General features: G+C 41.9%; 62 protein-coding genes and 1 tRNA gene (1 of these 63 running past the window's edge). 58 read left to right on the top strand and 5 right to left on the bottom strand.

From position 1 onward, the window contains the following. From dinB to GPK88_RS17540, 5 genes are all read left to right on the top strand, one after another. Positions 1-131, top strand: partial view of a DNA polymerase IV gene (dinB, locus tag GPK88_RS17560; protein WP_117942940.1) — the final stretch only. It extends 1,117 nt beyond the left edge of the window; 131 of the gene's 1,248 nt are visible here — the last part of the coding sequence; its start codon lies beyond the left edge, outside the window; the stop codon is at positions 129-131. A 14-nt stretch (positions 132-145) separates the two neighbouring features. Next, on the top strand, positions 146-358 hold the full coding sequence (locus GPK88_RS17555; RefSeq protein WP_252197803.1) for a LexA family protein: 213 nt from the start codon (positions 146-148) through the stop codon (positions 356-358). Positions 359-370: 12 nt separating this feature from the next. Then, positions 371-610, top strand: coding sequence for a hypothetical protein (locus tag GPK88_RS17550; RefSeq protein ID WP_215708082.1), 240 nt, complete (start codon positions 371-373; stop codon positions 608-610). A gap of 250 nt (positions 611-860) precedes the next feature. After that, entirely contained in the window at positions 861-1,433 is a 573-nt protein-coding gene (locus tag GPK88_RS17545; protein WP_054335622.1) for an ArpU family phage packaging/lysis transcriptional regulator, read from the top strand. Positions 1,434-1,442: 9 nt separating this feature from the next. After that, a complete protein-coding gene (locus GPK88_RS17540) occupies positions 1,443-1,814 on the top strand; it encodes a hypothetical protein (protein WP_054335661.1) in 372 nt (123 codons plus the stop codon). A gap of 75 nt (positions 1,815-1,889) precedes the next feature. Here GPK88_RS17540 and GPK88_RS19020 read toward each other — a convergent pair whose 3' ends face one another. Further along, positions 1,890-2,096, bottom strand: coding sequence for a DUF6219 family protein (locus GPK88_RS19020; RefSeq protein ID WP_054752894.1), 207 nt, complete (start codon positions 2,094-2,096; stop codon positions 1,890-1,892). A gap of 179 nt (positions 2,097-2,275) precedes the next feature. Between GPK88_RS19020 and relB the strand changes: the two genes are divergently transcribed. The 17 genes from relB (at position 2,276) to GPK88_RS17455 (ending at position 16,455) form a co-directional block, all read left to right on the top strand. Further along, positions 2,276-2,593: a type II toxin-antitoxin system RelB family anti-toxin gene (relB, locus tag GPK88_RS17535; RefSeq protein WP_054335623.1), complete on the top strand. Its 318-nt coding sequence runs from the start codon at positions 2,276-2,278 to the stop codon at positions 2,591-2,593. A gap of 151 nt (positions 2,594-2,744) precedes the next feature. Next, positions 2,745-2,957, top strand: a complete 213-nt coding sequence (locus GPK88_RS17530) for a sporulation initiation factor Spo0A C-terminal domain-containing protein (protein ID WP_215708081.1) — start codon at positions 2,745-2,747, stop codon at positions 2,955-2,957. A 7-nt stretch (positions 2,958-2,964) separates the two neighbouring features. Further along, positions 2,965-3,396 (top strand): hypothetical protein, encoded by a 432-nt coding sequence (locus tag GPK88_RS17525; protein ID WP_215708080.1) that lies wholly within the window; start codon positions 2,965-2,967, stop codon positions 3,394-3,396. A 327-nt stretch (positions 3,397-3,723) separates the two neighbouring features. Further along, on the top strand, positions 3,724-4,197 hold the full coding sequence (locus GPK88_RS17520) for a sigma-70 family RNA polymerase sigma factor (protein ID WP_023922628.1): 474 nt from the start codon (positions 3,724-3,726) through the stop codon (positions 4,195-4,197). 574 nt (positions 4,198-4,771) lie between these two features. Next, complete coding sequence (locus tag GPK88_RS17515; protein ID WP_215708079.1) at positions 4,772-5,152, top strand: type II toxin-antitoxin system PemK/MazF family toxin; 381 nt, start codon at positions 4,772-4,774, stop codon at positions 5,150-5,152. Next, the gene (locus GPK88_RS17510) at positions 5,133-5,381 is read left to right on the top strand and encodes a DUF6870 family protein (protein ID WP_012744260.1); all 249 of its coding nucleotides are present in this window, start codon (positions 5,133-5,135) and stop codon (positions 5,379-5,381) included. The genes GPK88_RS17515 and GPK88_RS17510 overlap by 20 nt, the downstream gene beginning before the upstream one ends. Before the next feature lie 108 nt (positions 5,382-5,489). After that, positions 5,490-7,181 carry a recombinase family protein gene (locus GPK88_RS17505; RefSeq protein ID WP_023922627.1) on the top strand — a complete coding sequence of 564 codons (1,692 nt, stop codon included), beginning with the start codon at positions 5,490-5,492 and terminating at the stop codon, positions 7,179-7,181. A gap of 1 nt (position 7,182) precedes the next feature. Then, positions 7,183-8,874, top strand: coding sequence for a recombinase family protein (locus GPK88_RS17500; protein WP_012744258.1), 1,692 nt, complete (start codon positions 7,183-7,185; stop codon positions 8,872-8,874). Beyond that, on the top strand, positions 8,871-10,448 hold the full coding sequence (locus GPK88_RS17495; RefSeq protein WP_012744257.1) for a recombinase family protein: 1,578 nt from the start codon (positions 8,871-8,873) through the stop codon (positions 10,446-10,448). Before GPK88_RS17500 ends, GPK88_RS17495 begins: the two co-directional genes overlap by 4 nt. A 127-nt stretch (positions 10,449-10,575) precedes the next feature. After that, positions 10,576-10,743, top strand: coding sequence for a tyrosine-type recombinase/integrase (locus GPK88_RS17490; RefSeq protein WP_119240358.1), 168 nt, complete (start codon positions 10,576-10,578; stop codon positions 10,741-10,743). A 354-nt stretch (positions 10,744-11,097) separates the two neighbouring features. After that, the gene (locus GPK88_RS17485) at positions 11,098-12,288 is read left to right on the top strand and encodes a sn-glycerol-1-phosphate dehydrogenase (protein WP_330626721.1); all 1,191 of its coding nucleotides are present in this window, start codon (positions 11,098-11,100) and stop codon (positions 12,286-12,288) included. Between the two features lie 69 nt (positions 12,289-12,357). Next, positions 12,358-12,849, top strand: coding sequence for a 2-C-methyl-D-erythritol 2,4-cyclodiphosphate synthase (gene ispF / locus GPK88_RS17480; protein WP_148447700.1), 492 nt, complete (start codon positions 12,358-12,360; stop codon positions 12,847-12,849). A 1-nt stretch (position 12,850) separates the two neighbouring features. Continuing rightward, positions 12,851-14,260, top strand: a complete 1,410-nt coding sequence (cysS, locus tag GPK88_RS17475) for a cysteine--tRNA ligase (RefSeq protein ID WP_148447702.1) — start codon at positions 12,851-12,853, stop codon at positions 14,258-14,260. Further along, positions 14,245-14,670 (top strand): Mini-ribonuclease 3, encoded by a 426-nt coding sequence (locus GPK88_RS17470; protein WP_148447704.1) that lies wholly within the window; start codon positions 14,245-14,247, stop codon positions 14,668-14,670. Before cysS ends, GPK88_RS17470 begins: the two co-directional genes overlap by 16 nt. Before the next feature lie 10 nt (positions 14,671-14,680). Further along, positions 14,681-15,406, top strand: coding sequence for a 23S rRNA (guanosine(2251)-2'-O)-methyltransferase RlmB (gene rlmB / locus GPK88_RS17465; RefSeq protein ID WP_118064413.1), 726 nt, complete (start codon positions 14,681-14,683; stop codon positions 15,404-15,406). Between the two features lie 30 nt (positions 15,407-15,436). Further along, positions 15,437-16,030, top strand: coding sequence for an RNA polymerase sporulation sigma factor SigH (gene sigH, locus GPK88_RS17460; protein WP_173762121.1), 594 nt, complete (start codon positions 15,437-15,439; stop codon positions 16,028-16,030). A 74-nt stretch (positions 16,031-16,104) separates the two neighbouring features. Continuing rightward, on the top strand, positions 16,105-16,455 hold the full coding sequence (locus GPK88_RS17455; protein WP_173762122.1) for a hypothetical protein: 351 nt from the start codon (positions 16,105-16,107) through the stop codon (positions 16,453-16,455). A gap of 87 nt (positions 16,456-16,542) precedes the next feature. Here the strand turns inward: GPK88_RS17455 and GPK88_RS17450 are convergent. Beyond that, positions 16,543-16,615 (bottom strand) — tRNA-Thr (locus tag GPK88_RS17450). Positions 16,616-16,802: 187 nt separating this feature from the next. Between GPK88_RS17450 and GPK88_RS17445 the strand changes: the two genes are divergently transcribed. The 8 genes from GPK88_RS17445 (at position 16,803) to GPK88_RS17410 (ending at position 26,147) form a co-directional block, all read left to right on the top strand. Then, the gene (locus GPK88_RS17445) at positions 16,803-18,470 is read left to right on the top strand and encodes a glutamine--tRNA ligase/YqeY domain fusion protein (protein WP_148447710.1); all 1,668 of its coding nucleotides are present in this window, start codon (positions 16,803-16,805) and stop codon (positions 18,468-18,470) included. Between the two features lie 162 nt (positions 18,471-18,632). Further along, complete coding sequence (locus GPK88_RS17440) at positions 18,633-19,238, top strand: Maf family protein (protein WP_148447712.1); 606 nt, start codon at positions 18,633-18,635, stop codon at positions 19,236-19,238. Between the two features lie 8 nt (positions 19,239-19,246). Beyond that, positions 19,247-19,912: an HAD family hydrolase gene (locus GPK88_RS17435; protein WP_148447714.1), complete on the top strand. Its 666-nt coding sequence runs from the start codon at positions 19,247-19,249 to the stop codon at positions 19,910-19,912. 14 nt (positions 19,913-19,926) lie between these two features. Then, a complete protein-coding gene (locus GPK88_RS17430) occupies positions 19,927-20,184 on the top strand; it encodes a glyoxalase (RefSeq protein WP_148447716.1) in 258 nt (85 codons plus the stop codon). Continuing rightward, a complete protein-coding gene (locus GPK88_RS17425) occupies positions 20,184-20,321 on the top strand; it encodes a hypothetical protein (RefSeq protein WP_215708078.1) in 138 nt (45 codons plus the stop codon). Before GPK88_RS17430 ends, GPK88_RS17425 begins: the two co-directional genes overlap by 1 nt. Then, positions 20,318-23,212: a choice-of-anchor D domain-containing protein gene (locus tag GPK88_RS17420; RefSeq protein ID WP_148447718.1), complete on the top strand. Its 2,895-nt coding sequence runs from the start codon at positions 20,318-20,320 to the stop codon at positions 23,210-23,212. Before GPK88_RS17425 ends, GPK88_RS17420 begins: the two co-directional genes overlap by 4 nt. A 253-nt stretch (positions 23,213-23,465) precedes the next feature. Next, positions 23,466-25,514 (top strand): molecular chaperone HtpG, encoded by a 2,049-nt coding sequence (gene htpG / locus GPK88_RS17415; protein ID WP_148447720.1) that lies wholly within the window; start codon positions 23,466-23,468, stop codon positions 25,512-25,514. Positions 25,515-25,814: 300 nt separating this feature from the next. Next, positions 25,815-26,147 (top strand): sporulation initiation factor Spo0A C-terminal domain-containing protein, encoded by a 333-nt coding sequence (locus tag GPK88_RS17410; RefSeq protein WP_148447722.1) that lies wholly within the window; start codon positions 25,815-25,817, stop codon positions 26,145-26,147. Here the strand turns inward: GPK88_RS17410 and GPK88_RS17405 are convergent, their stop codons facing one another. Beyond that, on the bottom strand, positions 26,148-26,651 hold the full coding sequence (locus GPK88_RS17405) for a DUF5721 family protein (protein ID WP_173762123.1): 504 nt from the start codon (positions 26,649-26,651) through the stop codon (positions 26,148-26,150). Positions 26,652-26,808: 157 nt separating this feature from the next. Between GPK88_RS17405 and GPK88_RS17400 the strand changes: the two genes are divergently transcribed. Both GPK88_RS17400 and GPK88_RS17395 read left to right on the top strand, forming a co-directional pair. Further along, positions 26,809-27,648: a DegV family protein gene (locus GPK88_RS17400; protein WP_215708077.1), complete on the top strand. Its 840-nt coding sequence runs from the start codon at positions 26,809-26,811 to the stop codon at positions 27,646-27,648. A 132-nt stretch (positions 27,649-27,780) separates the two neighbouring features. Next, complete coding sequence (locus tag GPK88_RS17395; protein WP_173762125.1) at positions 27,781-28,035, top strand: hypothetical protein; 255 nt, start codon at positions 27,781-27,783, stop codon at positions 28,033-28,035. 179 nt (positions 28,036-28,214) lie between these two features. On the opposite strand, the gene GPK88_RS17390 is transcribed toward GPK88_RS17395, so the two are convergent. Next, complete coding sequence (locus GPK88_RS17390) at positions 28,215-28,415, bottom strand: cold-shock protein (protein WP_015525894.1); 201 nt, start codon at positions 28,413-28,415, stop codon at positions 28,215-28,217. 302 nt (positions 28,416-28,717) lie between these two features. On the opposite strand from GPK88_RS17390, the gene GPK88_RS17385 reads away from it, so the two are divergent. The 26 genes from GPK88_RS17385 (at position 28,718) to GPK88_RS17260 (ending at position 57,251) form a co-directional block, all read left to right on the top strand. After that, positions 28,718-30,010, top strand: a complete 1,293-nt coding sequence (locus tag GPK88_RS17385) for a dihydroorotase (protein WP_173762126.1) — start codon at positions 28,718-28,720, stop codon at positions 30,008-30,010. Between the two features lie 2 nt (positions 30,011-30,012). Further along, a complete protein-coding gene (pyrF, locus tag GPK88_RS17380) occupies positions 30,013-30,939 on the top strand; it encodes an orotidine-5'-phosphate decarboxylase (protein ID WP_148447728.1) in 927 nt (308 codons plus the stop codon). A 15-nt stretch (positions 30,940-30,954) separates the two neighbouring features. Further along, the gene (locus GPK88_RS17375; protein WP_173762127.1) at positions 30,955-31,749 is read left to right on the top strand and encodes a dihydroorotate dehydrogenase electron transfer subunit; all 795 of its coding nucleotides are present in this window, start codon (positions 30,955-30,957) and stop codon (positions 31,747-31,749) included. Beyond that, positions 31,746-32,651, top strand: a complete 906-nt coding sequence (locus tag GPK88_RS17370; RefSeq protein ID WP_021977584.1) for a dihydroorotate dehydrogenase — start codon at positions 31,746-31,748, stop codon at positions 32,649-32,651. Before GPK88_RS17375 ends, GPK88_RS17370 begins: the two co-directional genes overlap by 4 nt. Positions 32,652-32,796: 145 nt before the next feature. Continuing rightward, on the top strand, positions 32,797-33,471 hold the full coding sequence (gene pyrE, locus GPK88_RS17365; protein ID WP_173762128.1) for an orotate phosphoribosyltransferase: 675 nt from the start codon (positions 32,797-32,799) through the stop codon (positions 33,469-33,471). Then, positions 33,449-33,697 (top strand): hypothetical protein, encoded by a 249-nt coding sequence (locus tag GPK88_RS17360; protein ID WP_147343332.1) that lies wholly within the window; start codon positions 33,449-33,451, stop codon positions 33,695-33,697. Before pyrE ends, GPK88_RS17360 begins: the two co-directional genes overlap by 23 nt. Positions 33,698-33,741: 44 nt before the next feature. Beyond that, on the top strand, positions 33,742-34,233 hold the full coding sequence (locus GPK88_RS17355) for a VanZ family protein (RefSeq protein ID WP_330597639.1): 492 nt from the start codon (positions 33,742-33,744) through the stop codon (positions 34,231-34,233). Beyond that, positions 34,233-34,547 carry a hypothetical protein gene (locus tag GPK88_RS17350; RefSeq protein WP_021977588.1) on the top strand — a complete coding sequence of 105 codons (315 nt, stop codon included), beginning with the start codon at positions 34,233-34,235 and terminating at the stop codon, positions 34,545-34,547. The genes GPK88_RS17355 and GPK88_RS17350 overlap by 1 nt, the downstream gene beginning before the upstream one ends. Positions 34,548-34,550: 3 nt before the next feature. Beyond that, positions 34,551-35,162, top strand: a complete 612-nt coding sequence (locus GPK88_RS17345) for an HD domain-containing protein (RefSeq protein ID WP_148447736.1) — start codon at positions 34,551-34,553, stop codon at positions 35,160-35,162. Further along, complete coding sequence (locus GPK88_RS17340; RefSeq protein ID WP_252197802.1) at positions 35,152-37,224, top strand: aminopeptidase; 2,073 nt, start codon at positions 35,152-35,154, stop codon at positions 37,222-37,224. The genes GPK88_RS17345 and GPK88_RS17340 overlap by 11 nt, the downstream gene beginning before the upstream one ends. A 124-nt stretch (positions 37,225-37,348) precedes the next feature. Further along, complete coding sequence (gene purE / locus GPK88_RS17335; RefSeq protein ID WP_215708076.1) at positions 37,349-37,849, top strand: 5-(carboxyamino)imidazole ribonucleotide mutase; 501 nt, start codon at positions 37,349-37,351, stop codon at positions 37,847-37,849. A 59-nt stretch (positions 37,850-37,908) separates the two neighbouring features. Continuing rightward, the gene (gene purM, locus GPK88_RS17330; RefSeq protein ID WP_148447737.1) at positions 37,909-38,934 is read left to right on the top strand and encodes a phosphoribosylformylglycinamidine cyclo-ligase; all 1,026 of its coding nucleotides are present in this window, start codon (positions 37,909-37,911) and stop codon (positions 38,932-38,934) included. After that, positions 38,928-39,551, top strand: coding sequence for a phosphoribosylglycinamide formyltransferase (gene purN, locus GPK88_RS17325; RefSeq protein WP_148447739.1), 624 nt, complete (start codon positions 38,928-38,930; stop codon positions 39,549-39,551). The genes purM and purN overlap by 7 nt, the downstream gene beginning before the upstream one ends. 32 nt (positions 39,552-39,583) lie before the next feature. Continuing rightward, positions 39,584-40,858, top strand: a complete 1,275-nt coding sequence (gene purD, locus GPK88_RS17320; protein ID WP_173762131.1) for a phosphoribosylamine--glycine ligase — start codon at positions 39,584-39,586, stop codon at positions 40,856-40,858. A gap of 161 nt (positions 40,859-41,019) precedes the next feature. Beyond that, positions 41,020-41,793 carry an SseB family protein gene (locus GPK88_RS17315; RefSeq protein ID WP_173762132.1) on the top strand — a complete coding sequence of 258 codons (774 nt, stop codon included), beginning with the start codon at positions 41,020-41,022 and terminating at the stop codon, positions 41,791-41,793. Between the two features lie 73 nt (positions 41,794-41,866). Next, on the top strand, positions 41,867-42,244 hold the full coding sequence (locus GPK88_RS17310; protein WP_021977595.1) for a GntR family transcriptional regulator: 378 nt from the start codon (positions 41,867-41,869) through the stop codon (positions 42,242-42,244). An 11-nt stretch (positions 42,245-42,255) separates the two neighbouring features. Next, entirely contained in the window at positions 42,256-44,718 is a 2,463-nt protein-coding gene (locus GPK88_RS17305) for an ATP-dependent Clp protease ATP-binding subunit (RefSeq protein WP_173762133.1), read from the top strand. 121 nt (positions 44,719-44,839) lie between these two features. After that, complete coding sequence (locus tag GPK88_RS17300) at positions 44,840-45,253, top strand: endosialidase (protein ID WP_148447747.1); 414 nt, start codon at positions 44,840-44,842, stop codon at positions 45,251-45,253. Continuing rightward, the gene (gene radA / locus GPK88_RS17295; RefSeq protein ID WP_173762134.1) at positions 45,247-46,617 is read left to right on the top strand and encodes a DNA repair protein RadA; all 1,371 of its coding nucleotides are present in this window, start codon (positions 45,247-45,249) and stop codon (positions 46,615-46,617) included. Before GPK88_RS17300 ends, radA begins: the two co-directional genes overlap by 7 nt. A 6-nt stretch (positions 46,618-46,623) precedes the next feature. Further along, positions 46,624-47,634, top strand: coding sequence for a glycosyltransferase family 2 protein (locus tag GPK88_RS17290; protein WP_148447751.1), 1,011 nt, complete (start codon positions 46,624-46,626; stop codon positions 47,632-47,634). Next, positions 47,624-49,267: a glycosyltransferase family protein gene (locus tag GPK88_RS17285; protein ID WP_173772323.1), complete on the top strand. Its 1,644-nt coding sequence runs from the start codon at positions 47,624-47,626 to the stop codon at positions 49,265-49,267. Before GPK88_RS17290 ends, GPK88_RS17285 begins: the two co-directional genes overlap by 11 nt. After that, on the top strand, positions 49,260-51,080 hold the full coding sequence (locus GPK88_RS17280) for a glycosyltransferase (RefSeq protein WP_173772325.1): 1,821 nt from the start codon (positions 49,260-49,262) through the stop codon (positions 51,078-51,080). Before GPK88_RS17285 ends, GPK88_RS17280 begins: the two co-directional genes overlap by 8 nt. Beyond that, positions 51,077-53,443, top strand: a complete 2,367-nt coding sequence (locus GPK88_RS17275) for a polysaccharide pyruvyl transferase family protein (RefSeq protein WP_148447757.1) — start codon at positions 51,077-51,079, stop codon at positions 53,441-53,443. The genes GPK88_RS17280 and GPK88_RS17275 overlap by 4 nt, the downstream gene beginning before the upstream one ends. Positions 53,444-53,495: 52 nt before the next feature. Continuing rightward, complete coding sequence (locus tag GPK88_RS17270) at positions 53,496-55,844, top strand: polysaccharide pyruvyl transferase family protein (protein WP_274602759.1); 2,349 nt, start codon at positions 53,496-53,498, stop codon at positions 55,842-55,844. 95 nt (positions 55,845-55,939) lie between these two features. Further along, positions 55,940-56,182: a hypothetical protein gene (locus GPK88_RS17265; RefSeq protein ID WP_330626720.1), complete on the top strand. Its 243-nt coding sequence runs from the start codon at positions 55,940-55,942 to the stop codon at positions 56,180-56,182. A gap of 37 nt (positions 56,183-56,219) precedes the next feature. Continuing rightward, the gene (locus GPK88_RS17260) at positions 56,220-57,251 is read left to right on the top strand and encodes an acyltransferase family protein (protein WP_173762139.1); all 1,032 of its coding nucleotides are present in this window, start codon (positions 56,220-56,222) and stop codon (positions 57,249-57,251) included. A 214-nt stretch (positions 57,252-57,465) separates the two neighbouring features. On the opposite strand, the gene GPK88_RS17255 is transcribed toward GPK88_RS17260, so the two are convergent. Next, positions 57,466-57,671: hypothetical protein (locus GPK88_RS17255; RefSeq protein ID WP_215708075.1), on the bottom strand; the 206-nt coding region annotated here is incomplete at its 5' end.

Genomic DNA, 57,671 nt, shown 5'->3' with positions numbered 1-57,671 from the left:
CTGTAGATGAGATCAGACGACGGTTTGGTTATTTCAGTATACAGAGAGCAGTTATGTATCAGGATAAAGTCTTATCCCACTTGGACGCTGGTACACATACAGTTCATCCACACAGTTATTTTCATGGATAATGGGAGGGATAGATTTGAAACAGACATTAACCATAAAACAGGAAGAAAGCTATCAGTGCATTTTGAATTATACGAAGGAGCATGGATATCCGCCGACAGTTCGGGAATTTGGAAAACTGATCGGAGTAAGATCAACGTCATCTGCTTTTTCCAGAATTAAGCAGTTGGAACAAAACGGATATATCCGAAGGATTCCGGCATCGCCAAGAGCAATAGAGATCTTATAGTGAGGTGTCGGTATGAATAAAGTGTATGTAGATGTAGTGGCAGAGTTTCGGAAAGACGGAAAACTGGTTCCTATATTTTTCACCTGGGAAGATGGAAGAAAATATAACATTGACAGAATTTTGAAAATTGAGCGATGTGCCAGCAGAAAGACAGGCGGTGTAGGAATGATGTATACCTGTATGATACAGGGACAGGAAAGCCATTTGTTTTATGAAGTGGATAAATGGTTTATGGAGAGAAAAACAGCATAAGGAGAGATTGGTATAGACGATATTATTTGGATTATTAACCGGCAGGGATAGTCACTTTCCCTTTATATTCCTGTAGGTTTTACATAAGAAGATGGATTCCGGTCAGCAAAGGCAGCTCCCACAATGCCTTTTGGATATCCGCTTCTGCAAGTTGTAGTAAGTAATTGCTTCCCATCAAAATCATGGGGAAAGCGAACTGGTCTGAAAGACCGCCAGTTAGTGTGATGATGATAAGGAGATTTTGAAACTGATGACAGACAGAGATTATGCAATTAAATCAATGAAAGAGATTACCTTCCAGATGGCAAGCCATGCACAGGATTATCTGGAAGTAACGATGGAGAGACATTATACAGATATCAAGGAACTGATGACAAGCTACCAGAAATTGATTTTGGAAAATCAGATTGTGTTAGAAGAATTGGATATGGAGTGCCAGGAGAAAATCAATGAAGATATGGCATATGCGTTGAGTTATCTGAGCATTTATAACAATCAGCTGAATGTGCCAAAGATGCACCGGGAAATGAATAACCTGATGATTATTTACGGCTTGTCAGATATGATCTATCGTGGAATGACACTGGTAAAGTTCTATGCACCGAATGGTGTGATGCTCAGTGAGATTCTTCATTCCTGCTTTTGCAGTCATTATAATAAGACAGATGTGGAAGTACAGCAGGAGTTAGGCGTAGGCAGGACTTCTTTTTATAAAATGAAGAAGCAGGCACTTGGATATTTAGGATTTTATTTTTATGAGATAGTGGTACCGCAGGCAAAAGATAAAAGATTTAAACCATCACTGGGCGTTGAGGAAGAGTAGGTGAATAATATGAGATACGAAGATTCGATGAAGGGTGTAGCTGATCAGATAATCAAAGAACAGCAGCGAGCCAGTAAAATTAAAAACAATCCAGAAGAATTCCATTGGCATGACGAATATGCAACGTTGAATTTCTTTCGGTTTATCTGTAAAAATATCGGTAACTTGGGAAATGGAGAAATTGAAAAAATGGTCACACGCTTAAAGCACATAGATCAGAAAGCAGTGGAAAACCATGTGAATGGTGCTGTCTGGGCATTTGATTATGATAAGATGTTCTGTGTACTGATGGAAAATGAAATTTGCCGAAAGGTGTGTGAAAAGAATAAATATAATAGTTGGACGAAGCTGATTGGACAGTATTGTGTTTCAATGGCTTAAAGATGAAGAAAGTGCTGCTGGAGAAAAATACTCTCCAGCAACTTCGTTTTTGATGAATAAAGGTCAGTTTTTTGTTTAACTATTCTCACTATTATTTGATTCAGTGATTTTTTTCTTCTTTGGAGAAACCAGTTTGTGACCGGAATAAATGGACATGCCCATACAAAGCAATGAAGAATAGGCAAAATATTTATGTGCAGTCATAGATTTTCTGATTCCAGAATAAATGCATCCCAACATACAGAAAAGTGCTCCGAGGGACCAGTATTTATGCGATTTCATGATTTGATACCTCCTTTGATTTAACTGATTCTATCATAACGCTTTTTTACGAATATGCAAAGAAAATCTTGAAATATAGTTCTATAGAATTAGAACTTGGTTTTGCGATTCTGTATATTTAAGATATTCACAAGTATACTAAATTCAGAACGATTATTCGTTCTGGAGGAGGTGTTACGATGGATTTGAAAGCAGTAGGACAGCGAATCAAATCAGCACGAGAAGCAAAAAATCTCACGCAAGAGGAACTGGCTGCATTAGTACATTTAAGTCCGACGCATGTGAGTGTAATAGAGAGAGGCTTGAAAGTTACAAAATTGGATACCTTTGTTGCAATTGCAAATGCATTAGATGTTTCTGCAGATACTCTTTTGATTGATGTTGTGGCACATTCAGTTACAGGTGTTACCAATGAGCTGGCAGAGAAAATAGAAAAACTTCCGATCAAAGAGCAGAAAAAAATTATCAAAGTAATTCATACATTATTGGAAGAGTAATATGACAAAATGGGAAGAGCAAGTAGCTCTTCTTTTTTTTGACTTTTTATTCCGCTTTAAATTGTAAAGTGTCTTTTCATGATAATAGAAATATGCTAAATTAGTTCTATAGAACAATGTGTAATTCTACTTATATATTGGAGGAAAATGAATGAGAGAGAAAACTATTTATGAGAAAATTGCAAAAAAGTACAACACAACACCAGAAGAGGTATGCAGAGAAATGCAGATAGCCATAGATGCAGGATTTGATAATCCTGATCCGGATGTGCAGGAAGAATGGAAGAAAATGACACTTAAAGGAGACAGACCCACACCGGAAGAAGTAATCAATTACGCAGTAAAACAATTAAAAGGAAATTAATGAAAATATGAAAAGAAAGATAATTGCAGTAATCTCAGGAGCAGTCATCTTGATAATTGCTACAGGAAGTATTTATGGGAAACCTGAATCTGGTCATAAGGAAGGTGAACCTGATGTAGTAGGAACATTTTCCATAAATCAGGATGAAAATCTAACCGTAGTAGCTAACCGGGAAAATATTGAGGATAGAGAAGCGTTTGCAAGAGAACTTTTGCAGATGTACAAGGAGAATTCTTTTCATTCGACAAAATTCTCCACAGACAGGGGATATGCGACGAGTCTTGATATGAACATCTATTTATGGAAAGAGGATATTGAAGATGGGGAATCGGTAATGACAGCCGAATACAGACCTGTAGAATATGGAAAGGAGTATGATGTTGTCAATAATCCTGATAAATTTCAACTATATATAGATGGAAAAAATGTAGAAGAATAACACGGTGAACTTTTTACACCGAAATATGTACGATTCCTGTTATGGTATGAACTTACAGGGATGTATTGCGGATACTTTGTGAACTTTATCCTGATACAATGATTATGCTGAAGAAAGAAGGCATAGATAACTGAATATTAGATAAGAGACGAAAGCCTCAGTAGTTAAGAAAAAACTACTGGGGCTTTTTTTCGTGCCTGAATTTCTCAGCCAATAACTGCGGGTATGTCCCTGCAGGATAAAGGTGGAGCAGGCATGATCCTAAACAGAGGTCCGCCTTCTGGATTTGAAACGAGCAACAAGATTTCAAATTCAGGAGGAACGGATATGTATATTGAACACCCATATTTTTATGAAGGAAAGTACTACGCAAATATTGATGGAGAAATGATTGAGATTACAAAAGAGGTTGCGTATGCGATGAACAATTTTTATAGAAGCAGCAAGGCAAAAAAGGTAGAAATCAAAAACGAATTGGGAGAGGTCGTGGACAAGATGTTGAGGGAAGTACCTTACAGTGGTCAGTCCATTGATGGAGAAGGCTTTATGATAGAGGATTTTCCGGATCTGAATTGTGATGTGGAGCATAGTGTGCTGACAAAAATGGAACAGCAGGATATCCACAAAGTGATCAATCAGCTGAACTCCGAGGAACGCATGATTATTTACGGTATTTTCTTTGAAAACAAGACACAGACACAGATGGCAGAGATTATGGGAATTTCCAGACAGATGCTGTCATACAAGCTGAAATCCATTCTTAATAAGATGCGTGAAATGTATATGAATAAATTTTTTTAAAAAATTTTTCAAAATCTTTTGCATCTTCCGAAGTCATTTGACTTTAGTAATTAGAGGAGCTTTAAGGACTCCCTAAAACGCACCGTGATAACTGAATATCCAATAATAACTGACGTGACATTTCATACAGTGAGCACGAGGAAGATGCCGCTATAGGATTATAAGACGTAAAAACATTTTTAGAGCTAATAATGCTGCGAAAAAGCACTGACCAAAGCCAGTCGGCAGGCTGGTGATGCGATGACATGTGTGAGATGCGATACACTTGCAGACCCTGAGAAGTCTGTAATTGGTAAACCTATGAACTGCCAGAGCCTGGAAACGAGAGTTTTTGGGTTGTGGTCCGGAGTATAGCATTCGGACAGGTTATTATTCCCTTCCTGCAGATGCAGGAGTAACGATTCGGGGTATCGAGGATAAATAGAATCGAGCGAGCACTGTTTAATAATCAAATTGGTTATAGAGGTTATGCGGCAGAGCTTTCCATCTTGGAAAGGAACTCTGCCGTATTCCTGTGGAGCCAATATAGCGCTAGGGATGCTTTACAAATAAAAAAAGATTGGAGAGATGACAAGTGACGATTCGAAGAGGAGATATCTTATGGGCGGATCTCGGTATGTTTCCGACAACTTCGGTTCAGGGTGGAGTAAGACCGGTGATCGTAATAAGTAACAACAAAGCTAATACATACAGTTCAGTCATTACAGTAGTTCCGCTGACGTCAAGAATATATAAGAAGCGGTATTTGCCAACACATGTATTTATCAGTAAGTACGATATGACAGGGATCCGAAAAGGAAGCCTGGCATTGGCTGAACAGGTTATGAGTATTTCTACAAAATGTATTATTGAGAAATGCGGAAGAGTAAATAAGTGGAGCCTGGATCGGGTACTGAAAGCAGTACGGATTCAGATGGGAATGGAAGGAGAAGGGCATGACAGCAGAGGAATATAGAAATTATCTGGATCAGGATTTCAGTGATGTGGATATCAATGAAATGACTGATCTACGGATGATAAAAACAGACAGAAATAAATCGCTTCAGGAACGGAGAGATATTTTTCTGAATAAAGTAGGAAATCCTTATCTGGTCCGGATCGGTAATATGAAAGTAAAAGTCAGATTTGCAAATAACGGTATATCTATGGAGCAGGCATTTGAGAATATGCTTCTGAGTGTCTGAAAAAGTACTGGTAAAATTGAGGGGACTGTGTTAGAATGTCGGTAAGGACAAATTATGCAGCCCCCTTTTATTACATGGATTTTCTGACGTAATAAAAGGAGGTAAGATATGTATCAGAATATCAACAAAATCTATCATGCCGCCATCTATGTCAGATTATCTAAAGAAGATGGCGATATTTCCAGTTCAGCAAAACTGGAAAGTAACAGCATTTCTAACCAGAAAGCTTTGATTCTGGATTTCCTGAAAGACAAAAAAGATATTGAAGTTGTTTCAGTCCGAGTTGATGATGGCTACTCAGGCTCTAATTTTGAGCGCCCTGCATTCCAGGCAATGCTGGAAGATATCCGGCATGGGATTGTAGACTGCGTAGTGGTAAAAGATTTATCACGATTTGGAAGGGAATATATTGATTCCGGGAAGTATATCGAGAGATTATTCCCGGCTCTTGGTGTGCGTTTTATTGCCATCAATGATAATTATGACAGTCTTAAGGGAAAGAATCAGGCAGACGAAATCATTATCCCATTTAAAAATTTAATCAACGATGCTTATTGTCGTGATATTTCTATTAAGATCAGGAGTAATCTTGAGATTAAGAGGAAAAAAGGCGAGTGCGTGACTCCGTTTGTAGCATTTGGATACAGGAAGACAAAGACAGATAAGCATAAATTAGAGATTGATCCATCGGCGGGCGGTGTAGTACAGGATATTTTTAAGATGAAGCTGCAGGGAATGAGTCAGGATGCGATCGCTAATCGTTTAAATGAACTGGGTATTCTTTCCCCATTTGAGTATAAAATAAGCAGCGGCAGTCGTTATGAAACAGGTTTCCGGCAGAAAGAACAGGCACTTTGGAGTTCCGTTACGGTCCGCAGGATACTGGAAAACGAGGTTTATATCGGAAACCTTGTACAGGGAAAAAGGACAACTCCAAACCATAAAGTGAAGCAGACTTATGTGAAACCGGAAGATGACTGGATCCGGATTGAGAAAAATCATGAACCTCTGGTGAGTGACCGTGATTTTGAAATTGTTCAGAGGCTTCTTGGCATGGATACACGTACTTCACCTGACCAAAAGCAGGTATATCTGTTATCCGGAATTGCTGTATGTGCGGATTGTGGAGCACCTATGACAAGAAAGGTTTCTACTGTGGCAGGAAAAAAATATGCTTATTATCTATGTTCCACAAATAAAGAAACAAAACGCTGTTCCAGTCATAGAATACCGGAAAAGGATCTGGAAGATGCCGTATTAGTGATGTTGAAACAGCATATCCAGAATATCCTGCACCTGAAAAGAGTCCTGGAATTTATCGGTACTGTGCCATTTCAGGAGATCAATATGAAAAAGCTGCAGGACAGGCTGGAGAAGAAAAAGCAGGAGAAAGAACGCTGTAAGGAGTTACGGATGATGCTCTATTCGGATATGAAAGAGGGCATTGTATCAAAAGAAGACTATGTAGAGCTTCATGCAGCATATGGAAAGCGGCTTAGAAATGCGGAAGAGAGTATCCGTGCGATCCAGAAAGAAATGGATAACGAGCTGGAAAAAGCAGACAAAGCCAATACCTGGCTGGATTATTTTGTGAAATATCAGGATATTGAAGAACTGTCCCGCACTGTGGTGGTAGAACTGATCAGGCAAATCAGAGTATATGATAAAAAGAATATAGAGATCACTTTTGATTTTGATGATTGTTATCAGACATTGCTGAATCAATTACCTGCTATGGGAGTTGATATGGTAATAGATGATGATAACAATCTGCAGGTCAATGTAAAGGAGGTTGTATAAAATGGCACGAAAGAGCAGGAAAAACATTCCGGAAGTAGTCAGCAGTGCAACCGTCCAGACAGAGGTGAGCAGACCGTTCCGGGCAGGATTGTATGCCAGAATTTCAATGGAAACAGAAGAAACCTTAGAAAGAGGAACGATAGAAACCCAGGTGGAACTGATGAAAAACTTTGTGGCAGATACGGAAGACATCGCAGTTGCAGAAATATATAAGGATTCTGATTATTCTGGTACAAATTTCGACCGTCCTGGTTTTACGCAGATGATGGAAGATATCAAGCATGGAAAAATTAACTGTGTGATTGTAAAGGATCTATCCAGACTTGGAAGGAATTATGTAGAGACAAGTAATTATATTGAGCGTGTATTTCCGTTTTTTCATGTGCGGTTTCTTGCTGTGACGGATGACTTTGATTCTTTCCGTGAGGGAGTGGATCTGACAGTTCCCTTAAAAAATATCATCAATGAGTTTTATTCCAAAGACCTTGCAAAAAAGAGCAGCAGTGCCAAAAAAGCCCTGTGGAAAGAAGGAAAATTTACTGGTGCATGGGAACCTTATGGATACAGGAAATCAGAACAGGACAGACACCAGCTGGTAGTTGACGAGGAGGCTGCCGGACATTTACGAGAAATTTTTACTATGTATATGGATGGATGCAGCTACAGCGATATTGCAAAAAGACTGAATACAGATGGTATCCTTTCCCCGACTTTGCAGAGGGAATATTATAAAACAGGCGAAAAGCCTTCACCGGAATCCAAACCTTGGAATAATTATGAAGTGAAACGTGTACTTCAGGATGTCCATTGTACCGGAGATTCTGTATATGGAAAATATCAGCAGAGTGTTTTTCAAGGAAACAAGCAGAGAAATCTACCGGAGAGTGAGTGGCTCTATGCTGAGAATACCCACGAAGGAATTATTGATAAAGAACTGTTCCGGCAGGTACAGGAAAAAATCCGGGAATTTACGGAAGCATACAAAAAGAAGCATCAGCTGAATAATGGAGCCATTCGGAATCATAATTTCTATACCGGCAAGATCAGGTGTGGGGGTTGTGGGAACCGCATGGTGTTGTCCAGAGAAAAAACAGGGACATTTTATTATATCTGTGGTGCAGATGCGAACCATAAATCCGGAGGAAATCAGTGTAAGGGGCACAGAGTCAAAAAAGAATACGTGGATGAAGACGTCCTTCGCCTGATCCAGTCACATATGAAAGCCGTATTGGATACAGAGAAACTGATCCGTGAAATGAATTCTGCTTCCAGAAACCAGACACAGTATTTGCTTCTGGATAAGGAAGTGGGGAAACTTCGGCGGGAGTTGAGCAGGATCAGCAAGCGTAAATCTGATTTATATGAGGATTATTCGGAACGTCTGATTACAGAAGAAGAATACATGCAGTTTTCCCGTATCTATTCCAATGAAATAGAAAACATCAAGAACCGCCTGGATGTAGTATTGGCGGCACAGGTACGGTATTCCAAGGATTATCATATCGAGGAAGGATGGGGAAAAGTGATACATACTTATATGTCAAAGCGTAAGCTGACAAAAGAAATGGCAGATGCCTTTGTGGATTCAATTATTATCCATGGTAAGTATGATTATGAGATCAAGCTGGTATATGACGATCAGTTTGCAGATTTACAGAAATTAAAGAAAGAGAAGGAGGCGCAGTCAAGATGACAGATCATAGAAAAACAGCTGTTTACATCCGTTTATCCGCAGAAGATGACAATGTAGATGGCAGAGCTAAAAAAGAGAGCGACAGTGTAACTTCTCAGAGAATTCTGTTAAAATCATTTGTGATTGATCAGCTGGGTGTAGATGAGGCAGATATCCTGGAATATGTGGATGATGGTGTCAGCGGTACTCATTTTAAACGGCAGGGATTTCAACAGCTGCAGGATGACATGAAAAGTGGAGAAATCGGCTGTGTAGTTGTAAAAGACTTTTCCAGATTCGGAAGAGACTATCTGGAAGTTGGATTTTATATTGAATATATTTTTCCACTTCTGCAGATTCGATTTATTTCGATTAATGACAGCTATGACAGTGCAGCAAGCAGCGGAATGACTGGTGGAATGAATGTGGCATTGCAGAATCTGGTATACAATATGTATAGCCTGGATTTGTCCAAGAAAATTTCATCAGCAATGCAGACGAGAACAAAAAATGGTACACGTCTTCCGGTAAATGCCAGATATGGCTATAAAAAAGGAAAAGATGGAAGGCTGGAAGTTGATCCGGAGGCTGCAAAAGTCGTGAAAATGATTTTTCAGATGGCAGCGGAGGGAACAAGTTTTGCAGATATTACAAGGGAATTGAACAGACAGGCGATTGCTACTTGTGATGAGCAGAAATTATCAAGAGGGGATCAGGTGCAGTTCCAGAGGTTTGACACGATCAAAAAGAAACACTGGAGCCCTACGACAGTATCGGCAATCGTCCGGGATGAGATTTATATTGGAACCAGAATCTGGGGCAAAACACGTTGCAGTATGCATACGGGCCATAAAGCAGTTCTGAATGATGAAACAGAATGGGTTCGCCTGGAAAATCATCATACGGCAATTATAGACAGGGAATTGTTTGAAAAAGCAAATGAAATGCATCCGAAAAAGAAGAGAAGTGTTGCAGAATCACGCACCAATTTTACTCTGGAAAGACGTAAAAAACAGCCGGCCTTGCTGATATGTGCCAACTGTGGGCATTCTCTGTTAAAAGAAACAGAGCATCTGCTGAAATGTTCAGATGCCAGAACCAATGGTGATCCTGTGTGCCGAAGTCTGGTGATTCGTAGGGAACCGATGGAGGAGAATATCCTTGGGCTTGTCCGTCAGTATGCAGCGTCAATGTTGAAAAAAGGAAAGAAAGTATCTTCCAAAAGACAATGTGAATACAAAGAGATCAATACTACAGAATTGCAAAAACAGAGCCGACAGTTGACCTCGGAAAAGATGAAACTCTATGATGATTACAAAGATGGTCGTATAGATCGTGATTCGTATAAGCAGAGAGCTGAAAAGATAAGTGTACAGCTGGATGAAATAAAACGAAAGATAGAAGATGCGAAGAATAGTAAAAAGCTTCTTGAACAAAATGAACTTTCTGATAAAATAAAACTAAAAGATTTCTTGGGAATTCAGAAGTTCGATACAGAGAAGCTGCGTGAGGTTATCAAGGTGATCCGTGTTCATAGTCAGGATGAAATTGAAATCGAATGGAATTTTGACGATATTTTTTCAGAACAGAGATAACTTGAGCAGGACAAGAATGACTTATCAAAAGATAATAAAGGTGCTGGGACTACCTGATGGAAGCGTCAGATAGTCTTCGGCAGAAAAAAATAAAATTTTTTTTGTCCTATACTTGACACATCCACATATGCTGAGACATACGTTTTGCACCAGATGTGCAGAAGCTGGTCTAGATATCAAAGTTTTACAAATGATCATGGGACATAGTGACATAAGCATTACAATGAACATATACAATCATGTAGATGCTGCAAGAGTACAGAATGAAATGAAAAAGCTTGAAAATGTAATGTAATAATCAGAGCCATTCCCTTTATTGGGCGTGGCTTTTTATTATGATAATTTTTGTGACAAACAAAAGAAAATAGACGCAACCAGACGAAACATTGTTTGGCGTAGAAACACCGGAAATCCTTGAAAATAAAGGATTTTTGCTATATGATGAAACAAGTTGAACTCTATCATTGCGTAATAAAAAGAAATCCTGTATAATACCAAACTGTAATATTGTATCATTCAGCGGATTGAAACGTACGCTGTGAATTATCAAGATAAGTCAGGAGGATATAAATACATGCGAGTCGATGCGGACGATTTTGCCCGACCTTGCAGCTGCGGGAGGGAGCACCACATAGACGTTAAGGAAATTGTGATTGAATCAGGAGCCATCGGGAAACTGGAAGAAGAAATGTCAGACGGAGATCTGAGAGAATATATTTCCCCGCTTCTGATCTGTGACACAAACAGTTACAAGGCAACAGAGGAACTGATGGAAGACATCTACGACCGGTGCCAGGTACTGATCCTGGATGCCGAAGGCCTTGAGGCAGATGACCGGGCCGTGGAAATCGTAGAGAATTATATGGAAGAGGACATTGATCTCGTTCTTGCGGTAGGCGCAGGTACGATCCATGATCTCAGTCGGTTTGTGGCCCATCAGTACCGGATTCCTTTTGTCTCTGTGCCCACCGCAGCCAGTTCAGACGGATTTACTTCTACAGTAGCAGATATGACATGGAATGGTGTGAAAAAGACAGTAGCAGCATCTGCGCCACTTTTTGTTTTTGCGGATACGGACATTTTTGCAAAAGCACCGAAGAGACTTACCGCTGCCGGTGTGTCGGATATTCTGGGAAAATATATTGCTCTGGCAGACTGGAAAATAGCCAGTATTCTTTCGGAAGAGTATTACTGTGCAGAGGTGGTAAATCTGGAAACAAGAGCTGTCCGGACTGTGAAGGATAATCTGAAGGAGATTGCGGCTGGCGAAGAAGAAGCATGTGAGAAGCTGATGTACGCCCTGGTGCTGTCAGGGCTTGCCATGCAGATGACCGGGAGTTCCAGACCTGCATCCGGAGCAGAACATCATCTGGTACATCTCTGGGATATGGAAGTTGTGAACGGGCATCTGGATGCGCTCCACGGTGAAAAAGTTTCCGGGGGAACCATGCTGGTACTTCTGGAGTACAAGAAAATTGCGGATGCCATCCGAAGAGGAACCTGCAAAGTCCATACCTGTACAGAGGAAGACCAGGAACTCCTTAAGGAGACTTTTGGAAAAAAAGGGATTCTCGGAGCACTCGAAAAAGAAAACACTCCGGAACCTCTGGATGATGTGAGCACGAGAGAACTTTCCGATGCGCTTCCCCGGATCCTTAAGATCATTGACGCGCTTCCGGCAGTTACAGATATGCAGGAGATGATGAATACAGCCGGATGTGTAAGTAGAGTCCGGGATATCGGACTGCCAGGCGAGGTGATCGAAGAGAGTCTTTTGCTTGCACCGTATACAAGAAGAAGGCTGAGTCTTTTAAGACTTCGAAAGATGCTCACATACTGATCAGAAAAGATCACAATAAGTTCTGTTGACTTGGCATAAATTTCAGGAAAGGCAGTGAGGAATGGTTTGATGAGAGTAGGAATGGGATATGATGTACATAAGCTGACAGAAGGCAGAGATCTGATCCTTGGAGGGGTAAACATTCCCTGGGAAAAAGGTCTTCTTGGCCATTCTGATGCGGATGTACTGATCCATGCGATCATGGATGCGCTTCTGGGAGCTGCGGCTCTTGGAGATATCGGGAAACATTTTCCGGATACAGATCCTGCATATAAGGGAATTTCCAGTGTGAAACTTCTGGTACATGTTGCCGGGCTTCTGAAAGAAAACGGTTATGCGGTGGGAAATATTGATGCCACGATCATTGCCCAGAAGCCAAAGATGGCACCACATATTCCGAAGATGAGAGAAAACATTGCAAAAGCACTTGGAATTGAAATATCACAGCTGAATATCAAGGCAACCACAGAAGAAGGCCTTGGCTTTACAGGACAGGGAGAGGGGATTTCTTCTCAGGCGATCTGCTCCCTGTATAGAATCGGGAAATTGGAGGAAGAGTAACATGAAGATTTTTAACACACTCACAAGAAGAAAAGAGGAATTCGTACCTCTGGAAGAGGGCAAGGTAAAGATGTATGTTTGCGGACCTACAGTTTACAATCTGATCCATATCGGAAATGCCCGTCCTATGATTATTTTTGATACGGTACGAAGATACATGGAATATAAAGGATACGAGGTTAATTATGTATCCAACTTTACAGATGTAGATGACAAAATCATCAAAAAAGCCATTGAAGAGGGTGTTTCCGCAGAGGAAATTTCCACCCGCTATATCAAAGAGTGCAAGAAAGATATGGCAGACATGAATGTAAAACCTGCCACAACCGCACCTCAGGCAACACAGGAGATCCAGGGCATGATCGACATGATCCAGACCCTCATTGACAAGGGATACGCATATCCGGCAGCTGACGGAACCGTATATTTCCGTGTAAAGAAATTCAAAGAGTACGGCAAGCTTTCCCACAAGAACCTGGATGATCTCCAGTCTGGTTTCCGTTCCCTGAAGGTATCCGGCGAGGATCAGAAGGAAGATCCGCTTGACTTCGTACTCTGGAAACCGAAGAAAGAGGGCGAGCCGTCCTGGCCGTCACCGTGGTGCGACGGACGTCCTGGCTGGCATATCGAGTGCTCTGTCATGTCCAAAAAATATCTTGGAGAAGAGATCGATATCCACGCAGGCGGAGAGGATCTGATCTTCCCACATCACGAGAATGAGATCGCACAGAGTGAGTGCTGCAATGGCAAAATTTTTGCAAGATACTGGATGCATAACGGTTTCCTGAACATCGACAACCGCAAGATGTCCAAATCTCTCGGAAACTTCCGTACTGTACGTCAGATCGGTGAGCAGTATGATCTTCAGGTTCTCCGTTTCTTTATGCTGAACGCACATTACAGAAGCCCGCTGAACTTCAGTGCGGATCTGATGGAAGCAGCCAAGAATTCTCTGGAGCGTATCTTGGAGGCTGCAGGCAAGCTCAGCGATCGTAAAGACAATGCGGCAGCAGAAAATATCACAGAGGAAGAACTTGCACTTCTCAAAGAGGCAGAAGGCTTTGTTACCAAATTTGAAGCTGCCATGGATGATGATTTCAACACTGCAGATGCACTTGCTGCCATCTTTGAGCTTGTTAAATTTGCCAATACGAATGTAAACGAAAACAGCTCAAAAGAATTTGCGGCAGGTCTTTATGAGGAACTTTTCAAACTCAGTGATGTGCTGGGACTGAAGATCGAGAAGAAAGAGGAAATCCTTGATAAAGAGATCGAGGATCTGATCCAGGAGCGTCAGGCTGCAAGAAAGGCTAAAGATTTCAAGAGAGCAGATGAGATCCGTGACGAGCTTCTGAAAAAAGGTATCATTTTGAAAGATACAAGAGAAGGTGTGAAATGGCAGAGAGCTTAAGGGAGCTTAAAGAGCTGTTTGATCTCAAAGACGCGGATCTTCGTACCTATTCACCACTGACACTGGCTTATATCGGGGATGGTGTTTATGAACTGGTGATCCGTACCATCCTCGTAAAAAGAGCAAACTGCCCGGTAAACCGTCTCCACAAAAAAGCCAGCAGTCTTGTAAAAGCGTCCGCGCAGTCGGGTATGATGGAGATCATTGAACCGCTTCTGACAGAAGAAGAAAAAAGCGTATACCGGAGAGGAAGAAACGCCCATTCCGCTACCATGGCCAAACATGCGACCATGGCAGATTACCGGCGTGCTACAGGTTTTGAGGCGTTGATGGGATATCTTTATCTGAAAGAGGATTTTTCAAGGATACTGGAGCTGGTCCACGCAGGACTTGAGAAGGAGGAAGTTTAAAGTGACTGAAATGATAGAAGGAAGAAATGCGGTACTTGAGGCATTTCGTTCCGGCAAATGTGTTGATAAACTGTTTATTCTGGATGGCTGCCAGGACGGCCCGGTCCGTACTATCGCAAGAGAAGCCAGAAAACATGATACCATTGTGAAATTTGTTCCGAAGGAACGTCTGGATTCCATGAGTGAGACAGGTGCTCATCAGGGCGTGATCGCACAGGTTGCGGCTTACGACTATTCTACTGTGGAAGACATCCTGAAAAAAGCAGAAGAAAAAGGGGAGCCTCCTTTTATTATTCTTCTTGATAATATTGAAGATCCCCATAATCTGGGAGCAATCATCCGTACTGCCAACCTTGCCGGTGCCCATGGAGTGATTATCCCGAAACACAGAGCAGTAGGTCTGACAGCTACCGTTGCAAAGACTTCTGCCGGTGCCCTGAATTATACACCGGTTGCCAAGGTTGCCAATCTTGGACAGACCATTGACGAGCTGAAAGAAAAAGGAATCTGGTTTGTGTGCGCGGATATGGACGGAGAAGTGATGTACCGCCAGAACCTGACAGGACCCATCGGCCTTGTGATCGGAAATGAGGGAAATGGCGTCAGCCGTCTTGTAAAGGAAAAATGTGATTTTACTACCGCGATCCCGATGAATGGAGACATTGATTCCCTCAACGCTTCTGTAGCAGCAGGAGTACTTGCATTTGAGATCGTGAGACAGAGAATGGCGAAATAACAGATACAGCTTAAGCTGTTCGGAGAAAAAATGTGCCGATATAATGAGACAGAGGACGAAGTTCTCATCCAGAGACTTCGTGCCGGAGAATCCATGATTGCAGATTATCTGATGGAAAAGTACAAAGGTCTGGTCAGAAAAAAGGCAAGAGCCATGTTCCTTATTGGCGGGGATACCGATGACCTGATCCAGGAAGGTATGATCGGACTGTTTAAAGCAGTCCGGGATTATCAGCCTGACCGGGAATCATCCTTTCAGTCCTTTGCGAATATGTGTATTGACAGACAGATCTACAGTGCGATCAAAAGTTCAAACCGTCAGAAACACCAGCCGCTGAATACGTATATATCCTTAAGTGACAGGGAAATGGAAGAAAATCTCAGAGATTCCTGTGCGGAACATGATAATCCGGAAGCAATCCTGATTGACCGGGAAAATGTAACAGCGCTGAAAGAAGAAATGAAAAAGAGCTTAAGTTCTCTGGAAAATCAGGTGTTTCAGCTGTATGCTGCAGGAAACGGCTATGTGGAGATCGCGGAAATCCTGGGCAAAACGCCGAAGGCTGTTGATAATGCCTTGCGAAGGATCCGCAAAAAAATGAAACGCTGTTTTGGAGAAAGTTAATTCCCCTCTTTTCTTTTGGATATAAAAGTATTAAAATGATGTTAAAAACAGCGGAACAAGAAAGGAGACCAATTATGGCAAAGATCAATAAATACTGGGGACTGGTTGCAGTAGGAGCTCTTACCGCGGCAGCAGCAGGAGCTATTGCAGCGATTATATCCAGAAAATCTGTATGTGAAGACGATTTTGAAGATGACTTCGATGATCTCGATGATATTGAAGAGGACGAGAAGAAAGAAGAAAAAGAAGAGAAAGAAGTCTTCCAGGACTGGGACAAAACCGCATCTGAGACTGTAGAAGTTTCCAAAGAGACAGAAGAAGATGCAAAAGAAGCGCCAGCTGAGGAAGAAGAGACGGAAGCGGAAACAGAGGAAACTGCAGCTGATGAGGCAGAAGAAAAAGCAGAAGAGACAACGGAAGAATAAAGAATAGAGAAATCCCACAGAATTGCCGGATAAAGCGAGTTCTGTGGGATCTTTTTTGTTTATAATAGTATTTAAGATAAAAAATAAAGCTGCTGACGGGAATCGAACCCGTGACCTCCGCCTTACCAAGGCGACGCTCTACCGACTGAGCCACAGCAGCTTGTTTTGCGACGCGACGTTTGTGCCGCTCACAGTTGAATATATTATCAGATGAGTAGAGAATTGTCAACATATATTTTGTAAATTTCTTTATTTTTTTTCGTGCAGATAAATTTTTTAAAAAACTTTCAAAAACTCCAAATTTATGATAAGATAAAACATCAGGACGATATCTAGGAGGGAGAATCATGGACAACGAGACAGTTTCCAAAAACTTTATTGAGAATATTATAGACAAAGATCTTGAAGAAGGCGTTTATGACACTGTGCATACACGTTTTCCACCGGAACCGAATGGTTATCTTCACATCGGACATGCAAAATCCATTCTTTTAAACTACGGACTTGCAAAGAAATACAACGGAAAATTTAACCTTCGTTTTGATGATACAAACCCGACAAAGGAGAAATCCGAATTCGTAGAATCCATCAAAGCTGATGTAAAATGGCTTGGTGCAGACTGGGAAGACAGACTTTTCTTTGCTTCTGACTATTTTGACCAGATGTATGAAGCTGCTGTGAAACTGATCAAAAAAGGCAAAGCTTTTGTCTGCGATCTGACTGCAGACCAGATCCGTGAGTACAGAGGAACTCTTACAGAACCAGGTAAAGAGAGCCCGTACAGAAACCGTACTGTAGAAGAGAACCTGCAGCTTTTTGAGGAAATGCGCGAGGGTAAATACGGAGACGGTGAAAAAGTTCTCCGTGCAAAGATTGATATGGCATCTCCGAATATGAACATGCGTGATCCGGTTATCTACCGTGTAGCCCGCATGACACACCACAACACAGGAGATAAATGGTGCATCTATCCGATGTATGACTTCGCCCATCCTATTGAGGATGCGATCGAAGGCGTGACCCATTCCATCTGTACTCTGGAGTTTGAGGATCATAGACCGCTTTATGACTGGGTTGTAAAAGAACTGGAGTATCCACATCCGCCGAAGCAGATCGAGTTTGCAAAACTGTACCTTACAAACGTTGTTACAGGTAAACGTTACATCAAGAAACTTGTTGAGGATGGAATCGTAGATGGCTGGGATGATCCGAGATTGGTATCCATCGCTGCACTTCGCCGCCGTGGATTCACACCGGAATCCATCCGTAAATTCGTAGAGCTCTGTGGTGTTTCCAAGGCTAACAGCTCTGTAGACTATGCAATGCTTGAATACTGCATCCGTGAGGATCTGAAACTGAAACGTCCACGTATGATGGCGATTCTTGATCCGATCAAACTTGTGATCGACAATTATCCGGAAGGACAGGTTGAGTACCTGGAAGCTCCGAACAATATGGAGAATGAGGAACTTGGAACCAGAAAGATCCCGTTCAGCAGAGAACTTTATATCGAACGTGATGATTTCATGGCAGAGCCGCCGAAGAAATACAAACGTCTCTATATCGGAAATGAAGTCCGTCTTATGAATGCATATTTTGTAACCTGTACAGGATATGAAGCAGATGATGACGGAACGATCCGTGTGGTTCACTGCATTTATGATCCGGAAACCAAGGGTGGAAACGCACCGGACGGACGTAAAGTAAAAGGAACCATCCACTGGGTAGAGGCATCCAACGCAGGCAAGGTTGAGGTAAGACTATACGAGAATATCGTAGATGAGGAGAAAGGTGTTTACAATAAAGAAGACGGATCTCTCAATGTAAATCCAAATTCTCTTACTGTGACAAGTGCTTACGTTGAGCCGGAGCTTCTGAAAGCAAAAGGCTACGACAGCTATCAGTTTGTCCGCAACGGATTCTTCTGTGCAGACATCCATGACTCCAAAGAGGGCGCACCGGTATTTAACCGTATTGTGTCTCTTAAGAGCTCTTTCAAACTGCCGAAGGCATAAGATCAAAACCGTAATCATATATAACAGACAGTACGCCGGGATATCTGTACATCCCGGCGTATTATATTTTATAATCCGGAAGAAATTCTCTTTTGACAATTCCGGTTGCACCTCCTTCCGTAAAAGGTTATACTGATAACACAGAAAGAGAGGAATACACACATGAAAAAGATCGTGCTTGCTTCCGCGTCTCCCAGGAGACGGGAGCTTTTGAGCCAGGTGGGAATCATATTTGAGGTAAAACCTGCCAGTGGGGAAGAACGTATCACCAGCACAGAGCCCTCGAAGGTGGTTGAGGAACTTTCCTGTCAGAAGGCCATGTTTACCGCACATGCACTGGAAAAAGAACAGGCGGATGATCTGGCGGATATCCTTGTAATCGGAGCGGATACCATAGTCTCCTATGAGGGAAAGATCCTCGGTAAACCTTCAGATCCGAAAGCAGCAGTGGATATGCTGAGTATGCTGCAGGGAAACACACATCAGGTATATACGGGTGTGACAGTTCTTGTAAGAGAAGAAGAAAGCTGGAAAGTTCATACGTTTCATGAATGCACAGATGTAATTTTTTACCCGGTAACCCAGGAAGAGATTACAGAATATGTAAACAGCAAAGATCCCATGGATAAGGCAGGAAGCTACGGAATCCAGGGCGCCTGGGGAGCTTATGTGAAAGGAATCCGCGGCGATTACAACAACGTAGTCGGGCTGCCTGTGGCACGGCTGATCTATGAGACAAAGAAACTGGGAATAAACCTGAGAGGATGAATGACAAAATGATAAAAGCTTGTATTTTTGACCTGGATGGAACAATTGCAGATACGCTGGAATCCATGGCATATGTGGCGAATGAGATCATGGAGAAATTTTCCCTGAAACCACAGCCGGCAGACAATTTCCGCTATTACAGCGGAGAAGGCGCAGACATGCTGATAAAAAGATGCCTGATCGATGCAGGAGATCCGGAACTGGTCCATTACGAAGAAGTCCGGGAACTTTACCGCAAAAAATTTGATGAAGATCCCCTGTATAAAGTTGTACCATATAAAGACATGCCGGAAACCCTTCAGAAACTGAAAGATGCGGGACTGAAAATGGCAGTATGCTCCAACAAGCCACACATTGCGGCACAGAAAGTCGTAAAAGTAATCTATGGGGATGTTTTTGACGAAGTAATGGGACAGCAGGAGGGAATCCGAAGGAAACCAGCACCGGACGGCCCGTTAAAGATCGCGGAAGAATTCGGAGTGAAACCGGAAGAATGCATGTATATCGGAGATACAAAAACAGACATGCAGACAGGAAAAGCAGCCGGAATGTATACGGTAGGTGCGCTCTGGGGATTTCGTGGCCGCAGGGAACTTGAGGAAAACGGTGCGGATATTGTGGCAGATGGCCCGATGGATCTTTTTACCATATATCAGGAGAAAAGTTATAAATAAAGGAGGATTTTTAAATGTACAAAAAAGAATATGTCCAGACATTTCTGGAAAAACAGGGACAGCTCTTTGATGAGCCGGTAGCAGATGATTTTGAAGAGGCAGAGGCATTTCTGGAAGACTGTATGGCAGTTGTTCTGGATTCTCTGAAAGATGTAAAGAAATATCTGGATGGAATGGGTGCAGATGTGGAAGGCCTTTCTCTGAAAGAACTGGAAGAAGAGAGTGAAGTGTTTAAACTTCCGGATGGAAAATATATGATTGTTGAAGGCTGATGGAAAAATATGTCGGAAAACAAGAATTACATCCCCGAAAATTAAATATGGTAAACTTACATCAGCAAAGAAAGGTCTGCAAAAATCTGACAGAAACGCAGAAAATTAAAAATGATGTAAAGGAGGATGGAATATGAAGAAAAACAGAGTACTGGCAGTCATTATGGCCGTGCTTATGATGGTTACATTACTTCCATCTATGGTATTTGCCGCTGCAGCTCCCCAGGGAGCACTTGATGGCAAACTGAAAATTAAAGGAACAATTGCAGTAGGCGTTACCTTAAGCGCAGATTATTCCAAGGTAAAACCAGAAGGAATTACAGATGATTATGTGAGTTTTTCATGGTCTCTGAAAGACGGTGATCTGCTTACAGAAGTAGGAACCGATAAAACCTATAAGGTGGAAGAAAAGGATCTGGGACTTCCCATTGTTCTTAAAATTACAGGTAAAGAAGAAATGGGAATCAGCGGTGAACTTACGGTAACGACGCAGGAAGTTTCCGCGACGGAGGAAGAAGCAAAAGCTCTTGCACAGCAGAAGAAGGAAGAAGCTGCCGATAGTGAGAGCGAATTGGATGAAACTTCAGAACAGGATTCTACAGAAGAAAGTACAGAAACGGAAATTTCTCCGGCAGCAGACCAAAATACAGAAACAGATGAGAGTGCACAGCCTGATGAAAGTACGGAAACCGAAGAAAGTACAGAAGAAATCGGCACAGATGAAAATACGAGTTCTCAGGAAGAAGTATCCAATACAGAAGAAAAACAGGATTCTTCTACAGAGACTTCCGAAATTATTGAGGTTGGAGGAAACCAGGAGGAAAAGACCGAGCAGGCCGAAGAACTTACCTATTCGGCGGCGGCTTCCACAGAAGACGGAAGTGGTGTCCTGAACTTCGGATCTGTTGAAGAAGGATATACGGAAGTACCAGGAGAACAGTATGTTATTATTACCAATAATGGAACCGGAGATCTGAATTTTAAAGAAATTGCGCCGGAGAATTTTATGGCGCAGGATATTAACGAGCAGCCATTGAAAAGTGGTGAATCAGTTACCGTATGGGTGAAACCAAGAGAAGGGCTGAAAGCCGGAGAATATAAAGATCTGATTACCTATCAGACAGAAGAAGGCGCAGATGTTTTCTTTGAGGCAGATTTTTCAGTGGAAGCAGGAGAAAAAGACGATAAAGCGGACTCTGGAAAAACAACCGAACCAAAAGAAAATGAAGATAAAACCTATAAACTTACCGTAGACTCCGAAGAAATTTCTTTTGATGATCTGACAGCAGGTTATGATAATGTTGAAACAAGAACTGTTACAGTCAGAAATGATGGTACAGAGACAGTGACGCTGGTACAGCCGGTTTCCGAAATATTTGACATTGCACCGGTCAGCGCAGTGGAAAGTGACGGAAATATTCAGCTTGCCCAGGGGGATGAGCAGATGTTTACCGTACAGCCAAAAATCGGTCTTGAAGCAAAAGCAGATTCTTACACAGAAGATCTTGTCTTTGCCTCATCGGATAACAATGCATCGGTAACAGTAAAAGCATCGGTAACTGTGAAAGAAGAACCTCAGAAAATAGTATCGGTAAGCGTTAATCCGGAAAAACTGAATTTTGAAAGCCAGGAACAGGGATACAGTACAGCGCCAGAAGCGCAGACAGTAACAGTTGAAAACACCGGAACAGAAGCGGTTCGTTTGGTACAGCCAACCGCCAGAAACTATGAAGTAGGTACAATTTCGGCGGAAGTGATTAATCCGGGAGATTATGCTACGTTTACCGTACAGCCGAAGACAGGTCTTGCAGCAGGCAGCTACAATGGAACAATTCAGATAACGGATAAAGATGGAAACATAAAAGATGGAGTTTCCGTATCATTTGAAGTGACAGAGCCTGCACCGATTTATAATCTATCTGTCAGCCCGGAAAATCTGGAATTTGGAAATGCAGAGGAAGGATACAAAAATATTCCAGAGGCACAGACGGTTACCGTTACCAATACCGGAAACACAGCAATTACATTGCAGCAGCCTTCCGGTATGAATTATACAGTGGGCAGTCTTTCCAAGACAGAGATTAACGCAGGAGAAAACGCTACATTTACTGTACAGCCGGCAGGTGGCCTTTCTGCATCTGAATATGTGGAAGACATTGCGGTTTCCAGTAGCGCGGATGTGGAAGTTTCTGTAAATGCACATTTCACTGTCACAGAAAAAAAGACGGATAATACGAAAAAAGGAAATAATCTGACAGGAATAAAAAAACCGTCTGACATTAAAGATCTTCCAAATGGTACCGAGAAGACACAGAAAGCACTGAAACTTCCGGAAACAGTAACAATTAAGACAACAAAGGGAGAACAGAAAGCTTCTGTAACATGGGATGTAAATGGCTGTTCTTATAATCCGTCCTCTGCGGACAGACAGACATTTAATGTAAAAGGTACTGTCAAACTTCCAGATGGGGTAAAAAATCCGGATGGAATCAGCACAGTGATTGCAGTAAGTGTGACTGTAAACGGATACAGTGGTTCCAAGGCAGCTGCTTCCGATAATAAGATCACAGGAATTGATCCGGATGGCAAGTATGATACCAACACGAAGATTACTTTTACAGCAGTGGGAGCAGGAATGGATAATGCCAGCCCGCGTAAGGGAGATACCAGATATCTTCCGAAAAGCTGGAAAATTACAGAGGAGCGTACATGGGATGCAGCACCGTACACAGCAACATTCCGCGTAAGCAAACCGGGTAATTACACCTTAAAAGTTACTTTTGGACAGCAGAAATATGATGGCACCAACTGGAAAGATACAGGTACACAGTCAGAAAGTACCGTTGCTTTTGCTGTATCACAGGCCGAGATTCTTACAGCAACACCGAGTCCTGCAGTTACGCAGTCAAACAAAAAATCGGCAGTGCAGACAGGAGACAGTACACCGGTTATGACATTTGTGATTGTTCTGGTTGTTGCAGCAGTATGCATTGGTGGTATTCTTGTGTATCGCAGAAAGAAAAAATAAATAAATTATACGCAGATAGCGTCCCCTCGCATGACTTGATGTGCGAGGGGATTTTTACATGGAAAATACAAAATTGTTACTAGCACTCGAAAATGGTGAGTGCTAAATTTTCCTTGACTTTTGTAAAAAGTCGTATTAGTATATATTTAGTCAGTCGGATAAAAGAATCCGCAGGATGATAAAGTAAAGACAGAAACAGTTTTCCGGTTCTGCCGGGAATATAAGGAATAAAAGTAAAAGGAGAGTGACATACATGTCAGCAAAACATGGAAGTTTATCAATCAACAGTGAAAATATTTTCCCGATTATCAAGAAATGGTTATATTCAGACCATGATATTTTTGTAAGAGAGATGATCTCCAATGGATGTGATGCAATCACCAAGCTGAGAAAACTGGAAGTTATGGGTGATTACACATTTCCGGACGGATATAAACCGGCAGTGAATGTTATTGTGGATCCGGATCAGAAGACTCTGAAGTTTATTGATAACGGTATCGGTATGACGGCAGACGAAGTAGAGGAATATATTACTCAGATTGCATTTTCCGGTGCAACAGAGTTTCTTGAGAAGTATAAAGATAAGACAACCGATGATCAGATGATTGGTCATTTCGGACTTGGTTTCTATTCCGCTTTTATGGTTGCGGACGAAGTTCATATTGATACTCTTTCTTATAAAGAGGGTTCCACACCGGTTCACTGGACCTGTGATGGTGGTACAGAATACGAGATGGCAGATGGAAATAAGACAGAGCCTGGAACAGAAATCACTCTTTTCCTTAATGAAGAAAGCCTGGAGTTTGCAAATGAATACCGCATGCGTGAAGTAATTGAGAAATACTGTTCTTTCATGCCGGTAAATATTTATCTTTCCAAGGCAAACGCAGAGCAGGAATATGAAACTATTGACGAAGCAGATCTCCGTGACGACGATGTAGTAGTGGAGCATATCCATGAAGAAGCCAAGACAGAGGAGAAAGAGAACGATAAAGGTGAGAAAGAAGTTGTTGAAGTTTCTCCTGCCAAAGACAAGGTAAAAATTAATAAACGTCCGGTATCGTTAAGTGACACACAGCCATTGTGGATGAAACATCCAAATGAGTGTACAGATGAAGAGTATAAAGAATTTTACCGTAAGGTATTTATGGATTACAAGGAGCCACTGTTCTGGATTCATCTGAATATGGATTATCCGTTCAACCTGAAAGGTATCCTGTATTTCCCGAAAATCAGAACCGAGTACGATTCTATTGAGGGAACAATCAAACTTTATAATAATCAGGTGTTTATCGCAGATAACATTAAAGAGGTAATTCCGGAATTCCTTCTTCTTCTGAAAGGTGTCATTGACTGCCCGGATCTGCCACTGAATGTATCTCGTTCCGCACTGCAGAATGACGGTTTTGTCAAGAAAATTTCCGAGTATATTACAAAGAAAGTTGCAGACAAACTGACAGGAATGTGCAAGACTGACAGAGAATCCTATGAGAAATACTGGGATGATATCAGTCCGTTTATCAAATTTGGCTGCATCAAGGATTCAAAATTCGGTGAGAAGATGAATGACTATATTCTCTTCAAAAATCTGGATGGCAAATATCTTACCCTGAAAGACTGTGTTGAGGAAAATAAAAAAGAAGAAGCCAAAACAGAAGAAGAGAAAACTTCGGATGAATCCAAGAAAGAAGAAAAGGAAGAACCAGAAAAGACAGTTATCTATTATGTTACAGATGAAGTACAGCAGAGCCAGTATATTAACATGTTCCGCGAGGCAGGAAAAGATGCTGTAATCCTGAAACATGTGATAGATTCTCAGTTTATTTCTCATCTTGAGCAGCAGGATCAGGAAATTCAGTTCAAGAGAATTGATGCGGATCTTACAGAAGAGCTTCGTGAAGATGGCGAGACAGATGAAACAACAGTAAAGACTCTGACAGATGTATTCCGCAAAAACCTCGGCAAAGATAAACTGGAAGTAAAAGTAGAAAAACTGAAAAATGAAAATACTGCAGCGATGATTACACTTCCAGAAGAGAGCCGCCGTATGCAGGATATGATGAAGATGTACAATATGTATGGAATGGATCCGAATATGTTCGGAGGACAGGAAATACTTGTTCTGAACGCAAATCATCCACTTGTGAAATTTGTGGCAGAAAATCAGGAATCTGAGCATGTTCCGGTGATTTGTGAACAGCTCTATGATCTGGCAATGATGAGCCATAAACAGCTTTCTCCGGAGGAAATGACAAAATTTGTCAAGAGAAGCAATGATATTCTTATGGTTCTCACAAAATAAATAACGGAATCAGGAACAGAGAGGGCTTTGCCTATTAGGGCAGAGCCTTCTTTTTTTATAAATAGAATAATTGTCTTTTTTATAACAATATACGCATCTTTAACACAATTTTGGATATTATGGATATATAATACATATTAATTAAATTCTTAGGTAAAAATGCTGTAAAAAAATGAAATCAGTATCTAATATGTAAAAAATAAATTTTCAGAAGAAAGCGAAAAATACGAATAAGTGTCGTATTATATATGAGGAAGTGAATTTAAAAAGAGAAAAAATAGAAATAGGGAGGAAAGGTGTATGAAAAACATATATGGTCTGATAAGAAGGTTGGGAGCGAATTCGAAATATAAAGGATATTTCTTCACGGCGGAGGCTGTGAAGATTTCAATGGGTTATCAGTATAAACCGTTACGGATTACAAAAGACATTTATCCGTGTCTGGCCAGAAAATATAAGTCAACGCCAACAAATGTAGAACACGATATTCGGACACTGGTAAATGTCTGTTGGGAGGGAAACAGAAGACTTCTGGATGAAATTGCAGGATATCAGTTAGAAGATAAACCGACGAACAGTGAATTTATTGATATGCTGGCGTATTACCTGAGAGAAATGGAAGAAACCAGCTGACTACAGTTTTTCAAAAATTATCTGGTTCTGAGTCAGAAAGTTAAGAACCATATCATCCCAGAGCTGTTCCGGCCGTTTGTCCATGGAAAAAGTCCGAAGAGAGGTTCCGGTGGTACAGAGAAGACTTCCATTTTTAAACTGAAGATTTAAAAATAATCCGTCAATCTGCTCGGAGGAAATTTCAGAATCTGTATTTCGTATTGCGGCTTCCACTCCGCTTCTGCTCAGATGAAGCACGATTTTAAAACTTAACGGTGTACGTTTTCCGCGGATTACAGACCAGCAGAAGGGTTTTGTGTCCCTCCAGAGAGAATGCGTCCGGCCGTGTTCTGTGATTTTGTTCAGACTGTCTGTATCAAAGAAATCTTTTTGAAGTCTGCCGTCGATGGTGAAAGTATTAAAAGTAGTGATCACTGCTTCGGACAGGCAGAATTTATCGAATACTTCTCCTATAAAAAGCTTGTTTGTAAAATCCCGGATATCTGTGATTTTTAATGCCAGCATGCCGCACTTCCTTTCTTTTTTGATTGCGTGTAGATATTATATCTCAGATACAGAAAAAAGGACAGACTTTTTAAAAAACTCTTTTCAAATACCTGTTTATGTGATACCATAGATGTGGTATTGAATACTACATATAATGGAAAAGAGGACGATATAATTGAGTTATAAGATTGCGATAGATAGCTGTGGAGAACTCCTGAATGAATGGAAAGATGATGAGAGAATAGAATCTGTACCGCTGACACTGATGGTTGGTGGCGAGAGTATTATAGATGATGAAACTTTTGACCAGAAGGACTTTCTGAAAAAAGTTGCTGCATGCCTGGAGTGTCCGAAATCCGCATGCCCGTCGCCGGAGCGTTATATGAAAGCTTATGAGTGTGAAGCAGACCACATTTATGCAGTGACACTTTCTTCTGAGCTGAGCGGTTCCTACAACAGTGCGGTTCTTGGAAAGAGTCTGTTTCTGGAGGATAACCCCGGGAAAAAAATTCATGTATTTAATTCCAAGTCTGCATCTGGTGGAGAAAGCCTGATTGCCATGAAGATTGTGGAATGTGAAGAAAAAGGACTTTCTTTTGAGGAAGTCATAGAGACGGTAGATAAGTATATTGAAGAAATGAGTACATTTTTCGTACTGGAAAATTTGGAAACGCTGCGTAAGAATGGACGTCTGAGCAGGGTAAAGGCTCTGGTAGCCAGTGCACTGAAGATCAAACCGGTTATGGGATCTACTCCGGAGGGAAGTATCTGCCAGTTTGACCAGGCAAGAGGAATGAATAAGGCGATTGTAAAGATGGTGGAGCTTGTTGGAGAAAAAGGAATCAATATCCACGAAAAGACTGTTGCCATCACATACTGTAACTGCCCGGAAAGAGCGAAGATGCTGGAAGAAGCTATCCGGGAGAGACTGAATCCTGCGAAGATCGTTGTTATGGATACTGCAGGAGTCAGCAGCATGTATGCGAATGATGGAGGCGTTATTGTTGCTGTCTGATCTTGCGGCAGTGCAGGTCCTTGGCTTATTGTTCAGAAAATTATCACATTTCTTTCTGGAGTTGCTGCTTTTCTTTTGAAAACAGATGTGCTATAATAAACGGAGTATTTGAATCGGCAAAGGAGAACAACAATGAGCCAGAAGAAAGTTGACAAATATAAAAACAACAAATTTGGACGAAGCAGTGTTCAGAAGAAAGAACGGGTGGAATTTGTTCTTGAGATGGTAGCGTGGATTCTGATCGCGGCACTGTTTGTAGGCTGGATCGGCTATTCCGCTTATGCGAAGATCCAGGCGAAAGAGGCCAGTGTGAAAGTAGATACAGTAATGGATACATCAGCACTGACAGATTATATTTCAGGATTATCTTCAGACAGCGCCGAGTAAAGGCTTGTTTGATGACAGTAACCAAAATAAAATAATTAAAGATGAAGAAATCTCCAGGATGTAGGAATGAGCATCCTGGAGATTTTTTACGTAAAACAATATAATAAAAAACAGGTCTGCTCTGAAGCAAACCTGTTTTGACTTATACGTTTTTTATGGTTATAGATTTATCGGGTAAATTATAACTTTGTAACGTTAGCAGCCTGCATTCCGCGAGCGCCCTCTGTTAAGTCATAGGATACAGCCTGTCCCTCTTCAAGAGATTTGAAGCCTTCACCGTTGATTGCGGAGAAATGTACGAATACATCCTGTCCGTCCTCACCTGTGATAAAACCATAGCCTTTTTCTGCGTTGAACCACTTTACAGTTCCCTTGTTCATTTTGTGTTACCTCCATAAAAATAAAAAAGTTAAAATAGCCTTCTGATGATAATAAAAAATCACCAGATTTTACAGACTATATTCATGTAAATATAATCTCTAAAAACTAGTGATTTTACATTAAATATCTTGCCATGTTCTGATTATATAACCCGTGTTTTGAAATGTCAAGGAGAAAATTCCAACAATTTCAGTACATAAAACAGGACTGAAACGCTTTGTAAAAAAATTCTTTATAAAAAGAGAATTTTCGTGTATGATATAGTAGATATGGAAAATAAAAAGATGAGAGGAGAACATAAATGGGGATTCTGATTCGAGGAGGCCGGATCGTGGATGCGGCTACAGATACGGATAAAACAGGCGATATTTATCTGGAAGACGGGATCATCACGGAAATTGGCCAGAAGCTGAAAAAGAAAGACGGCGACCGTGTGATTGATGCAAAAGGAAAGCTGGTCATGCCGGGAATCATCGACCTTCATGTCCATTTTCGTGATCCGGGACAGACACATAAGGAAGACATTATGAGCGGTGCAGCGGCAGCTGCCCATGGAGGCGTGACCACAGTAGTTGCCATGCCAAATACAACTCCTACCATTGATAATCCGGACAGAGTAAATTATGTACATAATAAAGCGGCCCAGTTTTCCGGCATTCATGTGCTTCAGGCAGGTGCTGCCACGAAGGGTGAGAAGGGAACGGAGCTTTCGGATATCGCAGGAATGGTAAAGGTCGGTATCCCGGCAGTTTCCGAAGATGGTAAATCAGTGATGAATACAGCACTCTGTAAAGAAGCAATGAAAATTGCGGCAGAATGCGGAGTTCCGTTTTTTGATCACTGTGAAGATATTGACCTGCGTGGGGACGGATGTATGAACGATGACGAGAATGCCAGAAGACTGGGACTTCCGGGAATCTGCAATGCGGTGGAGGATACCATTACGGCCAGAGATATCATTCTGGCGCTGGAAACAGGTGTGCATCTTCACCTCTGCCATTGTTCCACTTATGGTGATGCCGAGATGATGAAGTTCGTAAAAGAAAAAGGATATGATAATATCACGGCAGAAGTGTGCCCTCACCATTTTATCCTTTCATCTGATGATATAAAAACCGATGATCCGAATTACAAGATGAATCCGCCTCTTCGTACACCGAAGGATGTGGAAGCGCTGAAACAGGGGTTGAAAGATGGTACCATTGAGGTAATCAGTACAGATCACGCACCACACAGTGCAGAGGAAAAAACAGGTTCCATGAAGAATACGCCATTTGGAATCGTAGGACTTGAGACAAGCCTTCCGCTTACCTACACAGAGCTGGTAGAAAAAGGTGTGATTACATTAAAACAGATGGTGGAGAAGATGTGCCTGAACCCTGCAAAGATTCTGGGACTCGAAAGCGGAACGCTGCAGGAAGGCCACCCGGCAGATGTGATTATTGTAGATACGGAGCAGGAGTATACTATCGATAAAAATAAATTTGTTTCCAAAGGTCACAATACGCCATTTGACGGATGGAAAGTAAAGGGAAAAGTTCTTTATACCATCTGTGACGGAAAAATTATATTTGAAAATCAGGAGGAGAAATAATCATGATTAACAAACTGATCAGCAACATTCGCAAAACAAATGCACCAATCGTTGTAGGACTGGACCCTATGCTGAATTATATTCCGGAACATATCCAGAAGAAGGCTTTTGCAGAGTTCGGGGAAACCTTGGAAGGTGCTGCAGAAGCAATCTGGCAGTATAACAAAGGAATTGTGGATGCCACCTATGATCTGATTCCTGCAGTAAAACCACAGATTGCCATGTATGAGCAGTTTGGTATCCCGGGGCTGATCGCATACAAGAAGACCGTTGATTACTGTAAATCCAAAGATCTGGTTGTGATCGGTGATATCAAGAGAGGTGACATCGGATCTACATCTGCAGCCTATGCAGTTGGACATCTGGGACAGGTTCAGGTAGGCTCCAAGAAATATGCAGGTTTTGATGAGGATTTTGCTACAGTCAATCCGTATCTTGGTTCTGATGGTGTGAAACCTTTTATGGATATCTGCAAAGAGGAGAAAAAAGGTATTTTTGTTCTGGTAAAAACTTCCAACCCGTCAAGCGGTGAGTTCCAGGATCGTGTTATTGATGGCCGTCCGCTCTATGAGCTGGTAGGCGAGAAAGTTGCACAGTGGGGCGATGAGCTTATGGGCGACGAATACAGTTATGTAGGCGCTGTTGTAGGTGCAACTTATCCGGAAATGGGAAAAGTATTAAGAAAAATCATGCCGAAGACATTTATCCTTGTTCCTGGATATGGGGCACAGGGTGGAAAAGGAGCAGATCTTGTCCATTTCTTTAATGAAGACGGACTTGGAGCTATTGTAAACTCTTCCAGAGGAATCATTGCTGCATACAAGCAGGAAAAATATAAAGAGTTTGGTGCTGAAAATTACGCAGATGCCTCCAGAGCGGCTGTAAAAGATATGATCGCGGACATCAGCGGCGCACTGGAGAACAGATAATACAGGAGGCATTTTATGAGCACGTCAGAAAATAAGAAAACAAAAAAGTCCTGTAAGATTCTAAGCCAGGAATGTATAGGTACAGATATTTACAGCATGTGGCTGGATGCGGGGGAAATTGGGAAAAATGCAGTGCCGGGACAGTTTGTATCTCTTTACAGCCGCAACGGCAGCAAACTTCTTCCAAGACCCATCAGTCTCTGTGAGATCGATAAGGAAGAGGGAAAACTGAGACTGGTATATCGTGTTACCGGAAAAGGAACTGGTACGGAGGAATTTTCCAGACTTCATGCAGGAGTACCTGTTGAGACATTGGGACCTCTTGGAAATGGTTTTCCACTGGATGCAGTAAAAGGCAAAAAAGTATTTCTCATGGGCGGTGGAATTGGAATCCCGCCAATGCTGGAAACTGCCAAAGAGCTGGATGCAGAGAAGATCATGGTTCTTGGATACAGAGATGAGCTGTTTCTGAATAAGGAATTTGAAGCTTACGGAGATGTCTATGTGGCAACGGAAGATGGATCTGCCGGAACAAAGGGAAATGTCATGGATGCTATCCGTGAGAATGGCCTTGAGGCAGATGCGATCTTTGCCTGTGGACCGGCGCCAATGCTCCGTGCCATCAAGGCATATGCCCTTGAAAAGGGAATTCCCTGCTGGATTTCCATGGAAGAGCGTATGGCCTGTGGTGTAGGTGCATGCCTTGCCTGCGTATGTAAATCCAAAGATGTAGATTCCCATTCCCATGTACATAACAAGCGAGTATGTAAAGATGGACCTGTATTCTTAAGTACGGAGGTAGAGTTATGAGCAGAATGAAGGTAAATCTTGCCGGCGTAGAGCTTAAGAATCCGGTAATGACAGCGTCCGGAACATTTGGTTCCGGAGCGGAATACAGTGAATTTGTGGACCTGAATAAACTTGGTGCGGTTGTGACAAAAGGTGTGGCCAATGTACCGTGGCCGGGAAATCCTACACCAAGGGTGACTGAAACAGCGTCCGGAATGCTCAATGCCATCGGCCTTCAGAATCCGGGAATCGATGTATTCTGTGAGAGAGATATTCCGTTCCTTAAGAAATATGACACAAAGATCATTGTCAATGTCTGCGGAAAATCCACGAAGGATTACTGTGAGGTTGTGGAACGCCTTGGAAATGAGCCTGTGGACATGCTGGAGATCAATGTTTCCTGTCCGAATGTCAAGGAAGGCGGGATTGCCTTTGGCCAGAATCCGAAAGCTCTTGAAGACATTACGAAAGAAGTTAAGAAATATGCAAAACAGCCGGTGATCATGAAGCTGAGCCCCAATGTTACCGATATTACCGAGATGGCGAAAGCAGCAGAAGCCGGTGGTGCAGATGTGCTTTCCCTGATCAATACTCTGACAGGAATGAAGATCGATATCAACCGTCGTACATTTGCGCTGGCAAATAAAACAGGCGGAATGTCCGGCCCTGCAGTAAAACCGGTCGCTGTCCGCATGGTATATCAGGTGGCAAATGCGGTATCCCTTCCGATCATCGGAATGGGTGGCATCGCAACCTGTGAGGATGCACTGGAGTTTATCATGGCAGGCGCTACTGCCGTATCTGTGGGAACCGCAAACTTTTTCAATCCTTATGCAACAGAAGAAATTGCGGAGGGAATCCAGGCATTTCTTGAAAAAGAGAAGGTTGAAGATATCAATGAACTGATCGGTGTGGTGAAATAACGGGAATTTCCATAATTTGCAATTCTGTTATACATATGTTAGAATGAACGCGGATAAGCAAAGTGATTGCACACACGAATCACAGCAGAACAAAGAAAGAATATCCGTTTTGCTGTGTACATGAAAAATATGGAGGATTAAATAAATGGAACAGTATAAGCAGGAATTTATTGAGTTTATGATCGACTGTAATGTCCTGAAATTTGGAGATTTTACTACGAAATCGGGAAGAAAAACACCATTTTTTGTAAATACAGGATTTTATCGTACCGGTGCACAGCTTCGTAAACTGGGTCAGTATTACGCAAAAGCGATCGAGAGCAAATTCGGACTGGATTTTGATGTGCTGTTTGGACCGGCATATAAAGGAATTCCTCTTTCTGTGGCAGCAACCATGGAAATCAGTGAAATGTACGGAAAGGATATCCGTTACTGTTCCAACCGTAAGGAAGTAAAAGACCACGGAGATAAGGGAATCCTTCTTGGCAGCCCGATCCAGGATGGGGATAAAGTAGTGATCATTGAGGACGTTACGACTGCCGGAACATCCATTAAGGAAGCACTTCCGATTATCAAAGCACAGGGAGATGTAAATCCGATCGGTCTTGTGGTTTCTGTTGACCGTATGGAACGTGGTCAGGGAACCAAGAGTGCTCTGAAAGAGATTGAAGAGAATTATGGTCTTCAGACTACAGCAATTGTAACCATGGCTGAGGTGGTTGAGCACCTCTACAATAAAGAATACAAAGGCCGTGTTGTGATTGATGATAAGCTGAAAGCAGCCATCGATGCATATTATGAGCAGTACGGTGCAGAATAATACTGGTACAGAATATCATAATAAAAGAGCAGCGGATTCCGAATGTCCGCTTTTACTGGGAGGACACAGACTTATGAATGAAAAAATTTATAAAACCATGGCGAGCAGCGGGGCGGGAAGTCTTGCACTCGGTATTGTCGTTCTGGTGACGGGACTTGTCACAGGGATTCTGATGATCGTGAACGGTGCGAGACTGCTCAAAAGAAAATCAGAGATTTTGATCTAGGAAAAATATAAACAAAAATTCCGGAAAGCCGCACTCTGTTTCGTGTGGCTTTTCGGGCATTTAAGCAGGGGAGAATATTGAAAAAGGGGACAAAACACAGAGTAAAAAAACTCGGGACAGCTTTTTTTGTGCTGTATGTCCTGATACTTGTATACCTTCTTTTCTTTTCGGAAGGTTATGGCCGGGTAGCAGACGCGGAAAGAGAATTTCGATATAATTTTGTTCCGTTTGTTGAAATCAGGCGTTTTTGGGTCTACAGGAAACAATTAGGGATGTTTGCACTTTTTACAAATATTTTCGGAAATGTGCTGGGATTTATGCCATATGGGTTTGTTCTTCCGGTGATAAACCGAAGAATGCGAAATGGCTTTTTTATTATATTATCCGGTTTTTCCATCAGTCTGACGGTGGAGGTGATCCAGCTGATCACCAGGGTCGGATGTTTTGATGTGGATGATATGATACTGAATACTCTGGGCGCGGCACTGGGATATGGAATTTACGCAGTCTGCGACAAAATTAGGAGAAAACATTAATGGCAAGAAGATATCGATATGCATTTGCAAAAAAAAGAGAAGCTGCGAAAGGAAAGTGGTCCGTAGGACTGGCAGCAGCTTCCCTCGTGCTGTTTATTGTGGCAGTTGTGCTTGCACTTTTTCTTGACGGAAAGCTCGGGGGCCTGATTGGCGGAACCGGGCTTTTTGCGATGCTGCTGTCAGCATACGGCTTTGCACTGGGCCTTTCCAGCTTTTCAGAGGAAAACCGGAAACACCGCACAAGTATGATCGGATCAATCTTAAACGGTGTGATTCTGGTAATCTGGCTGGGACTTTTTTTATCAGGAGTATAAAAAATGGAAGAAAAAGAACGATTAAAAAAACAGCTTGATTTTATCCTGGAAGTAGATAAAGTCAAAAATATTTTCCGTCAGACGTATCTTGCAGACGGAAACAGGAAAGAAAACGATGCGGAACATTCCTGGCATCTGGCGCTGATGGCAGTGCTTCTGAAGGAATATTCCAACGAGGAAGTGGATCTGTCGAAGGTAATTCCCATGGTACTGGCACATGATCTTGTGGAGATTGATGCGGGAGATACCTATGCGTACGATGAGAAAGGGGCAGCCACCAAGGATGCCAGAGAGCGAAAAGCAGCGGAACGGATCTACGGATTGCTGCCGGAAGATCAGGGACAGTGGCTGAAAGCACTCTGGGAGGAGTTTGAGGCCTACGAAACTCCAGAGGCGAAATTTGCCCATGTGCTGGATAACTGTCAGCCATTGTTTCTCAATGATGCTTCCAACGGAAGAAGCTGGGAAGAACATCAGGTAAAGAAAAGTCAGATTTATAAGAGAAACCAGAAAACAGGAGAAGGCTCCGAAGTGATCTGGGAATATATGAAAGAACTGATCGACAAACATATTGCCCTGGGGCATGTGATTGATGATGAAAAAGATGGGAGATGAAGTTTTGGACGAATGCATGAAAGAACGTTACGGACTTGCAAAAGAGCGGATCCGTGAGGTCATAACAGAAGAGACGGTAAAAGAACCGTTTGGAGATTTTTTCAGAAAGATGGCGCAGTTTCTTTCCATGACAGCAGATGTGATGGATGAGGAGAATGTGGAACTTACCCTGGAGGAGCTGAAGGAGCGAAATCATCGCTTTTATCAGGATATCCTTCCGGAAAACTATGAAAGCAGTTATGGAAATCCGGCTTATGCAGTAAATAAGCTGGGAGATTATGGAAAAGCTTTCAGTTTCCTGTATGCAGAACTTGCCGGAACAGTGGCTTATGCACATGAGAAAAGACTGTGGGATATGACAGTATCCATGGAACTGTTTCTGGAAGTATACTCTGCATTTTGTGAGGAAGAGCTTCCGGAGGCTGCAACAATAGAGGGAATCCTTCGTTCCTATGTGAATGACTACTGTCAGGATATGATGGAACAGAGAATCCGGGAGGGCGTAGATCCGGAACTTGATTTTGCAGCAGAGATTATTATGAATTCTGATCTTTCTGATCTGAGATATCTGTATCGTTACGGAGAGTATGTTTCTGAGAATGAGACAGGAGTGGCGGAGTTCTTAAATTCCCTTTCCCAGGAAGAGATCGATAAGATGGCTTCTACTTATACAGAAGGTTATCGGATCGGATTTATCACCGGACGAAAAGATATCACAAAGAAGAAAACCGTAAATATCCGTTACAGCCTTGGATTTGAGCGTATGGTAAAGGCTGCGATCCTTCAGTTTGAAAAAATGGGACTGAAACCGGTGATCTACCGTCATGCAACACATGCAGTGAACAAAAGAGGCGCAGTTCGTGTGGGCTATACCGGTGGCGTTGCCAATCCGCAGTACGATTACGATCATCGTCAGGACAGTGCACTGTTCCTGGACGGAGATTTTGTGCAGCGAAAACTCCGTGCCATGCAGACTTCTTATGAGAAGTACAGAGAACTGGCAGAGGTACATGGAGGCCCGGCCTGCATTGACACGTTTGGAGAAAATCCGTTCTCTCCGGTAAGCAAACCGGAAGCTTACGCATTAAGTGAGGCACAGCAGAAGCTGCAGACAGAGCTTGACAATGAATCCGGACAGATCGTAAACCGTTACATTAAAGGTGATGAGAGAAGTTTTACCATTATTGCCTATCCGGTTCCTGAGATCGGTGGAAATTATGAGGAAATTTTCCGTGAGATCGTAAAGATCAATACTCTGGATTATCATCTTTATCAGGAGATCCAGCAGACGATCATCAATACTCTGGACACCTGTGAGTGGGTGGAGGTCAAAGGCCGTGGAGATAATGAGACGGATCTTCTGATCCATCTTCATGAGCTGACAGATCCGAAGAAACAGACGAATTTTGAGAACTGCGTGGCAGATGTGAACATTCCGGTAGGAGAAGTCTTTACCTCCCCGCAGCTTGCAGGAACCGGCGGGATCCTTCATGTGAAAAAAGTATATCTGAACGGATTGCAGTTCCGTGACCTGAAACTGGTATTTGACTGCGGTCAGGTGATCGATTATACCTGCTCCAATTTTAAAACAGAAGAAGAAAACAGGAAGTATATCGAGGATAACATCCTCCATCATCATCCGAAGATCCCGATGGGTGAATTTGCCATTGGTACAAACACCACAGCTTATGTGGCAGCACTGAAATACGGAATTGCGGACAAGCTTCCGATCCTGATCGCAGAGAAAATGGGACCGCATTTCGCAGTGGGTGATACCTGCTACAGCTGGGCAGAAGATACACCGGTATACAATCCGGACGGAAAAGAGATCATTGCCAGAGACAACGAGATTTCCGAGATGCGTAAGGATGATGTAAGCCTTGCTTATTATGGATGCCACACGGATATCACCATTCCTTATGATGAGCTTGGAAGCATCCGTGTGATTGATGATGAGGGAGAAATGATCTCCATTATTGAAAATGGAAGGTTTGTTCTTCCTGGAACCGAGGAATTAAACCGTCCTTTTGAAAATCTTCCATTAAATATTAATATAAGTTAATTAGTAAATTTACAGTTTTTCCGATCGTATTGACAGAAAGTGAGAATATACGTAGAATAACCATAACAATAGTCAAACAACTACAGGTAAACATTCAGTTAGTGTACCACGAAAGGAGAACACAATGGCAAAAGTAGGAATTGTAATGGGTAGTGATTCAGATATGCCGGTTATGAGTAAAGCAGCAGATATCCTGGAGAAACTGGGAATTGATTATGAAATGAAGATCATTTCCGCACACAGAGAACCAGATGTATTTTTCGAGTATGCAAAGACAGCAGAAGTAAAAGGCTTCAAAGTGATCATCGCAGGCGCAGGAATGGCAGCTCATCTTCCGGGAATGTGTGCGGCGATCTTTCCAATGCCGGTAATCGGTATCCCGATGCATACAACATCTCTGGGAGGAAGAGATTCCCTTTACTCTATCGTACAGATGCCAAGCGGTATCCCGGTTGCCACAGTAGCGATCAACGGCGGTGCCAATGCGGGACTTCTTGCAGCCAAGATCCTTGCAACTTCTGATGCAGAGCTTCTTTCCAGACTGAAAGCGTACAGCCAGGATCTGAAAGAACAGGTTGAGAAGAAAGACGCAAGACTTCAGGAAGTTGGATACAAGAACTACTAAGAACCGGTTATAAATTTTTTACCATAAAAATAAAAGAGTGTTGTCATAAGGAGGACATTATGGATTACAAGACTTCAGGCGTAGATATTGAGGCAGGATACAAATCAGTAGAGCTGATGAAAAAACACATTGCCAAGACAATGAGACCGGAGGTACTTGGAGGAATCGGTGGATTCTCAGGTGCATTTTCCATGGAGAAATTCAAAGATATGGAAGAACCTACACTGGTTTCCGGAACAGACGGATGCGGAACCAAGGTTAAGGTAGCCATGGTTATGGACAAACATGATACCATCGGAATCGATGCCGTAGCCATGTGCGTGAATGATATTGCGTGTGCAGGCGGCGAGCCACTGTTTTTCCTGGACTACATTGCCTGCGGCAAAAACTATCCGGAGAAGATCGCAGAGATCGTAAAAGGTGTTGCAGAAGGCTGCGTACAGTCTGAGGCGGCTCTGATCGGCGGTGAGACGGCAGAACATCCTGGACTTATGCCGGAGGATGAGTATGACCTTGCCGGATTTGCCGTAGGAATCGTTGACAAAAAAGATCTTCTCACAGGAGAGGCCCTGAAACCGGGAGATGTCCTGATCGGTATGGCATCCACAGGTGTTCACAGCAACGGATTTTCTCTTGTACGTAAAGTATTCGACATGACAAAAGAATCCCTGGATACTTATTATGATGAACTTGGAACAACTCTGGGAGAGGCACTGATCGCACCGACCAGAATCTATGTAAAAGCACTGAAGAGCATCCGCGAGACCGGAGTGAAGATCCATGCATGCAGCCATATCACAGGCGGCGGATTCTATGAGAACATTCCGCGTATGCTGAAAGAGGGAACCAGAGCTGTTGTCAAGAAAGACAGCTATCCGGTACTTCCAATCTTCAAACTTCTTGCAGAAAAAGGAAATATTGAAGAGCATATGATGTACAATACATACAATATGGGCCTTGGAATGATCCTGGCAGTAGATCCAGCAGATGTTGACAAAACAATGGAAGCGATCCGTAAGACTGGTGACAAGCCATATGTAGTAGGAAGCATCGAAGAAGGAGAAAAGGGAGTGACCTTATGTTAAAGATCGGCGTTCTTGTTTCCGGCGGAGGAACAAATCTTCAGGCAATCCTGGATGCCATTGATGCAGGAGAGATCACAAACGCAGAAGTGGATATCGTGATCAGCAACAATGCTTCTGCCTACGCACTGGAAAGAGCCAGAAAACATGACATAGAAGCGATATGTATCGCACCAAAAGACTATCCGGACAGGGAGGCTTTCCATAAAGCATTGCTTTCCAAACTTCAGGAGAGAGGGGTAGACCTGATCGTTCTTGCGGGATATCTGGTTGCGATTCCTCCGATGATGGTGGAGGCATATCCAAACAAGATCATCAATATCCATCCATCTCTGATCCCGTCTTTCTGCGGAAAAGGTTTCTATGGACTGAAGGTTCATGATGCAGTTCTTGCAAGAGGAGTAAAAGTAACCGGTGCTACGGTTCATTTCGTAGATGCAGGTACAGATACAGGCCCGATCATCCTTCAGAAAGCGGTGAAGGTAAAAGACGGAGACACATCCAAGGAGCTTCAGAGACGTGTAATGGAGAAAGCAGAATGGAAGATCCTTCCGGAAGCCATCAATCTTATCGCCAATGACAAGATCACAGTGACAGATGGAATTGTTTCTTTAAAGTAATCACAAAACAGATGAAACAAAGGAGTAAACAGATGAAAGTATTAATCGTAGGAAGCGGCGGAAGAGAGCATGCAATTGCATGGAGTGTTGCAAAAAGCCCGAAAGTTGACAAGATTTACTGTGCACCTGGAAATGCAGGAATCGCAGAGTACGCAGAATGCGTAGATATCGGAGCAATGGAATTCGAGAAACTGGCAGCCTTTGCCAAAGAAAAAGAGATCGATCTTACCATCGTGGGAATGGATGATCCTCTTGTGGGCGGAATCGTAGATGTATTTGAGGCAGAGGGACTTCGTGTATTCGGACCGCGCAAAAACGCAGCCATTCTGGAAGGCTCCAAGGCTTTTTCCAAGGATCTTATGAAGAAATACGATATCCCTACTGCAGCTTATGAGAATTTTGATGATCCGGAGAAAGCTCTGGAATATTTAAGAACCGAAGCAAAATTCCCGATCGTTCTGAAAGCAGATGGCCTTGCACTTGGAAAAGGTGTTCTGATCTGCCAGGATCTTGCAGAGGCAGAAGCCGGCGTAAAAGAGATCATGGAAGATAAAAAATTCGGAAATGCTGGAAATACCATGGTAATTGAAGAATTCATGACAGGTCGTGAAGTTTCCGTGCTTTCTTTTGTAGATGGAAAGACCATTCGCACCATGACATCCGCACAGGATCACAAACGTGCCAAGGATGGAGACCAGGGACTGAATACCGGTGGAATGGGAACATTTTCCCCAAGTCCGTTCTATACTCCGGAAGTAGATGAATTCTGTAAGAAATATATTTATCAGAAGACTGTAGATGCCATGGCATCTGAGGGACGTCCGTTTAAGGGAATTATTTTCTTTGGACTGATGCTTACTGCAGATGGCCCGAAGGTACTGGAATATAATGCAAGATTTGGTGATCCGGAAGCACAGGTTGTTCTTCCGCGTATGGAGAATGATATTATTGAAGTGATGGAAGCCTGTGTAGACGGAAATCTGGATCAGATTGATCTGAAATTCGAAGACAATGCGGCAGTATGTGTTGTTCTTGCAAGTGATGGATATCCTGTAAAATATGAAAAGGGTATTCCGATTCAGGGATTTGAGAACTTCAAGGACAAAGATGGATACTACTGTTTCCATGCTGGAACCAAATTTAAAGACGGCCAGATCGTTACAAACGGAGGCCGTGTTCTTGGTATCACTGCCAAGGGAAAAACGCTGAAAGAGGCAAGAAAGAACGCATATGCTGCTACTGAGTGGATCAGTTTTGCAAACAAATATATGCGTCATGACATTGGAAAAGCGATCGACGAGGCATGAATTGGTCAGTTTTCACAGGCACAGCTTGACGAAAACAGGGATTTCATTGTACAATAGTAACAACTATGAAACACAGTGAGTAGTTACGAATAATAAAAAGCTGGATGCCATTTCTTTGCTGAAGTGTCGCATCCAAGTGATGAGGCAGAGAGGACAGAAAAATGGGAATCAGTGTAGAAGAAGCAATTCATGAACTCAGAAACAGGGAAGAAGTATTTGTTGCATATTCACAGGCAACCAAGCTTCCGTATGTAACCTGTGATGATGAGACATTTAATGATCAGGCGAGAATTTTTGCCACAGAAGAAGAAATAAAAGAATATGGAAAACAGCTCCTGGAGGATAAGATCCTTCTTATGGGCATGAAATATGAGAAGAAAGATTTTCCGAGACTGTATGGAACGCTGTATGCAATCGGAGTAAACAGTGTAATCTGGATTGACGGAGAAGAGCAGATTGAAATAGAAATTGGAAAAATCGCAAAGCAGAGAGATATGAGTAAAATCGAGCCGGCGAAGAGACCGCTTCTGAATCCATCTCTTGAGCTTTCCGGTATTTACTTTATGCAGGAACTTCGCCGTCCGGTAAAACAGGAAGAACACAAAAATATCCGTGAGCTTGAAGAAGAGCTGATCGCGAATTTACGAAAAGCAGAATTTCTGATTGCTATCAATGCAGAACAGGAAGAAGACGGAAAACTTCATATTCCATATCTGAAAAACAAAGAGGACAAGATTCTGCAGCCTGTATTCACAGATGTTATGGAGTTTGAGAAATTCGGAAGAGGTAAAAATCTCCGTGTTGCAAAAGTAACCATGGACAAACTTCCGAGCCTGATGATTCCACAGGCAAACGCTTATGTGATAAATCCACTGGGCTTTAATCTGATTCTGAACAAAGAACAGGTAGAAAAGATTGCAGGGATCAGCAAATAAAAACAAAAAATTACAGCAGGCTGCCAGGATGAAACTGGGCAGCCTTTTGCTGTTGTAGAGGAGAGATTGCCCTATGGTGATAGAAATCGATTTTAACAGTGATGAGGCGATCTATATGCAGATCACCAATCAGATCATAATGGGGATAGCTACATCAAGACTTCATGAGGGGGATGCTCTGCCCTCTGTACGGCAGCTTGCAAGTATTGCAGGAATTAATATGCATACGGTAAACAAGGCATATGCACTGCTTCGGCAGGAAGGTTTTGTAACCATTGACAGACGGAAGGGCGCTGTGATCTCCATTGATGCGGATAAGGTCAGAGCTCTGGAAGAAATGAAACAGAATCTGACAGTGGCAATGGCATGGGGATGTTGTAAAAATGTAACAAGGGAAGAAGTTCACCAGCTGGTGGATGAGATTTTTGACGAATATGACACAGACAGATAGGAGGAGACATCATGCAGGAACGATATACAAAACAGGCGGAGAATGTTCTTGTTCTGGCAAAACAGGCAGCCAGCTCCTGCGGACATAGTTATATTGGCACGGAGCATCTGTTGGTCGGTCTTGTGGAAGAAAAAGAGGGAACTGCTGGAAGAGTGCTGGAAGAATTTGGTATTCAGGCAGATAAAACCCTGGCACTGATTGATGAACTGATCGCACCGCCGGGAAATACGGCAGTTGCACAGAAACCGGGATTCAGTCCCAGAACAAGACGGGTTCTGGAAAATGCATATGCGGAAGCGGAGGCCATGCATTTTGAGGAGGCAGGCACCGAGCATCTACTGCTGGCAATGTTAAAAGAAACAGACTGTGTAGGTACAAGACTTTTGTATACCATGGGAGTGAATATCCAGAAACTTTATGCGGCAGTTCTTGCTGCTATGGGAATGGACAGCGATGCTATTGCGGAAGAATTCCAATCTGTAAAGGCTTCCAGAGGAAAAAATGGAAGTGCCACACCAACGCTTGACCAGTACAGCAGGGATCTTACAGAAATGGCGGAAGAGGGCAAACTGGATCCGGTTGTGGGAAGAGATAAGGAGATTGCCAGACTGATCCAGATTTTAAGTAGAAGAACCAAGAACAATCCATGCCTGACAGGAGAACCCGGAGTCGGAAAAACAGCTATTGTAGAGGGGCTTGCACAGCGGATTGTCACAGGAATGGTTCCGGATACTGTAAAAGATAAACGTGTGGTAGTTCTGGATCTTTCCGGAATGGTAGCAGGAAGCAAATATCGTGGAGAATTTGAAGAACGTATTCGAAATGTCATTGACGAAGTAAGGGAACAGCAGGGAATCCTTCTTTTTATTGATGAGATTCACACAATTATCGGCGCCGGTGGGGCAGAGGGTGCTCTGGATGCCTCTAACATTCTGAAACCTTCTCTTTCCAGAGGAGAGATTCAGCTGATTGGGGCGACGACTCTGGAGGAATACCGGAAATATATTGAAAAAGATGCAGCTCTGGAACGCCGTTTTCAGCCTATTACAGTAGAAGAGCCTACGGAGGAAGAAGCAATTGAAATTCTGAAAGGCCTGCGTCCATACTATGAGAAACATCACGGGGTAGAGATTCTGGATGAGGCACTTGAAGCGGCGGTAAAAATGTCTGTCCGTTATATTAATGACCGTTTCCTTCCGGACAAAGCCATTGATATCATTGACGAAGCTGCTTCCAAAGTGCAGCTAGCTGGATATCATCCGTCGCCGGAGGCAGAGGCGCTGGAGCGGGAAATTCACGATATTCTGAAAGAAAAAGAACAGGCGGTTGTAAATGCAGATCTGGAACATGCGAAAGAAGCGCAGGCCAGACAGAACGAAGCGGAAGCAGAACTTGAAAAACTCCGCAGAAAAGCAGATCGCCGAAACAGACGGAAAGCTCTCACTGTTGGAGAGGCAGCAGTTGCGGATATTGTATCCGACTGGACTAAAATTCCGGTACAGAGGCTGACAGAAGGAGAATCCAGACGTCTGGCAAATCTGGAAAAAGTTCTAAAAAAACGTGTAATCGGCCAGGATGAGGCGGTTTCTGCAGTTGCCCGTGCAGTAAAAAGAGGTAGGGTAGGCTTAAAAGATCCGGCAAGACCAATCGGTTCTTTCCTATTTCTGGGACCTACCGGAGTTGGAAAAACGGAACTTTCCAAAGCACTGGCAGAAGCTGTATTTGGAAGTGAGCAGGCAATGATTCGTGTAGATATGTCTGAATATATGGAAAAACACAGCGTATCCAAATTGATCGGATCTCCTCCGGGATATGTAGGATATGAAGAAGGCGGACAGCTCAGTGAAAAAGTGAGAAGAAATCCGTACAGTGTAATTCTTTTTGATGAAATCGAAAAAGCGCATCCGGATGTGTTTAATATTCTTTTACAGGTGCTGGATGATGGCCATATCACAGATGCTCATGGCAGGAAAGTGGATTTCAAACAGACGATTATTATTATGACTTCCAATGCCGGTGCACAGGTGATTATGGAACCGAAGCATCTTGGCTTTATGTCCGGCGACACAGAAAAACAGAATTACGACCGAATGAAAAACGGAGTTATGGAAGAAGTTCGAAGGATGTTTAAACCGGAATTTCTGAATCGAATTGATGAGATTATGGTATTTCATTCTCTCAATAAAGAGAATATCCGCAAAATTGTTACGATCCTGCTCAAGAATCTGGAAAAACGATGCCAGGAACAGCTGAATATCACTCTGAAAATTACAGGAGCGGCAAAAGATCTCATTGCAGATGAAGGTTTTGACAGTAAGTATGGTGCAAGACCACTGCGTCGTGCAATCCAGACAAAAATCGAAGATGAAATGGCAACGGAAATTCTGGCAGGAAAGATCAAAGCAGGAGATACGGTACAGGTAAAAGCAAAAGATAAAAAAATCTGCTTTTCTATTACAGTTTCCGGGGAATGAAACCGGAGTTTTTGAAAAGTATAAGAATTTTGTCACTTTCTATGGCAAAAAGAAAAAAAATAAGCTATAATTAACATCATCTTAAAGATACAACAAAAGAATTTCAGGAGGACATAAGATCATGGCAGTGGTACAGGAATTGATCCGTACAGAAGATAACGGTACTATCAGTTTTGGAGATTACGAATTAAACCAGAAATCCAAACTGTCGGATTATCAGTATCAGGGAGATATGTATAAAGTAAAAACATATAAGGAGATTACCAAGCTTGAGCGCAATGGAATGTTCGTATATGAGTCTGTTCCGGGAACAAGTGTATTTCATCTTCAGCAGGATGGAACTACAATGAGCTTTGAGGTACAGGGCTTTGAGGACTCTCAGATCACAGTAGAACTTGAAGCTGAGACAGAATATCAGGTATTTATCGATGGAGCGAGCACAGGCACCATGACTACAAACCTGGGTGGCAAGCTTTCTTTCAGTGTTGAACTGGATGCGAACACCAAAGCAGAAGTAAAAATCGTAAAATGCTAAAAAATAAAAAAACAGTATATTTCTGCCAGGAATGCGGGTATGAATCGGCCAAATGGATGGGGCAATGTCCTGCATGTAAGGCATGGAATACATTTGTGGAGGAAACGGTTTCTTCTAAAAAAACCGCTTCCTCCGGCGTAAAAGTATTGCAGAAGAAGACAGAACCTGTAATTTTAAAAGATATCAGCCTTTCGGCAGATGAACGTCAGAGCTGTGGAATCGGTGAATTGGACAGGGTACTGGGAGGCGGAATTGTTCCTGGCTCCCTTGTTTTGGTGGGTGGAGATCCCGGAATCGGTAAATCTACCCTGCTTCTTCAGGTCTGCAGAAATCTTTCTTCCCAGGGAGTATCCGTATTATATATTTCCGGTGAGGAATCTCTGCGGCAGATTAAATTAAGGGCGGACAGACTGGGGAATTTTAATGATAAACTGAAACTGTTATGTGAAACCAATCTTGAAAATATCCGTGAAATCATAGAGCGGACGAAGCCGGATGTGGTAGTCGTGGACTCTATTCAGACAATGTTCCATGAAGATATTACTTCTGCACCGGGAAGTGTTTCACAGGTAAGAGAATCGACCAATGTTCTGATGCAGATTGCAAAAGGCATGGGTGTATCTATTTTTATTGTTGGCCATGTGACAAAAGAAGGTAATGTGGCCGGCCCCCGTGTGCTGGAACATATGGTAGATACCGTGCTTTATTTCGAAGGAGACAGGCATGCTTCCTATCGAATTCTGCGAGCGGTAAAAAACCGCTTTGGATCGACCAATGAGATCGGAGTTTTTGAGATGCAGAATACAGGGCTGGAGGAAGTGAAAAATCCTTCCGAGTTTCTGCTGAATGGAAGACCGGAGAATGCATCCGGTTCCGTAGTAGCCTGCTCTATGGAAGGAACCAGACCGATTCTGGTGGAGATTCAGGCACTGGTGTGCCAGAGTAATTTTGGGATTCCCAGGAGAACGGCAGTTGGTACCGATTTTAATCGTGTAAATCTTCTTATGGCAGTATTGGAGAAAAAAGCAGGAGTTCATCTTGCATCTTCTGATGCTTATGTAAATATTGCCGGAGGAATGAAGATGACGGAACCGGCCATTGACTTAGCAATCTGCCTGGCAATTATTTCCAGTGCCAAAGATATTGTTATTCCGGATTCTGTTATGGTTTTTGGAGAGATTGGCCTAAGTGGCGAAGTCCGGGCTGTCAGCATGGCTGGACAAAGGGTGCAGGAAGCAAAAAAACTGGGATTTGAAACGGTAATCCTGCCGGAAGTGAACCGGGCAGCAACAGAGAGCATGAAAGGAATCCGGCTGATATATGTGGCCGGGATTCGTGATGCGATTTCATATATAATGAGGTAAACAAATATGCAAAAGGTTTTGTCAGTTATCATTCCAGTGTACAATATGGAAAAGTACATCCGTCAGTGCCTGGAATCGCTGATGATCAGAGAGATTCTGGATAAAATAGAAATACTGGTGGTTCTGGACGGATCGACGGACCGGTCTGAAGAGATTGCAATGGAGTATGTGGCAGCACATCCGGATTCTGTCCGTGTGATCAGTAAGCCAAATGGCGGACATGGATCGGCGATCAATACAGGAATGGACCATGCTGCCGGAGAATATGTAAAGGTACTGGACAGTGATGACTGGGTAAATAAAAAAGCTTTTATCAGGCTTGTGGAAGGCCTGGAAAAATTTCACACAGATATTGTCTGGAGCAATTTTTTCTGGGTTTATGAGCAATCCGGGAAAATGAGTATTCAGAACAGACATCCGTTTCCGGGTGTGGAATATGGCAGGAAATATGATTTTCATGAAGTTGCGGAAAAAACATTTGTAAAGATGCATTCCATGACAATTCGAACAGATCTGGTTCGAAAAACAGGAATGAGAATTGATGAAAACTGCTATTATGTAGATGTGGAATTTGTAATGTATCCGATTCCGGAAGTCAAAAGTATTGTATTTCTGGATGAATTTGTATACATGTACAGACTGGGGCGCCAGGGTCAGAGCATGACACTGGAAAAAATGCGAAAGAATCACAGAAATCATGAGAGGGTTCTGAAAAGCCTTCTGAAATATTACCGGAAACAGAGAACAAAAGGGGCCGACAGAGAATACCTGGTATATCTTGAAAATGGAATTTCCAATGTTTTAAGCAGCCATTTTAAGATCTATTTGAGTTTTCCGTGCTCTGTAAAAATGTGCCGCAGACTGCGGAAAATGGATGGAAAAATTCATGAGAGTTATCCCGATATTTATAATGCGGTAGAAAATAAATTTGTATGGGCTATCAGAAAAAGCGGATATCTGTTATACTATCCAGGACACTTTATTATGAGGCTTAGGGAGAAACTAAATGAAGTATAAAACAGTACAGACAATGATGCTTCCTGACAGTACAGAAGAAAATCATGGACTTTATTATCAGGGAACAGAAGGCGTACATGTAATCAATGAAGAAAAAAAATCATTATACATACCGGAGAACGAAAAAGCAGAACTGTTTACATATTTTAATGGTTTTTATCCGGGACAGTGGTCAGAGTATACCGAACTGAACGGGCTTCATGTGGAGGTTACGGTTTCCGGAAATTGCAAAGTAGCGCTCTGTTATACAGATGGAAAAAAAAGTGCTGTATACGAGGAACGAAAATGTATCACCGAGGGAGATACGGCTTCTTTTGAAATGCCTGATCCGGAAAAATTTTCGGCCGTCTGGATTCGAGTGGAAGGACTGGAGCAAGGATGTTATCTCCGGAATATTGTTTTTGGCTCTGAAGTGGAAGTACAGCAGGATGTTCAGATTGCAGTAGTGATCTGTACCTGTCGCCGTGAAAAAGAGGTAATCGGAAATCTTGAGAGGATTTCCAGAATGGAGCAGGAATATCGTCCGAAAGTTTTTCTTATAGATAATGGAAATACACTGACAGAGGAAATGATTCCGGACTGGGTACATCTTGTTTTGAACCGGAACTGTGGAGGCGCAGGTGGATTTACAAGAGGTATGATCGAGGCGCTGAAGATTCCGGAGTTTACTCATGTAATCCTGATGGATGATGATATTGTCCTGAATCCGGATGTGCTTAAAAAAACAGAATTATTTTTATCTGTTGTAAAGAAAAAATGGCAGAAGGCACCTCTTGGAGGTTCACTCATAGAAAGGGATGTTCCATGGAATCAGTTTGAATGCGGAGCATTATGGAACCGTGGAAAAATTCAGGGCGGCAGACAGAATCTGGATCTTCGGAAACCGGAAACTCTTCTCGAAAATGCAAAGATCGAGAACTGGGATTACGGTGGATGGTGGTATTGCTGTATACCGGTACCGTCAATCCGTGAAAAAGGACTTCCACTTCCTGTGTTTATTCACAGAGATGATATTGAATATGGAATTCGTATGGGCAGCCTGATGACTTTGAATGGAATCGGAGTCTGGCATGAGGTCGTAATCAAAAAACTTCCGCAGATGGGAGAATATTATGATATCCGAAATATGGCGATCTTAAATGCTATTCATTATGAGGACTGGACCAAACGTCAGTGGAAAGCCTTTCTGATGAAATGGGCAGCAGGAAATCTACTGAGAGGAAGATATTCCTATATTTATCTGAATATCTGTGCGATGCTGGATTTTCTGAAAGGTGAAAAATGGCTGGAAGACACAGATGGCGTAGAGATTCAGCAGAATGTTGTCAAACGTCTTCCAAAACTGGAAAGACTGGATAAAAAAGAAAAGAATGTATTCTACACAACTCCGGATGTCAGTGTTTATACTGCAGCCAGAAAAAAACGTGTAGTTTATGAAGATTCTGCGGGACTTTGCCTGAAAGCAGACAAAAATCTTGCGGAAACAATACGTCTGAGCATATATTTGTTACTGGCATTGAGGAAAACAGACAGGTACTTTGAAAGAGCCAGGGAAAGCTATCGCAAGAACTGGAAGAAACTGATAACAGAAGAATTCTGGAATAATTATTTGGAGATTGATAAGAATGAGTAAGAATTACAAACTGCAGAATATCCTGTTCTGCGACAATGACAGACTGGAAGCATACTGGGAAATGTTCTTCAAAAGCAGCCGTCCGGTATATGACAGAGAAAAGAAAACAATTGTTTTAGGTGCAGGCCAGGTAATTGATTTCTGCACATATTTTAACTCTATTTCACTTCTGAAATGGAAAACTTATACTTATGCGTCAAAATTAATACTGAAACTGCGTGTAAAAGGTGAAATGGAGATTATCCTTACAGGCTATGAGAAAAAAGATACGCAGTATATCCGAAAAGTTTTGCACAGAGCAAAAGTTTCTGCCGCAGAGCCGCAGGAGATTAGTCTGGAATATCCGGAAAATAATCTGATGCTTGCTGGTTTTGAGATCCATACACATGGAATATGTGTGGTTTATGGTGGAGAGTATGATACAGAAATCGATGAGGAACAGGTACGTCATGTATCTCTTCATCTTTGCACTACTACATTTAAGAAAGAGGATTATATCCTTCCTAATATTCAGCTTCTGAAGGATACCGTACTTGCAGGTAACGATAGCCTGGCGAAGAATCTTTGGATTCATGTAGTGGATAATGGACGCACACTTCCGGTAGAAGAGCTGGAAACAGAACATGTAATGGTACATCCCAATCTGAATGTAGGCGGGGCTGGTGGTTTTACACGAGGTATGCTGGAGGCAATGGACCATAAGGAGAAGCCGACACACGTTCTCCTCATGGATGACGACGTTATGATCCTTCCGGAGAGTCTGATCCGTACCTATAATCTTCTGAAGATTGTTCGTCCCGAGTATGAGCATCACTTTATCAGTGGAGCAATGCTTTTCTATGAAGAGATGAATTACCTGTATGAGGATGTTGGATTTATGGATCATGAGGGAACTTATGGACCGATTAAAGACCGTGTAGACACAAGAAAGATGGAAGATATCCTTCGTTGTGAGGAAATGTTCCATCAGCCGAAGAATGCTTATGCAGGATGGTGGTATTGCTGTATCCCTGCAGAATTTGTACGTAAAGATAATTTACCGTTGCCAGTATTTGTACGTGGTGATGATGTAGAATACAGCCTGCGTAATAAAGCAAAATTCATTACACTCAGTGGTATTTGTATCTGGCATATGGGCTTTACAAACAAATTTAACGGAGCAATGGAATTTTATCAGGTGCACAGAAATACACTGATGCTTCAGGCAGCCAGTGGAGTATGCCAGAATGTGGATATTATGACCCGTATCCGTAAACTGATTCGTGTAAACCTTCTTCGCTTTAACTATGATGGGGCGGAGCTCCTTCTTGATGCGGTTGAGGATTACATGAAGGGATATAAATTCTTCATGAAGAATCAGGGTGAGAAACTTCTGAAAGAGAAATCTCAGAAAAATGAGAAGATGGAACCACTTTCTAAGTTTCCGGAAGCACCAACAAAGGTACTTAGTGTTTATGCACAGGATCTTCCACGTAAATCACTGGAGACATTTCTGTACAGGATTACTTACAATGGGCATTTTTGGCCAACAAAATGGCTGAAAAAGTCAGTTGTTCCAGTGGCTTATGACTGGTATTATTCACCGCACAGATATTTTTTCAGAAGGAAACTTCTTGCAGTGAACCCATATCTGAAGCAGGGTGCATACAGAGAAATGGATAAGAAGAGATTTTTTGAGCTGTTCAGCAGGGAAAGAAAGCTTTTCAACCGTTATGCTAGGATTCATGAACGTTTGGAGAAAGAGTACAGAGATCACAGAAAAGAATTTACTTCAGAAAGTTTCTGGAGAAAATATTTGGAGATAGATAAATGAGTGTAAAACATATAGGGGATTTAAAAAAAGACGAATGCTATGGCTGTACAGCTTGCCAGTTTACCTGTCCTTTCGGGGCAATTAGCATGCAGAATGATCATGAGGGATTTCGTTATCCTGTAGTGGATGAAGAAAAATGTACAGGATGTGGAAAATGCCGAAGAATATGTCCAGGCTTACATGATAAAGACAGAAGCAATATCGCATCACCAGAATCTTATGTAATATGGGCGGATGATAAGATCCGCCTAGACAGCAGTTCAGGTGGGGCATTTACACTTCTGGCAAAATACATTTTCTCCAAAGGAGGAGTTGTCTGCGGAGTTGTGATGGATGAAAAATTTCATGTTTATCACACTTTTGCAGAAAATGAAACAGAGCTGGAACCTATGCGTAGATCTAAATATGTAGAGAGCGAATTGGGCGAGGCTTATCCAAAAGTAAAAAAATTGCTGGATGAGGGAAGAACGGTATTGTTCACAGGAACGCCGTGTCAGGTTGCCGGTTTAAAAGCTTTTCTCGGTGAAAATACAAAAGGTCTGTTTACTGCAGATCTTATGTGCCATGGACCGACATCTCCAAAAGTTTTTGAGCAGTATTTAGATGAAACTTTTAATGGACGTGAAAATATAGACAAATTTTATTTCCGTTCAAAACGCTATGGTTGGAGCGGAACCACCTGTGAGGTTATCCTGAAAGACGGACGAACATATATGGGATCCGGTGTGCTTGATCCATTTGAAATTGGATCTTTCAAGAGTCTGTTTCTCCGTCAATCCTGTGAGGATTGTAAATTTGCGGCAATTCCTAAACAGGCAGATATTACGATCGGTGATGCATGGGGAATTTCGGCATATAAAGAATCACTTAATGACGATGTCGGAACATCCATGATTTTAATCAATAATGAAAAGGGCAGAGAATTATTCAATGGAATCAAAGATAATGTTAAATTTATCGAAAAAGTTCCGTTGGATGCATTGAAGAGAAATCGATTTGGTGCTCAGAAAATGAAGGTTCCACCACAGAGAGGCCGCTTTTTTGAAATGATAAATTATACAAGTGTTCATAAAGCGGTAGATTATTGTATGAAAGGCCGTTACGACGTGGGTATTGTCGGCGTATGGTTTGGCAATAACTATGGAAGTATTGCGACTTATTATGGTTTGTACAAACAGTTGGAAAGCTTGGGCCTTGCAGTGCTCCTGATCGATAATGAAGGTTTAGGAAAAACCCCGGCAGATGTTGTGGCAAAGAGAAACAGCCGCGTTTTTGCAAGAGAACACTGCCATGTAAGCCGGAAATATAAACTTTCTGAAATGGGACTTTTAAATCAGGTTTGTGATGCGTTTGTTGTAGGATCTGATCAGGTATGGAACTTTGGAGTAGCCCGGAATTTTGGACGGAGTTTCCTGTTGAACTTTGCAAGACCTGAAAAGAAAAAAGTTGCAGTTGCATGTTCTTTCGGACATAAAAGAGATTACAGATCAGATCGGGAGAGAATTATAACAAGTGATCTTCTGAAAAAGTTTGATGCGATTTCTGTACGGGAAGAATCAGCAGTTGATATCCTTGATAATGTTTTTGGCGTGAATTCCACCAGGGTATTGGATCCTGTATTTTCAACAGATCGAAAAGTATATGATGATGTTGCAAAAGAATCACAGCGTTCAGAAAAAGAGCCGTATCTGTTAGCATACATTCTTGATCCAACACCTGAGAAACGTGAGGCTGTTAAACATCTGGCAGAGAAAAAAGGATTGAAAGCGGTATTTATTCTGGATGGCGAAACAGGAACTTTCAAGAAAAACAAAGAAAAAATGGGTGATGAGAAAGTCCTCGAAAATGTAACTTTCCCGGATTGGGTCGCTTATTTTAAAAATAGCAGTTATGTTGTAACGGATTCCTGTCATGGTATGAGCTTTGCTATTTTATACGAAAAACCGTTTGCAGGTATTGGAAATGAAGCCAGGGGTATGGTTAGATCAGAATCTCTGGTGAAATTGTTCCATTTAGAAGATAGACTTGTGAAAAATTCCAAAAATATTATAAATAATGGAACATTATTAAAAGATATTGATTATGCATCTGTGAATGAGATTTTAGAATCAGAGAGAGAACGCTCCAGAAAATGGCTGGAACATGCAATGTTTTCTGAAAAAGTTGTAAAAACATATCAGGCTTATCCTGTCAGGGTGGAAGCTGATCAAGAAAAGGAATTAGTTGTAACTAAAGAAGAGATTGAGCAGGTAAAACCTACATTTTGGCGGGGACTTTTATATCGTCTTCCAATTGGCATGCAGAAAAAAGCTAAAAAAATGGCGAAAAACTATGTTACACAAAAAGAAGAAAAGAATGTGTAATTAAGGAGGATTCGTAGTGAATCAGGAATTTTTACGAAAAATATATGACAAAATGTCACCGGAAACTCAGGTGAAAGCAAAGAAAATCGTAAAAAAATATGGAAAAAGAAAAACAGAGTCTGTGGATACAAAGAAAAAAGTCCCAGAATTTGTACCTGCAAAACTGAAAAAAGCAGATGATATAACGGTTGCCGCAATTTTTGAACAGGATTGTTGTGGATGTGGAGTCTGTGCAGAAATTTGTCCACAAAATGCAATACAGATGGAAACGGATGCGGAAGGGTATGTATATCCTCAGATTGATACAGATAAATGTGTGAAATGTGGAAAATGTTTAAAGCATTGCCCGGCCGTTCAGGTGAAATATGAAAATAGTAAGGAGCCGGAAAGCTATGTTATGATGGCTGAGGATGAGATTCGCAGAAAGGGATCAGCTGGCGGATGCTTTACACTTCTTTCTAATATTATATTGGAATCCGGAGGGTATGTCTGTGGAGCGGCATATAAAAACGGAACATCCGTAGAACATGTCCTGATCCGTAAAAAGGAAGATCTTGATCAGATTCATAATATAAAATATGTTAAAAGTGATATTAGGGCTGTTTGTCCAGAAATTGAAAAACTTTTAAAAAAAGGAAAAACGGTTCTGTTTTCCGGAGTGCCTTGTGATGTTGCTGCGTTATATGCGTTTTTAGGTCAGGAATATGAGAATCTTATTACTGTAGATATTTTTTGCCATGGGCTTCCATCACAGGAAATGTTTGAAAGATACTTAAAAGATTCTTTTCCGGATAAAGAAGTTGAATCAGTAAAGTTCAGAAACAGAGGGGCATTTGGATGGGCCAACACGATCAGTGTTTATTTTAAAGATGGAACAAGCTTTTTTGAGAGATCATCAACAAATGCATATCTGAGAGCAATGTTTATCGGATTGAGCAGACGACCTGCATGTAGCTCCTGTAGATTTTTGGCTATACCACGACAGGCAGATATTTCTTTAGGGGATTTTTGGGAAGCAGGCGATATAAAACGGGAATATTCGGATGGAATTGGAACATCGGCTGTACTTGTTAATTCGGAAAAAGGAAAAAAACTTTTCGAAGTTGTAAAAACTCGAATGAAAATGGTACAGAATATTGAGCTTTCTAAATTGTTAGATAAGAGCAGACGTGAAGGTGAGATCAATAAGCCGAATGGTGCTCATCCATCCAGAAAACGCTTTTTCCAGCTGTTAGAAACATCTTCATTCAAGAGAGCCACAGAGTATAGTCTGCGGGGAAAATATGATATTGGTATTATTGGTCTGTGGTATGGACGTAACTATGGAAGTATGGTCACTTATTATGCATTGCATCATGAATTAACTTCCATGGGACTGTCTGTTCTTATGATAAATAATCCATTATCCCGTGAAGGCGATACCATGACAAAAACCGATCCACGAAGATTTGCAAGAGAACATTATAATATCAGTCCAATTTATCCTATGCATAAGCTTAAAAAATTTAATGATCTTTGTGATGGATTTATTGTTGGATCGGATCAGTTATGGAATTATGGACTCAGCAGAATTTATGGACAATATTATTTCCTGAATTTTGCAGATGATAATAAGAAAAAAATAGCTTACGGTACTTCTTTTGGTAAAAGTGAGTATAGAGGTCCGGAGCCATACAGAGAACTTTCGGCATATTATCTTCAGAGATTTGATGCTGTTTCTGTACGAGAAGAATTTGCGATTGAGATGTGTAAGAATGTGTTTGGTGTTGATGCCACATGGGTAACAGACCCGGTATTCTTCTGCAAGAAGAATCAATATGCAGAGATAGAAAACGTTAGACCGGAATGTGCTGAGGGACCATATATTTTGGCATATATTTTGGACCCAACAAAAGAAAAAACAGAAGCACTTCTCAATGTATCTAAGAGAATGAACAAAAAAGTAAAAGTTATTCTTGATGAGGCACCAGGACAGCGAGAACGAAACAGGCAGAATATGAGAATTCCTGCGGGGGTGCCGATAGAAATTCTTAATGAAGTAGATTTGCCGGAATGGCTGTATTGCTTTGATCACAGTGATTATGTTGTGACGGATTCATTCCATGGTACTTGTTTTGCGATTATCTTTCAGAAGAATTTTAGTGCGATATCTAATAAAAAACGAGGAAGCCTTAGATTTGCGTCACTTCTTGGCGGATTTGGGCTTTTAGATCGTCTTACAGAAGATGCTACAACAATTATTGGTCATCCTATGGTTGAGGAACCAATTGATTATGTAAAAACGGAACAATTGATTGATGCACAGGTTGAAAAGTCAAGAGAATGGTTGCGTAATGCAGTATTTTCTGAGAAAAAAGTAGATAATTTTACAGTATTTCCAATGGTAGATAAGCGCAGATAACAGATGATTTTTATAAAATAATAGACTAAGATTAATAATAGTGGCTGCTGTGCTTGGTGATGATAGCATGGCAGCTACTGTTGTATAGAACGAGGATGAAAGATATGGGAATTGGTAATTTTGGAAACATGATGAAGATTATGAATGCTTGGAATACTTTTAAACAGAATCACCCGAAATTTCCTGCTTTTTGTAATGCGGTATCCAAGAGGGGAATCCGGGAAGGAAGTATTCTTGAAGTAACTTATATCAGCCCTGAGGGGGAAAAATTGACTACGAATATTAAAGTATTACCCAGCGATATTGAGTTGTTGAGAGAGATTTCAGGAGGAAATTAGAAGACTTTTTAGAGCTGGGTTAGGGAGTTGTGAAGTAATGGAAAAGAAAAAGAGAGAAGAGTTTATAGATATTGCGAAGGGAATTGCAATTTTGTGTGTTATTATAGGACATACATGGAAAAATGCCTATCCTGCGGATAAAAGACTTATGGTATTTATTTATTCTTTTCATATGCCACTGTTTTTCATTTTATCAGGATGGTGTTTAAAAAGTACGGATGTAAAAATCAGTTCTGTAATAGTAAAAAAGATTAAACAATTAGTGGTACCGTACGTAGTTATTAATTTTATCCGTACGATGATAATGAGCCCTGAGCTGTTTTTAAAAACAGAATTCTGGCGTTCACTTTTTTATGCTGCCGGAAGAGATATGCAGAAGGGAATTGATGGAAAACCTGTAAGTCAGATTGGTATGACCTGGTTTCTGATGTCGTTATTCATGTGCCAGATATTGTATCTATGTGTAAAAAAGATATCTGAAGAATATGAAGTTTCAATGTGGTTGCTGATAATCTGTCTTGCAATGATGGCTTCACAGTTGAGGGATTATTTTTGGCTGCCGTTGGGAATACAGGCGGGTGTGTATGGAATGTTCTTTTATCATTCGGGATGTGTGATGAAAGAGAAGAAAATATTCGAAAAAGATCTGAAAAAATTACCGGTGGGAAGTATTTTGATTGGTTTGTTTGTATGGCTGCTTGATATTAAAGTGGGGTGTGTTGGGGTACATCAGGCTTCCTATGGTGGAATCATTTCTTTGGCGGCTCCTGTTTGTGGTACATATTTTGTAGTAAAGTTATCGCAATTTATTTATGTGAAAGGTGCAAAGATCAGCAGATTTTTGAGTTGGTGTGGAAGATTTTCGTTGTATATTTATGCAATTCATGCTTTGGATGTGATTGGGCTTTCGGTTATTAAAAGGATGGTGTTGTGTGTATTTGGGCTTCCGTCAAAAAAGGGAGCTTTGTTGTATTGTGTGATTCGTATTATGGTGGTTGTTATTGGTGCAAGGGTGCTTACGGTGGTGAGTGAAGTGTGGCGTATGCGGAGAATGCATCGAGCTGGGTAGGGACTTTGTTGGGGGATATAATTAAAGCTCCGGAAGGTGGAGAGAAAGAGGTACGCCAGAGGGAGAGGATATCGGCCCGAGCAGGGACTCCGTCGGGGGATACAACTAAGATTCCGTGAGATGGCTAAAAGCATTGCGGCAGGGCCAGAACTCGCCTGCGGCTCAGACAGCTGACCCTGCCGCAATAACGCCCTCTCCCGCAACCTAAGTTGTATCACCCCTCCTCCGCAACAGCCCGAACCGATATCCTCTCCCTCTGGCTGACACTTCCAGCCGGTAAGAAAAAGAATAAGACCCTTGCAGAGGACAGAAGCGGACGCGGGGCGTCCTGTCCTGGGAGTTGAATTGGGGCTTTGGGATGAAATTTCGAAAAATCCAAAAAAATTTGAATTTTATGGTTGACAAGCATAACTCCCAGTG

It is taken from the genome of Blautia sp. MCC269 (assembly GCF_018785655.1).
Taxonomy (GTDB): domain Bacteria; phylum Bacillota; class Clostridia; order Lachnospirales; family Lachnospiraceae; genus Blautia_A.
This window is presented reverse-complemented; position numbering and strand designations above follow the sequence as displayed.

What these genes read in the sequence shown, in the direction of transcription:
- GPK88_RS17550 (WP_215708082.1), top strand. Translation starts at nt 371, where the DNA reads ATGAATAAAGTGTATGTAGATGTAGTGGCAGAGTTTCGGAAAGACGGA.
- GPK88_RS17545 (WP_054335622.1), top strand. Translation starts at nt 861, where the DNA reads ATGACAGACAGAGATTATGCAATTAAATCAATGAAAGAGATTACCTTC.
- GPK88_RS17540 (WP_054335661.1), top strand. Translation starts at nt 1,443, where the DNA reads ATGAGATACGAAGATTCGATGAAGGGTGTAGCTGATCAGATAATCAAA.
- GPK88_RS19020 (WP_054752894.1), bottom strand. Translation starts at nt 2,096, where the DNA reads ATGAAATCGCATAAATACTGGTCCCTCGGAGCACTTTTCTGTATGTTG.
- relB (WP_054335623.1), top strand. Translation starts at nt 2,276, where the DNA reads ATGGATTTGAAAGCAGTAGGACAGCGAATCAAATCAGCACGAGAAGCA.
- GPK88_RS17530 (WP_215708081.1), top strand. Translation starts at nt 2,745, where the DNA reads ATGAGAGAGAAAACTATTTATGAGAAAATTGCAAAAAAGTACAACACA.
- GPK88_RS17525 (WP_215708080.1), top strand. Translation starts at nt 2,965, where the DNA reads ATGAAAAGAAAGATAATTGCAGTAATCTCAGGAGCAGTCATCTTGATA.
- GPK88_RS17520 (WP_023922628.1), top strand. Translation starts at nt 3,724, where the DNA reads ATGTATATTGAACACCCATATTTTTATGAAGGAAAGTACTACGCAAAT.
- GPK88_RS17510 (WP_012744260.1), top strand. Translation starts at nt 5,133, where the DNA reads ATGACAGCAGAGGAATATAGAAATTATCTGGATCAGGATTTCAGTGAT.
- GPK88_RS17505 (WP_023922627.1), top strand. Translation starts at nt 5,490, where the DNA reads ATGTATCAGAATATCAACAAAATCTATCATGCCGCCATCTATGTCAGA.
- GPK88_RS17500 (WP_012744258.1), top strand. Translation starts at nt 7,183, where the DNA reads ATGGCACGAAAGAGCAGGAAAAACATTCCGGAAGTAGTCAGCAGTGCA.
- GPK88_RS17495 (WP_012744257.1), top strand. Translation starts at nt 8,871, where the DNA reads ATGACAGATCATAGAAAAACAGCTGTTTACATCCGTTTATCCGCAGAA.
- GPK88_RS17490 (WP_119240358.1), top strand. Translation starts at nt 10,576, where the DNA reads ATGCTGAGACATACGTTTTGCACCAGATGTGCAGAAGCTGGTCTAGAT.
- ispF (WP_148447700.1), top strand. Translation starts at nt 12,358, where the DNA reads ATGAGAGTAGGAATGGGATATGATGTACATAAGCTGACAGAAGGCAGA.
- cysS (WP_148447702.1), top strand. Translation starts at nt 12,851, where the DNA reads ATGAAGATTTTTAACACACTCACAAGAAGAAAAGAGGAATTCGTACCT.
- GPK88_RS17470 (WP_148447704.1), top strand. Translation starts at nt 14,245, where the DNA reads ATGGCAGAGAGCTTAAGGGAGCTTAAAGAGCTGTTTGATCTCAAAGAC.
- rlmB (WP_118064413.1), top strand. Translation starts at nt 14,681, where the DNA reads ATGATAGAAGGAAGAAATGCGGTACTTGAGGCATTTCGTTCCGGCAAA.
- sigH (WP_173762121.1), top strand. Translation starts at nt 15,437, where the DNA reads ATGTGCCGATATAATGAGACAGAGGACGAAGTTCTCATCCAGAGACTT.
- GPK88_RS17455 (WP_173762122.1), top strand. Translation starts at nt 16,105, where the DNA reads ATGGCAAAGATCAATAAATACTGGGGACTGGTTGCAGTAGGAGCTCTT.
- GPK88_RS17445 (WP_148447710.1), top strand. Translation starts at nt 16,803, where the DNA reads ATGGACAACGAGACAGTTTCCAAAAACTTTATTGAGAATATTATAGAC.
- GPK88_RS17440 (WP_148447712.1), top strand. Translation starts at nt 18,633, where the DNA reads ATGAAAAAGATCGTGCTTGCTTCCGCGTCTCCCAGGAGACGGGAGCTT.
- GPK88_RS17435 (WP_148447714.1), top strand. Translation starts at nt 19,247, where the DNA reads ATGATAAAAGCTTGTATTTTTGACCTGGATGGAACAATTGCAGATACG.
- GPK88_RS17430 (WP_148447716.1), top strand. Translation starts at nt 19,927, where the DNA reads ATGTACAAAAAAGAATATGTCCAGACATTTCTGGAAAAACAGGGACAG.
- GPK88_RS17425 (WP_215708078.1), top strand. Translation starts at nt 20,184, where the DNA reads ATGGAAAAATATGTCGGAAAACAAGAATTACATCCCCGAAAATTAAAT.
- GPK88_RS17420 (WP_148447718.1), top strand. Translation starts at nt 20,318, where the DNA reads ATGAAGAAAAACAGAGTACTGGCAGTCATTATGGCCGTGCTTATGATG.
- htpG (WP_148447720.1), top strand. Translation starts at nt 23,466, where the DNA reads ATGTCAGCAAAACATGGAAGTTTATCAATCAACAGTGAAAATATTTTC.
- GPK88_RS17410 (WP_148447722.1), top strand. Translation starts at nt 25,815, where the DNA reads ATGAAAAACATATATGGTCTGATAAGAAGGTTGGGAGCGAATTCGAAA.
- GPK88_RS17405 (WP_173762123.1), bottom strand. Translation starts at nt 26,651, where the DNA reads ATGCTGGCATTAAAAATCACAGATATCCGGGATTTTACAAACAAGCTT.
- GPK88_RS17395 (WP_173762125.1), top strand. Translation starts at nt 27,781, where the DNA reads ATGAGCCAGAAGAAAGTTGACAAATATAAAAACAACAAATTTGGACGA.
- GPK88_RS17390 (WP_015525894.1), bottom strand. Translation starts at nt 28,415, where the DNA reads ATGAACAAGGGAACTGTAAAGTGGTTCAACGCAGAAAAAGGCTATGGT.
- GPK88_RS17385 (WP_173762126.1), top strand. Translation starts at nt 28,718, where the DNA reads ATGGGGATTCTGATTCGAGGAGGCCGGATCGTGGATGCGGCTACAGAT.
- pyrF (WP_148447728.1), top strand. Translation starts at nt 30,013, where the DNA reads ATGATTAACAAACTGATCAGCAACATTCGCAAAACAAATGCACCAATC.
- GPK88_RS17375 (WP_173762127.1), top strand. Translation starts at nt 30,955, where the DNA reads ATGAGCACGTCAGAAAATAAGAAAACAAAAAAGTCCTGTAAGATTCTA.
- GPK88_RS17370 (WP_021977584.1), top strand. Translation starts at nt 31,746, where the DNA reads ATGAGCAGAATGAAGGTAAATCTTGCCGGCGTAGAGCTTAAGAATCCG.
- pyrE (WP_173762128.1), top strand. Translation starts at nt 32,797, where the DNA reads ATGGAACAGTATAAGCAGGAATTTATTGAGTTTATGATCGACTGTAAT.
- GPK88_RS17360 (WP_147343332.1), top strand. Translation starts at nt 33,449, where the DNA reads ATGAGCAGTACGGTGCAGAATAATACTGGTACAGAATATCATAATAAA.
- GPK88_RS17350 (WP_021977588.1), top strand. Translation starts at nt 34,233, where the DNA reads ATGGCAAGAAGATATCGATATGCATTTGCAAAAAAAAGAGAAGCTGCG.
- GPK88_RS17345 (WP_148447736.1), top strand. Translation starts at nt 34,551, where the DNA reads ATGGAAGAAAAAGAACGATTAAAAAAACAGCTTGATTTTATCCTGGAA.
- GPK88_RS17340 (WP_252197802.1), top strand. Translation starts at nt 35,152, where the DNA reads ATGGGAGATGAAGTTTTGGACGAATGCATGAAAGAACGTTACGGACTT.
- purE (WP_215708076.1), top strand. Translation starts at nt 37,349, where the DNA reads ATGGCAAAAGTAGGAATTGTAATGGGTAGTGATTCAGATATGCCGGTT.
- purM (WP_148447737.1), top strand. Translation starts at nt 37,909, where the DNA reads ATGGATTACAAGACTTCAGGCGTAGATATTGAGGCAGGATACAAATCA.
- purN (WP_148447739.1), top strand. Translation starts at nt 38,928, where the DNA reads ATGTTAAAGATCGGCGTTCTTGTTTCCGGCGGAGGAACAAATCTTCAG.
- purD (WP_173762131.1), top strand. Translation starts at nt 39,584, where the DNA reads ATGAAAGTATTAATCGTAGGAAGCGGCGGAAGAGAGCATGCAATTGCA.
- GPK88_RS17315 (WP_173762132.1), top strand. Translation starts at nt 41,020, where the DNA reads ATGGGAATCAGTGTAGAAGAAGCAATTCATGAACTCAGAAACAGGGAA.
- GPK88_RS17310 (WP_021977595.1), top strand. Translation starts at nt 41,867, where the DNA reads ATGGTGATAGAAATCGATTTTAACAGTGATGAGGCGATCTATATGCAG.
- GPK88_RS17305 (WP_173762133.1), top strand. Translation starts at nt 42,256, where the DNA reads ATGCAGGAACGATATACAAAACAGGCGGAGAATGTTCTTGTTCTGGCA.
- GPK88_RS17300 (WP_148447747.1), top strand. Translation starts at nt 44,840, where the DNA reads ATGGCAGTGGTACAGGAATTGATCCGTACAGAAGATAACGGTACTATC.
- radA (WP_173762134.1), top strand. Translation starts at nt 45,247, where the DNA reads ATGCTAAAAAATAAAAAAACAGTATATTTCTGCCAGGAATGCGGGTAT.
- GPK88_RS17290 (WP_148447751.1), top strand. Translation starts at nt 46,624, where the DNA reads ATGCAAAAGGTTTTGTCAGTTATCATTCCAGTGTACAATATGGAAAAG.
- GPK88_RS17285 (WP_173772323.1), top strand. Translation starts at nt 47,624, where the DNA reads ATGAAGTATAAAACAGTACAGACAATGATGCTTCCTGACAGTACAGAA.
- GPK88_RS17280 (WP_173772325.1), top strand. Translation starts at nt 49,260, where the DNA reads ATGAGTAAGAATTACAAACTGCAGAATATCCTGTTCTGCGACAATGAC.
- GPK88_RS17275 (WP_148447757.1), top strand. Translation starts at nt 51,077, where the DNA reads ATGAGTGTAAAACATATAGGGGATTTAAAAAAAGACGAATGCTATGGC.
- GPK88_RS17270 (WP_274602759.1), top strand. Translation starts at nt 53,496, where the DNA reads ATGTCACCGGAAACTCAGGTGAAAGCAAAGAAAATCGTAAAAAAATAT.
- GPK88_RS17265 (WP_330626720.1), top strand. Translation starts at nt 55,940, where the DNA reads ATGAAAGATATGGGAATTGGTAATTTTGGAAACATGATGAAGATTATG.
- GPK88_RS17260 (WP_173762139.1), top strand. Translation starts at nt 56,220, where the DNA reads ATGGAAAAGAAAAAGAGAGAAGAGTTTATAGATATTGCGAAGGGAATT.